The 56395-nt window shown below is 63.7% G+C and carries 56 protein-coding genes and 3 pseudogenes (1 of these 59 cut by a window edge); 31 read left to right on the top strand and 28 right to left on the bottom strand.

The features are described 5' to 3' along the window. Window positions 1-1089 carry the 5' portion of a ribosome small subunit-dependent GTPase A gene (rsgA, locus tag B1A87_RS03265; protein ID WP_078028134.1) on the bottom strand. Its footprint begins 24 nt before the window's first position, so only the first 1089 of its 1113 coding nucleotides appear in the window; its start codon is at window positions 1087-1089; its stop codon lies beyond the left edge, outside the window. A gap of 407 nt (window positions 1090-1496) precedes the next feature. Further along, complete coding sequence (locus tag B1A87_RS03260; protein WP_078028135.1) at window positions 1497-1949, bottom strand: NUDIX hydrolase; 453 nt, start codon at window positions 1947-1949, stop codon at window positions 1497-1499. Between the two features lie 58 nt (window positions 1950-2007). Here B1A87_RS03260 and B1A87_RS03255 point away from each other — a divergent pair. After that, window positions 2008-3110, top strand: a pseudogene (locus B1A87_RS03255) (pirin family protein). A gap of 36 nt (window positions 3111-3146) precedes the next feature. On the opposite strand, the gene B1A87_RS03250 reads toward B1A87_RS03255, so the two are convergent. Beyond that, window positions 3147-4109, bottom strand: a complete 963-nt coding sequence (locus tag B1A87_RS03250; RefSeq protein ID WP_078028137.1) for an N-acetylglucosamine kinase — start codon at window positions 4107-4109, stop codon at window positions 3147-3149. Between the two features lie 36 nt (window positions 4110-4145). Here B1A87_RS03250 and B1A87_RS03245 point away from each other — a divergent pair, with 36 nt between their 5' ends. Beyond that, entirely contained in the window at window positions 4146-5177 is a 1032-nt protein-coding gene (locus B1A87_RS03245; RefSeq protein WP_185982224.1) for a nitronate monooxygenase, read from the top strand. A 74-nt stretch (window positions 5178-5251) separates the two neighbouring features. Here B1A87_RS03245 and B1A87_RS03240 read toward each other — a convergent pair whose 3' ends face one another. Further along, window positions 5252-6229, bottom strand: a complete 978-nt coding sequence (locus B1A87_RS03240; protein WP_078028139.1) for a LysR substrate-binding domain-containing protein — start codon at window positions 6227-6229, stop codon at window positions 5252-5254. Between the two features lie 94 nt (window positions 6230-6323). Between B1A87_RS03240 and B1A87_RS03235 the strand changes: the two genes are divergently transcribed. Beyond that, the gene (locus B1A87_RS03235) at window positions 6324-7607 is read left to right on the top strand and encodes an MFS transporter (protein ID WP_078028140.1); all 1284 of its coding nucleotides are present in this window, start codon (window positions 6324-6326) and stop codon (window positions 7605-7607) included. On the opposite strand, the gene B1A87_RS03230 is transcribed toward B1A87_RS03235, so the two are convergent. After that, entirely contained in the window at window positions 7604-8767 is a 1164-nt protein-coding gene (locus B1A87_RS03230) for a PLP-dependent aspartate aminotransferase family protein (RefSeq protein WP_139362792.1), read from the bottom strand. The genes B1A87_RS03235 and B1A87_RS03230 overlap by 4 nt on opposite strands. A 133-nt stretch (window positions 8768-8900) precedes the next feature. On the opposite strand from B1A87_RS03230, the gene B1A87_RS03225 reads away from it, so the two are divergent. Beyond that, window positions 8901-9419 (top strand): Lrp/AsnC family transcriptional regulator, encoded by a 519-nt coding sequence (locus B1A87_RS03225; protein WP_144275707.1) that lies wholly within the window; start codon window positions 8901-8903, stop codon window positions 9417-9419. Between the two features lie 98 nt (window positions 9420-9517). Here the strand turns inward: B1A87_RS03225 and B1A87_RS03220 are convergent, their stop codons facing one another. The 3 genes and pseudogenes from B1A87_RS03220 to B1A87_RS24855 form a co-directional block, all read right to left on the bottom strand. After that, a complete protein-coding gene (locus B1A87_RS03220) occupies window positions 9518-9772 on the bottom strand; it encodes a 2-nitropropane dioxygenase (RefSeq protein ID WP_078028142.1) in 255 nt (84 codons plus the stop codon). Beyond that, window positions 9769-10479, bottom strand: a complete 711-nt coding sequence (locus tag B1A87_RS03215; protein ID WP_078028143.1) for a helix-turn-helix domain-containing protein — start codon at window positions 10477-10479, stop codon at window positions 9769-9771. The genes B1A87_RS03220 and B1A87_RS03215 overlap by 4 nt, the downstream gene beginning before the upstream one ends. 194 nt (window positions 10480-10673) lie before the next feature. Beyond that, window positions 10674-11918, bottom strand: a pseudogene (locus B1A87_RS24855) (MFS transporter). A gap of 153 nt (window positions 11919-12071) precedes the next feature. Between B1A87_RS24855 and B1A87_RS03205 the strand changes: the two are divergent. The 6 genes from B1A87_RS03205 to B1A87_RS03180 all read left to right on the top strand — a co-directional run bounded on the left by B1A87_RS03205 (window position 12072) and on the right by B1A87_RS03180 (window position 16500). Continuing rightward, window positions 12072-12578: an Lrp/AsnC family transcriptional regulator gene (locus tag B1A87_RS03205; RefSeq protein WP_078028145.1), complete on the top strand. Its 507-nt coding sequence runs from the start codon at window positions 12072-12074 to the stop codon at window positions 12576-12578. A gap of 111 nt (window positions 12579-12689) precedes the next feature. After that, window positions 12690-13115 (top strand): DUF1761 domain-containing protein, encoded by a 426-nt coding sequence (locus B1A87_RS03200; RefSeq protein WP_078028146.1) that lies wholly within the window; start codon window positions 12690-12692, stop codon window positions 13113-13115. Between the two features lie 43 nt (window positions 13116-13158). Continuing rightward, window positions 13159-14154, top strand: coding sequence for a magnesium/cobalt transporter CorA (gene corA, locus B1A87_RS03195; RefSeq protein WP_078028147.1), 996 nt, complete (start codon window positions 13159-13161; stop codon window positions 14152-14154). Between the two features lie 4 nt (window positions 14155-14158). Further along, complete coding sequence (gene zapE, locus B1A87_RS03190; RefSeq protein WP_078028148.1) at window positions 14159-14668, top strand: AFG1/ZapE family ATPase; 510 nt, start codon at window positions 14159-14161, stop codon at window positions 14666-14668. A 351-nt stretch (window positions 14669-15019) separates the two neighbouring features. Then, window positions 15020-15196, top strand: a complete 177-nt coding sequence (locus B1A87_RS03185; RefSeq protein WP_200952104.1) for a helix-turn-helix domain-containing protein — start codon at window positions 15020-15022, stop codon at window positions 15194-15196. Continuing rightward, window positions 15196-16500 (top strand): tyrosine-type recombinase/integrase, encoded by a 1305-nt coding sequence (locus tag B1A87_RS03180; protein WP_185982223.1) that lies wholly within the window; start codon window positions 15196-15198, stop codon window positions 16498-16500. The genes B1A87_RS03185 and B1A87_RS03180 overlap by 1 nt, the downstream gene beginning before the upstream one ends. A gap of 248 nt (window positions 16501-16748) precedes the next feature. Here B1A87_RS03180 and B1A87_RS03175 read toward each other — a convergent pair whose 3' ends face one another. Next, window positions 16749-17066 (bottom strand): hypothetical protein, encoded by a 318-nt coding sequence (locus B1A87_RS03175; RefSeq protein WP_078028151.1) that lies wholly within the window; start codon window positions 17064-17066, stop codon window positions 16749-16751. A 238-nt stretch (window positions 17067-17304) separates the two neighbouring features. On the opposite strand from B1A87_RS03175, the gene B1A87_RS03170 reads away from it, so the two are divergent. Next, window positions 17305-17688 carry a metal-dependent hydrolase gene (locus B1A87_RS03170; RefSeq protein WP_260680623.1) on the top strand — a complete coding sequence of 128 codons (384 nt, stop codon included), beginning with the start codon at window positions 17305-17307 and terminating at the stop codon, window positions 17686-17688. A gap of 62 nt (window positions 17689-17750) precedes the next feature. Here B1A87_RS03170 and B1A87_RS03165 read toward each other — a convergent pair whose 3' ends face one another. Continuing rightward, window positions 17751-18191 carry a hypothetical protein gene (locus tag B1A87_RS03165; protein WP_078028152.1) on the bottom strand — a complete coding sequence of 147 codons (441 nt, stop codon included), beginning with the start codon at window positions 18189-18191 and terminating at the stop codon, window positions 17751-17753. Between the two features lie 624 nt (window positions 18192-18815). Here B1A87_RS03165 and B1A87_RS03160 point away from each other — a divergent pair. From B1A87_RS03160 to brxL, 7 genes are all read left to right on the top strand, one after another. Continuing rightward, window positions 18816-19010, top strand: a complete 195-nt coding sequence (locus tag B1A87_RS03160) for a helix-turn-helix domain-containing protein (protein WP_078028153.1) — start codon at window positions 18816-18818, stop codon at window positions 19008-19010. Window positions 19011-19097: 87 nt separating this feature from the next. Next, window positions 19098-19721 (top strand): DUF1819 family protein, encoded by a 624-nt coding sequence (locus tag B1A87_RS03155; protein ID WP_078028154.1) that lies wholly within the window; start codon window positions 19098-19100, stop codon window positions 19719-19721. Beyond that, entirely contained in the window at window positions 19718-20326 is a 609-nt protein-coding gene (locus tag B1A87_RS03150; protein ID WP_313902439.1) for a DUF1788 domain-containing protein, read from the top strand. The genes B1A87_RS03155 and B1A87_RS03150 overlap by 4 nt, the downstream gene beginning before the upstream one ends. 3 nt (window positions 20327-20329) lie before the next feature. Continuing rightward, the gene (gene brxC, locus B1A87_RS03145) at window positions 20330-23860 is read left to right on the top strand and encodes a BREX system P-loop protein BrxC (RefSeq protein ID WP_078028155.1); all 3531 of its coding nucleotides are present in this window, start codon (window positions 20330-20332) and stop codon (window positions 23858-23860) included. A gap of 13 nt (window positions 23861-23873) precedes the next feature. After that, complete coding sequence (pglX, locus tag B1A87_RS03140) at window positions 23874-27332, top strand: BREX-1 system adenine-specific DNA-methyltransferase PglX (protein ID WP_078028156.1); 3459 nt, start codon at window positions 23874-23876, stop codon at window positions 27330-27332. 2 nt (window positions 27333-27334) lie between these two features. Beyond that, on the top strand, window positions 27335-29827 hold the full coding sequence (gene pglZ / locus B1A87_RS03135; protein WP_139362794.1) for a BREX-1 system phosphatase PglZ type A: 2493 nt from the start codon (window positions 27335-27337) through the stop codon (window positions 29825-29827). Between the two features lie 9 nt (window positions 29828-29836). Continuing rightward, window positions 29837-31984, top strand: coding sequence for a BREX system Lon protease-like protein BrxL (brxL, locus tag B1A87_RS03130; protein WP_078028158.1), 2148 nt, complete (start codon window positions 29837-29839; stop codon window positions 31982-31984). 552 nt (window positions 31985-32536) lie between these two features. Here the strand turns inward: brxL and B1A87_RS03125 are convergent. From B1A87_RS03125 to B1A87_RS03110, 5 genes are all read right to left on the bottom strand, one after another. Beyond that, window positions 32537-32731, bottom strand: a complete 195-nt coding sequence (locus B1A87_RS03125; RefSeq protein WP_139362795.1) for a hypothetical protein — start codon at window positions 32729-32731, stop codon at window positions 32537-32539. A 289-nt stretch (window positions 32732-33020) separates the two neighbouring features. Next, window positions 33021-33149, bottom strand: coding sequence for a hypothetical protein (locus B1A87_RS23565; RefSeq protein WP_260680622.1), 129 nt, complete (start codon window positions 33147-33149; stop codon window positions 33021-33023). A 110-nt stretch (window positions 33150-33259) separates the two neighbouring features. Continuing rightward, window positions 33260-33589, bottom strand: coding sequence for a hypothetical protein (locus tag B1A87_RS03120; protein ID WP_078028160.1), 330 nt, complete (start codon window positions 33587-33589; stop codon window positions 33260-33262). Then, complete coding sequence (locus B1A87_RS03115) at window positions 33586-33984, bottom strand: DUF4259 domain-containing protein (protein WP_078028161.1); 399 nt, start codon at window positions 33982-33984, stop codon at window positions 33586-33588. Before B1A87_RS03115 ends, B1A87_RS03120 begins: the two co-directional genes overlap by 4 nt. 287 nt (window positions 33985-34271) lie before the next feature. Further along, window positions 34272-34547, bottom strand: a complete 276-nt coding sequence (locus tag B1A87_RS03110; protein ID WP_078028162.1) for a hypothetical protein — start codon at window positions 34545-34547, stop codon at window positions 34272-34274. Window positions 34548-34822: 275 nt separating this feature from the next. Here B1A87_RS03110 and B1A87_RS03105 point away from each other — a divergent pair, with 275 nt between their 5' ends. After that, complete coding sequence (locus B1A87_RS03105) at window positions 34823-35782, top strand: HNH endonuclease signature motif containing protein (RefSeq protein WP_078028163.1); 960 nt, start codon at window positions 34823-34825, stop codon at window positions 35780-35782. A gap of 107 nt (window positions 35783-35889) precedes the next feature. Here the strand turns inward: B1A87_RS03105 and B1A87_RS03100 are convergent, their stop codons facing one another. Further along, the gene (locus B1A87_RS03100) at window positions 35890-36558 is read right to left on the bottom strand and encodes a recombinase family protein (protein WP_078028164.1); all 669 of its coding nucleotides are present in this window, start codon (window positions 36556-36558) and stop codon (window positions 35890-35892) included. A gap of 414 nt (window positions 36559-36972) precedes the next feature. Here B1A87_RS03100 and B1A87_RS03095 point away from each other — a divergent pair, with 414 nt between their 5' ends. The 4 genes from B1A87_RS03095 (at window position 36973) to B1A87_RS03080 (ending at window position 39816) form a co-directional block, all read left to right on the top strand. Continuing rightward, entirely contained in the window at window positions 36973-38049 is a 1077-nt protein-coding gene (locus B1A87_RS03095) for a hypothetical protein (protein WP_144275706.1), read from the top strand. Window positions 38050-38106: 57 nt separating this feature from the next. Then, complete coding sequence (locus B1A87_RS03090) at window positions 38107-38397, top strand: hypothetical protein (RefSeq protein WP_078028166.1); 291 nt, start codon at window positions 38107-38109, stop codon at window positions 38395-38397. 13 nt (window positions 38398-38410) lie between these two features. Next, entirely contained in the window at window positions 38411-39154 is a 744-nt protein-coding gene (locus B1A87_RS03085) for a GIY-YIG nuclease family protein (RefSeq protein ID WP_139362797.1), read from the top strand. Window positions 39155-39597: 443 nt separating this feature from the next. After that, window positions 39598-39816: a hypothetical protein gene (locus tag B1A87_RS03080; protein ID WP_144275705.1), complete on the top strand. Its 219-nt coding sequence runs from the start codon at window positions 39598-39600 to the stop codon at window positions 39814-39816. 442 nt (window positions 39817-40258) lie between these two features. On the opposite strand, the gene B1A87_RS03075 is transcribed toward B1A87_RS03080, so the two are convergent. Next, on the bottom strand, window positions 40259-41101 hold the full coding sequence (locus tag B1A87_RS03075; protein ID WP_078028169.1) for an IS5 family transposase: 843 nt from the start codon (window positions 41099-41101) through the stop codon (window positions 40259-40261). Between the two features lie 325 nt (window positions 41102-41426). On the opposite strand from B1A87_RS03075, the gene B1A87_RS22810 reads away from it, so the two are divergent. Beyond that, window positions 41427-41972, top strand: a complete 546-nt coding sequence (locus tag B1A87_RS22810; RefSeq protein WP_185982222.1) for a hypothetical protein — start codon at window positions 41427-41429, stop codon at window positions 41970-41972. Window positions 41973-42057: 85 nt separating this feature from the next. Here the strand turns inward: B1A87_RS22810 and B1A87_RS23560 are convergent. Together B1A87_RS23560 and B1A87_RS03065 are read right to left on the bottom strand one after the other, a co-directional pair. Next, window positions 42058-42366 (bottom strand): annotated as a pseudogene (locus tag B1A87_RS23560) (transposase); the annotation flags it as partial. A 125-nt stretch (window positions 42367-42491) separates the two neighbouring features. Next, complete coding sequence (locus B1A87_RS03065) at window positions 42492-42929, bottom strand: DUF5956 family protein (protein WP_078028171.1); 438 nt, start codon at window positions 42927-42929, stop codon at window positions 42492-42494. Window positions 42930-43170: 241 nt separating this feature from the next. Between B1A87_RS03065 and B1A87_RS03060 the strand changes: the two genes are divergently transcribed. The 3 genes from B1A87_RS03060 (at window position 43171) to B1A87_RS03050 (ending at window position 45115) form a co-directional block, all read left to right on the top strand. Continuing rightward, window positions 43171-43662: a hypothetical protein gene (locus B1A87_RS03060; RefSeq protein WP_078028172.1), complete on the top strand. Its 492-nt coding sequence runs from the start codon at window positions 43171-43173 to the stop codon at window positions 43660-43662. A 204-nt stretch (window positions 43663-43866) separates the two neighbouring features. Further along, on the top strand, window positions 43867-44409 hold the full coding sequence (locus B1A87_RS03055) for a hypothetical protein (RefSeq protein WP_078028173.1): 543 nt from the start codon (window positions 43867-43869) through the stop codon (window positions 44407-44409). A 43-nt stretch (window positions 44410-44452) separates the two neighbouring features. Next, window positions 44453-45115, top strand: coding sequence for a helicase associated domain-containing protein (locus B1A87_RS03050; RefSeq protein ID WP_260680621.1), 663 nt, complete (start codon window positions 44453-44455; stop codon window positions 45113-45115). 123 nt (window positions 45116-45238) lie between these two features. Here B1A87_RS03050 and B1A87_RS03045 read toward each other — a convergent pair whose 3' ends face one another. Continuing rightward, window positions 45239-45508: a hypothetical protein gene (locus tag B1A87_RS03045; RefSeq protein WP_078028174.1), complete on the bottom strand. Its 270-nt coding sequence runs from the start codon at window positions 45506-45508 to the stop codon at window positions 45239-45241. A 40-nt stretch (window positions 45509-45548) separates the two neighbouring features. Between B1A87_RS03045 and B1A87_RS03040 the strand changes: the two genes are divergently transcribed. Then, a complete protein-coding gene (locus B1A87_RS03040) occupies window positions 45549-46025 on the top strand; it encodes a hypothetical protein (RefSeq protein ID WP_078028175.1) in 477 nt (158 codons plus the stop codon). A gap of 361 nt (window positions 46026-46386) precedes the next feature. After that, window positions 46387-46992: a hypothetical protein gene (locus B1A87_RS03035; RefSeq protein WP_078028176.1), complete on the top strand. Its 606-nt coding sequence runs from the start codon at window positions 46387-46389 to the stop codon at window positions 46990-46992. Window positions 46993-47099: 107 nt separating this feature from the next. On the opposite strand, the gene B1A87_RS03030 is transcribed toward B1A87_RS03035, so the two are convergent. Continuing rightward, window positions 47100-47666 (bottom strand): hypothetical protein, encoded by a 567-nt coding sequence (locus tag B1A87_RS03030; protein WP_078028177.1) that lies wholly within the window; start codon window positions 47664-47666, stop codon window positions 47100-47102. A gap of 24 nt (window positions 47667-47690) precedes the next feature. Further along, complete coding sequence (locus B1A87_RS03025) at window positions 47691-48140, bottom strand: DUF6884 domain-containing protein (protein WP_078028178.1); 450 nt, start codon at window positions 48138-48140, stop codon at window positions 47691-47693. A 383-nt stretch (window positions 48141-48523) separates the two neighbouring features. On the opposite strand from B1A87_RS03025, the gene B1A87_RS03020 reads away from it, so the two are divergent. Next, window positions 48524-48799: a hypothetical protein gene (locus B1A87_RS03020; RefSeq protein ID WP_139362799.1), complete on the top strand. Its 276-nt coding sequence runs from the start codon at window positions 48524-48526 to the stop codon at window positions 48797-48799. Between the two features lie 356 nt (window positions 48800-49155). Here the strand turns inward: B1A87_RS03020 and B1A87_RS03015 are convergent, their stop codons facing one another. The 5 genes from B1A87_RS03015 to B1A87_RS22805 all read right to left on the bottom strand — a co-directional run bounded on the left by B1A87_RS03015 (window position 49156) and on the right by B1A87_RS22805 (window position 51469). Beyond that, window positions 49156-49533 carry a hypothetical protein gene (locus B1A87_RS03015; RefSeq protein WP_260680619.1) on the bottom strand — a complete coding sequence of 126 codons (378 nt, stop codon included), beginning with the start codon at window positions 49531-49533 and terminating at the stop codon, window positions 49156-49158. Between the two features lie 180 nt (window positions 49534-49713). Beyond that, complete coding sequence (locus B1A87_RS03010; protein ID WP_078028181.1) at window positions 49714-50217, bottom strand: hypothetical protein; 504 nt, start codon at window positions 50215-50217, stop codon at window positions 49714-49716. A 46-nt stretch (window positions 50218-50263) separates the two neighbouring features. After that, on the bottom strand, window positions 50264-50494 hold the full coding sequence (locus tag B1A87_RS03005; protein WP_185982221.1) for a helix-turn-helix transcriptional regulator: 231 nt from the start codon (window positions 50492-50494) through the stop codon (window positions 50264-50266). Next, window positions 50494-51132, bottom strand: a complete 639-nt coding sequence (locus B1A87_RS03000) for a hypothetical protein (protein ID WP_078028182.1) — start codon at window positions 51130-51132, stop codon at window positions 50494-50496. The genes B1A87_RS03005 and B1A87_RS03000 overlap by 1 nt, the downstream gene beginning before the upstream one ends. A gap of 115 nt (window positions 51133-51247) precedes the next feature. Beyond that, a complete protein-coding gene (locus B1A87_RS22805) occupies window positions 51248-51469 on the bottom strand; it encodes a hypothetical protein (RefSeq protein WP_185982417.1) in 222 nt (73 codons plus the stop codon). Window positions 51470-52860: 1391 nt separating this feature from the next. On the opposite strand from B1A87_RS22805, the gene B1A87_RS02980 reads away from it, so the two are divergent. Then, complete coding sequence (locus B1A87_RS02980; RefSeq protein WP_078028185.1) at window positions 52861-53499, top strand: helix-turn-helix domain-containing protein; 639 nt, start codon at window positions 52861-52863, stop codon at window positions 53497-53499. 468 nt (window positions 53500-53967) lie between these two features. Here B1A87_RS02980 and B1A87_RS02975 read toward each other — a convergent pair whose 3' ends face one another. Beyond that, window positions 53968-55182 carry a hypothetical protein gene (locus tag B1A87_RS02975; RefSeq protein WP_144275703.1) on the bottom strand — a complete coding sequence of 405 codons (1215 nt, stop codon included), beginning with the start codon at window positions 55180-55182 and terminating at the stop codon, window positions 53968-53970. Window positions 55183-56395 lie beyond the last annotated feature (1213 nt).

The following is a 56395-nucleotide window of genomic DNA, read 5'->3' as shown; positions in this document are numbered from 1 at the left end:
TGCGCGCTGGCTCCTTCCCGCAACGGCCACCTTCTGGTGCCATTCCCGCTGATAGGCCCGCCGCGCCGCCGCGTCATGGCGCCGGTTCAGCGCCGCGAGTTCGCGCTGCAGCTTCAGGTAGCTGGCCCACCGCCGCGTATCGAGCGATTCGTCCTCCAGGGCGGCGCGGACAGCGCAACCCGGCTCTTTGTCGTGGGCGCAGTCGGAGAACCGGCACTTCCCGAAGAGCTCCTCCAGGTCGCCGAACATCTCGCCCATGCCCTCGTCCGCGTCGAAGAGCCCGAACCCGCGCACTCCCGGGGTGTCCATGAGCACGGCCCCGTTCGGCAGCGGCACGAGCTCCCGTGACGTGGTGGTGTGCCGTCCACGGCCGTCGGCAGCCCGCACGTCCCCCGTCGACTGGATCTCATGGCCGGCGAGCGCGTTGATGAGGGTTGACTTGCCGGCGCCGGAGGGGCCCAGCAGCACGAGCGTCCGCCCCGGCTGCACGTGCGCGAGCAGCTCGTCCAGCCCGTCGCCCTGCTCTGCCGACGTGGTCACCACGTCGACGCCGGCAGCCTCCAGGATCACTTTCCCGACGACGTCGTCCGCCATGTCCGCCAGGTCGGCCTTCGTGATGATCACCAGGGGCGTGGCGCCGGAGTCCCAGGCGGCCACGAGCGTCCGTTCCAGCCTGTTGTGGGTCAGCGGACGGTCCACCGGCACCACAACGCCCACCACATCGATGTTGGCGGCGAGGACCTGGGCTTCGGAGGAGGCCTCGTAGGCGCGTTTGCGGCTCAGCTCGGAAGTCCGGGGCAGGATCCCGACGATGGCGGCCTCGCCGGCGCGGTTGCGCCCGAGCCAGACCCAGTCGCCGGCCGCTGGCCCCGCCGGAGGAGCATCCGCGCCCGCCGGACCCGCGCCGGCTGACGGATGCCTGCCGGCCGACGGGTAGGGCAGGTGCATGATGCCGTCCGCTGTGGCCGCCGCTACGCGGTTGCGGTCTACCCGGACAACGCGCGCCGGAACATCACCGCCGTCAACGGGATGGGCCGCGAAATGCAGCGCGGCGGCATCCGTGAAGCCGTATCGGACCGGTCCCCTCATCACCTCCGGGGCAGCCTGGCGGTCCCTGGACGGGCGCGGAAGGCCGGTTGACTGTTGAAGTGGGCTTGCTGAATTGCCTGAAGGATTTTTCACTGTGAACCTCGGGTGGGGCCCCGGGGCGCCGGGCCTGCTTCCGCACAGGGCGTGGTGCCTGGTGAATGGCGGTGCGGAGGCTGCGGTTGTGTGCCGCTTAGGCGGTGCGCAGTACCGGGGCAGGAGTAATGAAGGAATTTTTGCCGGAGCGCATTGCGCGCAGGAATTCTGCAATCATCAGGTCCACCTCCCCGCTGCGAAGTTCGTGCCGTAGAAGTTCATGCCGTCTTCGAAGCCGCCGGACTGAAACGCCGGGCGACTCACCTAGGATAGCCAGCCCCCGCCGGGCTGGCTAGGGAATCCGGTCAGGGAAATCACTCAAGTTTGCCGTTAACCGGACGCTCCCGGAACAGCCGCAGGGCCGCATCAACCAGGGAAACCCGGTTGAGCGAGTCGACCTCACCCAACGGTATCCACCCGGCGTGGGTGGTGGTGCCGTCCACTTCATGGCTAAGCTCCCCGCCGGTCACGGTTGCCTCGTACACCAGCCGGAGGGACTGGAAGTCCCGGTCGATTCCGTCCAGCCTGGTGCCCGCCGGCCAGTGGCCGACGTCGATCCCGAGCATGGGGCCGATCTCGGCGTGGTAGCCCGTTTCCTCAAAGATCTCCCGTACGCAGCCGTCCACGGGATGTTCTGCCAGGTCCAGGCCGCCGCCGGGCAGCGTCCAGCCTTCCTTGCCGTCCTGCTTCCAGTACGCGAGGAGGATGGCACCGTCGCGGATGATGACCGCGTAGGCGGCAGGCCGGGTGTCGAAGTGAACGCTCATGGATCCAGCGTAGCGCCGGTCCTATGCCGGCCGAGGGCGGCGGTCCTAGAGTGGGACTGTGACGAATCTGGAGGTCCTCCCGCAGGAGGAAGTGTGCCCGCCGGCGGGCCTTGGCGCCGGCACCGGAAGCGGCCCCTGCGTGCAGCTGTGGCCGGCGCGCGAGGTGCCGCTGGGCGGCATCCGCGGCATGATTGTGCTGCGCACCCTGCCGCAGCGCGGCCTGCCCACCGTGGGCGCCTGGTGCTTCCTGGACAGCTTTGGTCCGGACCGTACGCCGATGTCCGTCCTGCCGCATCCGCACACCGGGCTGCAGACAGTCACCTGGCCGCTGGCAGGGCACGTCCGGCACCGCGACAGCGTGGGCAGTGACGTCATCGTCCGGCCTGGCGAACTCAACATCATGACGGCCGGCTACGGAGTTTCGCACTCCGAGTTCGCCGTCCTGCCGGAGCCTGGGGCAGACGGCGGCCGTGGGGCTTCCGGCGGCCGTGGGGCTTCCGGTGGCGGCGGGGCTTCCGCCGGCGACGCTGCCGACGGCGGGGCGCAGCTTCCGGTGCAGCGGGGACTTCAGCTCTGGGTGGCCTTGCCTGATGCCGAAAGGAACCGGCCTCCGGCCTTCGAGCAGCACCGCGATCTGCCCACCGTCCACGGGCCGGGTTTCGTCGCAACGGTGATGGTGGGAAGTTTCGCGGGCGGCGCCTCGCCGCCACGATGTACACGCCGATCGTGGGCGCGGAGGTCCGGTGCGGCGGGGCGGCGGCGTTGCCGCTCAATCCGGAGTTCGAGCACGCCCTCCTGGTGATCGACGGCGGCCTGACGGTGGACGGCCAGGAGATCGGTCCCGGCCCGCTGGGCTACCTGGGCGAGGGGCGCGAGGTGCTCCACGTGCACGGGCAGCCGGAGACCCGTTTCCTCCTGATCGGCGGTGAGCCCCTCGAGGAGGAACTGCTCATGTGGTGGAACTTCGTGGGCAGGACCCACGAGGAGGTTGCGCTGGCACGGGCCGACTGGGAAGCCCAGGCAGCGCTGCCCGACGCGGCCGCCGCTGCTGCAAGGTTCGGGCTGGTCCGCGGCCACGGTCCGGACGCCGGGCGCGAGGCCGGCAGGATCCCGGCACCGCCGCTGCCCGGCGTGCAGCTCAGGCCCCGTACCCGGTCCTGACTCCGTCGCGGCGCTGTGGGCCTGGAGGCAGGCCGGTCAGTCCTGTTCCCCCACCAGCTGCAGGACACCGAAGACGGGATCCTGGTCAAGCACGCGAACGTCCGTGACACCGGCCGCTGCGAGCCGGGTCCGGAAGGCGTCCTGGAGCCGGACAACGTTCATGCCCAGCCCGCTGCCGAGGATGACCGGACCGTCGAGCCTGAGTTGCCGCAACACCTGGGCAGCCATGTCAGCGAGGTCGTGGCCTGCCTGGTCAACGAGCTGCTGGCTGATTCGGTGGCCGGAGTCTGCGGCCTCCACCACCAGCCTGGCCTGCTGCGCCCAGTAGCGGCGGCCGGTGGCGGACGAGTGGAACAGGGCGATCAGCTTGTTGGGATCGTCCACCCCGCAGGACACGAGGAGTGCCCGGGTGAGGTCGTCCGGCTCCAGCCCTTGATTCATGCGGCGCAGGCTGTGCCGGACGGCCTCCCGGCCCAGCCAGTAGCCGCTGCCTTCGTCACCCAGGAGGTAGCCCCAGCCGCCGGCCCGTGCTTCTTCGCCATGCCCGTTGCGACCCCATGCCGCCGAGCCTGTGCCTGCGATGACGGCCACGCCGCTGCTGGCTCCGCCGGCGGCCAGCAGCAGGCGGGAGTCATGGACCACGGTGATCCTGGCCCCGGGAACGTGCGGTTCGATGAGCGCGGCGAGGGCGGCGGCGTCGTCGTCGGTGTCGATCCCTCCGGCTCCGGCGTAGACGTGGGACACGGGGCCCTGGCCTATTTTGGCGAAGAGCTCCGCCAGGTGTGCCGCCGCTTCTTCGCGGCTGACGTTCTGCACGTTCGAGCTTCCGACGCTTTCGTCGGCGACGGGTTGGCCGTTTTCGAAGCGGACTCCCCTCGTTTTGGTGCCTCCGATGTCCAGGCCGATCACGACGTCGTGGGATTGAAGTGTCCTGCCGGAAGGAACCGTGCTTCCGGAAGGAACAGACTGAGCATCGGGTAGGTTGTCAGAGTTAGTCACCTGAACAGCCTACTGATTCGTCTCAAGGAGCAGACAATGTCCCACGCCCTGTTTGGCACCCGGATCATCGCGGCGCCCATGGCCGGCGGGACGTCCACCCCCGGCTTCGTCGCAGCAGTTGGCCGTGCCGGAGGCCTCGGCTTCCTTGCGGCCGGATACAAAACCGTCCCTGCCATGAGCGAGGAGATACGGGCCGCGCGCGAGGCGGGAATCAGGTTCGGCGTGAACGTCTTCGTGCCTGATCCCGCCCAGCTGCACCCCTCCCCTGAGGATGTGGGCCGGCTGGAGCAGTACCGGCTCAGCCTCCGCGGTGATGCCGACCGCTACGGCGTCAGCCTCCCTCCGCTGAGGCTCGACGACGACGATCACTGGCAGGGCAAGATCGACGAACTGCTGCTGGACCCTGTTGAGCTGGTCAGCTTCGCGTTCGGGCTGCCGGAATCATCGGTTGTGGCCGCCCTTCGGCGGGCGGGCTCGGCGGTTTTGGCCACCGTAACCAGCAGGGCGGAGGCGGAGCTGGCCGCGGACCGCGGCGTCGATGCACTCGTGGTGCAGCACAGCAGTGCCGGGGCGCACAGCGGCGCGTTCCTGGGGGACCGCCGGCCGGCCGGGACACCATCCTCGACGGCGGAACTGGTCCGGGAGGTGCGTGCCGCCGTCGGCCTCCCGCTGATAGCTGCCGGTGCCATGTCTGACGCGGCGGCCGTGACGTCGGTGCTCGCCGCCGGCGCGGAAGCGGCCCAGGTGGGGACTGCCTTGCTGCGGAGCGACGAGAGCGGCGCCCGGCAGCTCCACAAGGACGCCCTGGGAGCCGCACGGTTTACGGAAACGAGGCTGACCCGGGCTTTCACGGGACGTTACGCGCGGGCCCTGGTCAACGAGTTCGTCCGCGACCACGGGGACGCCCCGGTGGGTTACCCGGCCATCCACCACCTGACGGCCCCCGTCCGTGCGGCTGCGGCGGCCGCCGGGGATGCTGAACGCCTGAATCTCTGGGCTGGTACCGGATGGCGCACGGCGAAGACCGGCCCCGTGGCGGATGCCATCAGCAGCCTCCTGGAAGGCTAGGGCACTCCGCGGGAGCCGCACCCCGGTTCCGGAACGTCAGGTCTCCCAATGCCGGGTAACCGGAGGTCGGCTCCCTAACGTGCCTGGACCAGGCCGGCGAGGAGCGAGGGGCCGTCCGCCAGCACCAGCTCCCGGAAGAGCCGCACCGGGTCCGGCTCGGCGTCCCGCGCGCTTCGGCGTTCGCGCCAGGCCATGCCGATCTCCCGGAAAGCGAGCTCGGAGTCGAGCGGGATCTCTACCCAGCCCAGGCCGCCGGCCCGGGCGGTCGCGTCGCTCCCCGGTCCGGCGCCGCCGCCCGGCGGCAGGATACTGACCCCCAGCCCGGCGGACACCAGGCCGCGGACCGTGTGGGTGTCCTGGCTTTCGAACGCAATCCGCGGCCGGAATCCTGCTTCCCGGAACATTGCATCCGTGAGGGACCGCAGCCCGTATCCCGGCCCGAGGGCAACGAAGGGCTCTTTCCGGATGTCGGCCAGGCCAGCGCGCTGCCGGCCGGCCAGCCGGTGCCGGTGAGGGACGACAAGCCGCAGCGGTTCCCGGTACAGGGCAGCCGAGCCGATGGTCCGGCTGGCCGCCGCCACCGGGGCCGTCAGGGCAAAGTCGGCCTGGCCGGAGGCCAGCTCGGCAAGGCAGCTGTCCCGGGAGCCCTGGCTGAGGTCGAATTCCGTCTGCGGGTGGCGGCTCCGGAACGCGCTGATCAGCAGCGGCAAAGTCGCTTCGCCGAACGTGTGCTGGAAGGTCACTCCTATCCGGCCGCGGATCACTTCTGATTCATGCCGCACCAGGTCCAGGCCCGTGCGGAAGTCGGCGAGCGCCGATTCAACGTACGGCAGCAGGGCCTTGGCCGCCGGCGTCAGGCGGACCCCCCGGCCTTCCCGGATGAGCAGTTCCGTGCCCACCACGGCGCTGGCGCGGGCCAGCGCCCGGCTCACGGTGGACTGCGGAACACCGAGGAGCTCGGCGGTTTCCGTGATGTGCTGCGTGCGGCCGAGCTCGGCGAGCAGCGGAAGAATCGGCAACAGCTGCACGAGCTGCCTGTGCTGTAGGTCCATGGCTCCCCGACTCAGGAAATTCATCCGTTTCTGCCATGATTTCTGGCTAAATCATGCATTGGATGCTTAGTCAGCATAGATCTACGCTGGAAAAATGCCAACACCCAGCAAAACCGTGGCCGCCACGCCAACACCCCCCAAGCCAACGCCCGGCAAGGCCGTTCCCGTCACCCGGGATCAGGAGCGGTGGGAAGGGCACGCGAAAGGTTCGCCGGCGTACGGCAAGATTCTTGGCGGGCTGGCGTTCGCAGGAGTGGCGACCTTCGCGCAGCTCTATTCGACGCAGGCCGTGCTTCCAGTCATGGCGGCGGAGCTCCGGGTCACGGCGGCGGAAGCGGCGCTGACCATTTCCCTTGCCACCGTGGGGCTGGCAGTGACCGTTATCCCGTGGTCCTTCCTGGCAGACCGGATCGGGCGTGTCCGCGCCATGACCTGGGGCATCTCGGCTGCGACCGTGCTGGGCCTGATGGTTCCGCTGGCCACGTCGTTTCCCATGCTGCTGGGGCTCAGAATGCTCGAAGGCATGGCGCTGGGCGGCATCCCCGCGATTGCCATCACCTACCTCAACGAGGAGATCAACCGCGCGCACGCGGCGATGGCTGCCGGAAGCTACGTTGCCGGTACCACCCTGGGCGGCCTGGCCGGCAGGCTCGTGGCCGGTCCGGTGGGCGAATTATGGGGATGGCGTGCCGCTGCGTTAGCGGTATCCGTTCTGGCCACCATCGCCGCGGTCCTGTTCCTGGTGCTTGTGCCCAAGGCCCGGGGCTTCAGCCCGGCCAAGGCCGGCGGCTTGCGCGGCGCAGGCCGCACGCTGGCCGGGCATCTCCGCAACCCTGGACTGCTCGCCCTCTATGTGCAGGCGTTCCTGCTGATGGGCGGCTTCGTGGCCGTGTACAACTACTTGGGGTTCCGGCTCTCCGGCGGGCCCTTCAGCCTGCCCGCCACGGTTATCAGCCTGATCTTCCTGGCCTACCTCTCCGGGACGGCGACCTCCCGCTGGGCCGGCGGCCTGACACAGCGGTTCGGTCGGCGGAACGTGCTGCTCGGCGGAATTCTGCTGATGTCCGCAGGCCTCGCCCTGACTCTCACCGAGGTCCTGGTGCTGATCCTGGCCGGGCTCGTGGTCTTTACCGGCGGCTTCTTTGCGGCCCACAGCATCGGGGCTGGGTGGACAGGTGCCATCGCCGTTACGGGCCGCGCGCAGGCCGCGTCGCTGTACAACCTTGCCTACTACCTGGGGTCCAGCATCATCGGCTGGGCCGGCGGACTGGTGTTCCAGTCGCTCGGCTGGACGGCGCTGGCCGTCACCGTGATTGCCCTGGGGTGTACGACGGCGGTGATCACCGCCGTCGTACACCGCGGCCCGGTGCGCGGCTAGCGCGTTCCTTCGATTGCCTGGACGAGGTCGTCGAGGATGTCCGTGGCGTCTTCGAGTCCCACGGAGATGCGGAGGAGGCTCGCACGCGGTTTGGCGCCGTCTGCCACCGGGCGGTGGGTGAGGCCCGCGGGATGCTGGATGAGGGTGTCTATGCCGCCCAGGGAGACGGCGTGGGTGATCATCCTGACGGCCGACGGGACACGCACGGCGTGCTCGGCGCTGTGCAGCTCGAAGGCGACCAGCGAACCCGGGCCCGACATCTGGGTGCCGACCAGGCCCTGCGGATCGCACTCGGGCAGGCCCGGGTAGTAAACCGCGCGCACCAGCTCGTGCCCGCTGAGCCCGGAGGCCACCTTGTGTGCAGCGGACTGCTGCGCCCGCACGCGGACGGGAAGCGTGGCCAGCCCGCGGTGCAGCATGTACGCCGGCAAGGGCGTCAGGATGCCGCCGGTGATGGCCCGCACCTGGCGAAGGCGGCTGGCCCACTCCGCCGGCGCCGCCACCACCCCGCCCATGGCATCGCCGTGGCCGCCCATGAACTTCGTAGCGCTGTGCAGCACCAGGGCGGCACCGTGCTCCAGCGGACGTTGCAGTACGGGGGTGGCAAAGGTGTTGTCCACCAGCACGGGCACGCCGTCCGCAGCGGCGACGAGCACGGAGATGTCCACAAGGTCCAGGCTCGGGTTGGCCGGAGTCTCCACCACAACCAGTCCGGTCTCGGGCCGGAGGGCAGCGCGGACCCCGGCCGCGTCCGTGAAGGTCACCTCGGTTCCCAGCACGCCGGACGCAAGGATGTGGTCGCTGCCGCCGTAGAGGGGCCGCACCGCCACCACGTGCTTCTTGCCGCCCGCGACGGCTGCCAGCAACACGCCGCTCAGGGCAGCCATTCCGGTGGCGAAGGCCACTGCCTCCGGGGCTCCCTCCAACAGAGCCACACTGGCCTCGAAGCGCGCAACCGTGGGGTTCCACAGCCGCTGGTACACAGTGCTTTGACCCTGCTCATGCGGGCCGCCGGTTGCGAGGTGCTCGTAGGCAAGGCCCCCCTCCCCCACGGAAGGTAGCGGGGCAGTCGTGGAAAGGTCGATGGGAACGGCATGGACGCCCTGGTCCGTCAGGCCGTCACGTCCTGCGTGGACTGCCAGCGAGTCGAGAGAAAGCACAATACTCCTTGTGAATTATTCGCCATTGAATGCCGCAAGTATCTGGCAAATATTCGGAGAGGGACAGTGCATGTGAATGGATCGGCCGGAATCTCGAGTCTATGATGAACTCAGAACGATTTGAGGAGGGTCCGTGAGCAGCATCGCGAAGAATATTCGGTCCGGAGCAGGAAATAACGAGCCGCTGGACGCCATCGACGAGCGCCTGCTGGCTGCGCTGGTGGACGACGCCCGGATCTCCAACAAGCAGCTGGCCGAAATGGTGGGCATCGCGCCCTCCACCGCACTGATGCGCACGCGTGCGCTCTCCGAACGCGGCATCATCCAGGGGTTTGAGGCCAAGCTGAGCCTGTCAGCAATCGGCCGGTCGGTCCAAGCCCTGATCGCCGTCCGGCTCCGCGCCCACGACCGTGAGCAGATCGACCGCTTCACGGCCCGCGTGCCTAAATTGCCTGCGGTGCTGTCAACGTTTCACACCTCCGGCTCCGTGGACTACCTGCTGCACATCGCCGTCGCCACCACGGAGGACCTGCGGGACTGGGTCCTGGACAATCTGGCGACCGACCCCGTAGTGGGCCACACCGAAACCACGCTCGTGTTCGAACATATCCAGGGCAACCACTGTCTCTTATACACATCTAGATGTGTATAAGAGACAGGACTAACGGGCGCCGGCGGCGCGGCCGGAGATGTGTATAAGAGACAGCGGCAGGCATGACCGCGCCGGGCCGTCAGCCGGGCCGGGCCGGCCTACTGCAGGTGACTCAGCGCTGGGGCCGGCAGGCCAGAGTGGGCGGCGCCCAGCATGTCCGCCCGGAGCAGATTCAGTTCGTCGCGGCGCAGGGCCGCGGCCTCCAGCTGCCGCACCACTTCCTCGGGCCGGGTGCGGCGGCTTTCTGCCCAGGCAACCAGTCCGGAACCCACGCGCACGGCCGCGGTTTCGATGAAGGACGCACGCCGGTAGGCGGAGCCCGGGACTGACCGGCTGATCGATAGAGCGCTCATGGCTCTTTCCTTTCGGCATCTGTTTTCGGAGTGGACTTTGTTTTCGCTGCTTTGCGGGTGCCGCGGCTCGCTGCCGTGGCGGGAACGCCAAGGATCGGGAACGCATTGAAATGGATCTGCACCGGACGGGCGCCTTCCTGCTCGCCCTCGTCCCGGATCTCCTCCAGCAGCCGGTGCCCGTAGGCCTCCACGGCGCGGGCGTACCGCCCCAACTGCTCGGCGTTCATCCGCGCATTGGAGGTGTTGATGGTGGCGGCGTGAAGCCAGTGGCTGTCCAGGGCTTCAACACCGTGGGTCATGAAGTCGGCCAGGACCGCCTGGCGGCTGTGCTCGAACTCGCGGCTGACCAGCCGTGAGGCCTCCTCGGTCGCGGGCGAGTTGGCGAGTTCCGGGGATGAGACCTGCAGGGCGCCGCGCGGCCGCTCCCACCACCGCTCCCTGGCGGTTCCCTTACCCTCAACCTCACGGACGAAGTCGTGCTTGGCCAGCTGGCGCAGGTGATAGCTGGTGGAACCGCTGGACTCCCCCAGCAACTCGCCAAGGCCGCAGGCGGTCTGCGCCCCGTAGCGCGACAGCATCTCCAGGATCTGCACCCGAAGCGGGTGGGCGAGGGCCTTCAGGGACGCGGTGTCCATCTTGCGGACCGGAAACGGGAGCTCCTCGACGTCGTTCGAGTCGTTCCTGCCGGCCTGCGGAGTAGTTTCCATGCGCCAAGGCTACGCTTGCAAATAAATCTTTGCAATGTTTTATTTGCAACGCCTTCTTTGCAACAGGACCTTTGCAATCAAACCTTTGCAAGGCGGTTCCGCGTGCTGACCTTCGGCTTGCCCGTGCCCGACTCAGGCAGGACCCGTTCAGGCCGGACCCGTTCAGGCCGCAAGGCTCAGTCCGCGGCGAGACCTCAGGCCGCGCAGAGGCTCTGGCGCAGCGATAGTGCGGCCAGTACCGCAGCGGCGATGCCGCAGAGCACAACGAAACCCGCCACGGCCCCGTCCAGGCCGACGGCCGCCGTCGCAAGTCCCAGCCCGATGACCGGAACGGCACTGCCCAGGTACGTGATCACATAGACCGTACTGATGATCTGGGCGTGGCGGGAAGCCTCCACCTTGCCGGCCACGTCATTGAACACGGTCCGGAAGGCGATGCCCTGGCCGACGCCGGCCGCGAGGCTCGCACCGATCAGCAGCCAGGGATTGGTCCAGGCAGCCGCGGCGGCGATGAGCATCACGGATCCTCCCAGCACCGCCAGGCCGGCCGGCACGGCAAACCTGCCGCGGACGCCGATCAGCTGGCTCAGGGCGGAGGCACCGAGCGTGAGTCCGGAAAGCACGCCGATCAGGGGACGGGAATCAACCCTGACGATGCGGGCGAAGTATCCCGGCGCAAGGGAGAGGCAGAAACCGAAGACGGCGAAGCTGAGGAATCCGACGGCGGCCGCCAGCCAGAATGCGCCGCGCGCCTCGCAGATGTGTATAAGAGACAGGGCGGCGCGGCGCCAGGGCCTTCAGCGGGCGCGGCCCGACGGCCGGCTTGATGGCCGGGCGTGCGCGGAGCAGGTAGAGCGGGACCAGCAGTGCAAGGAGGACCAGGGAGTGCAGAAAGTACGGCGTGGAGGTCGGTCCCGGCAGGAGGGACAGCACGCCGCCGATCGCCGGGCCGCCGCCACCCCGCCCGCGGAGGCCAGGAGGGTGAACCGTGAGGCCCACTCCGGCCGCTGCGGCAGGAGCTCACGCAGCGCGGCCGAACTGGCACCCGTGGCGAGGGCCACGGCGATGCCCTGGAGCGCGCGCCCTGCACACAGCGAGGGCAGGCTATCGGCATGCGCAAAAACGAAGCCTCCCGCGAGCCCCGTCAGCACGGCGAGCAGCAGGGCCGCCCGGCGTCCGATGTGGTCGGACCAGTGACCGGCCAGCAGGAGGGTGGAGACGAGGGCCAGGACATAGGCGGAAAACGCCACGGTGACGCCGAGGGTGCTGATGCCGAGCTTGGCCTGCAGCAGCGGGTAGAGGGGCGTCGCCAGGTTTGCCCCCACCAGGAGGGTAAAGATGACGACGCCGGCCATCACCAGCCGCGAGGTGTTTGACGCATTCCAACTCCAGCGGCCAGCGGCAGCCGGACGCATCCGAAGTTCGCTAAAGACGGTCATGCCCGTACCCTTGCCTGTGTTTCCGCGGCACCGGCCCCTTGTGGGAGCTGCCCCGCGAACGGAAATTGATACCTACAGAATGAGGCAGGAGTGCGTACCATCACCTTGTTCCGTGGGAATATTGATCAAAACCGTCAATCTTGGACCTAAAACATGAACCGGAGTGATGATTTGAACACCCTGGACCCCACAGACCTCAAGATCCTGCTCGAACTGGTCCGCGATCCGCGGATCCAGATCGGCGAACTGAGCGACAAGCTCAGCATCGCCCGGAACACCGCACAGTCGCGCGTCCGGCGGATGCTGCGCTCGGGCATACTGCACGACGGCGGCCGCGAGATCGACCTCGAATCGGTGGGCTACGACGTCGTCGCCTTCGTGACGATCGAGGTGACGCACCGCGAGCTCGACGGCGTGGTGGGTGCCCTGCGGCTGATTCCCCAGGTCCTCGAGGTGCATGAAATTTCCGGCCGCGGCGACGTCTGGTGCCGCGTGGTGGCAACGGACACCCACAACCTGCAGGCCGCCCTGCGCTCGATCCTGCGGATCAAGGGGGTGATCCGGACCGAAACCGTGCTGGCGCTCCACACGCACATCCAATACCGGACCGAGCCGCTGATCAGCCGTCTGGTCCAGGGAGCCTCAGTCCAGGGTGGGTAAGCATGGGGAGCTTCAGTCCAGGGAGCCTAAGCCCAAGGAGCTCAGACCCTCCCGACACGGCCGGGCGGCTGACCGGCGGGCGGCGCCTCGCTTGGGGAATAGGATTCGAAGATGGATTGGCTCTCTTACATAACCCACATCAACTGGCTCGCCGTGCTTCTTGCCTTCATCGCCAGCATGGCAATCGGCTTTGTTTGGTACCTGCCCGCAGTTCTGGGAAACAGATGGATGGCAGGAATCGGCAAAACTGAAGAGGACCTCAAGAACACCGAGGGCGGAGCCGGGATCTGGCTGCCCATGATGGTTGCCGCGGCGCTGACGGCCGTGCTGCTCGCCGTGCTGATCGGCAAACTGGGACTGGACAACGCGGCGGCCGGCGGGTTGTTCGCCCTGGTCCTGGCGGTTATCTTCCGTGCCGGCGGGCACGTCATCCACAACGGCTTCGCCGGACGCCCCGTAGCCGTAACGCTCATCGATTCCGGCCACGACCTGGTTGCGATGACAGCTGCCGGCGCCATCATCGGCGCAATGTCCTGATGCCCTTCGGTGTCCTGAGCCTCGTGACGGAGACCTGCCGACTGTGACCATCATCGATAACGCCGTTTACGTTGACGGCGTCCGGAGCGCCGAACCGGAGAGCCTTGAGCAGACGTTTGAGACGCTTGCCAGGCACGGGGGCATGGCGTGGATTGGCCTGTACCGGCCGTCCCAAGCGGAGATGGCCTCCGTCGCGGAGGAATTCGACCTGCACGAGCTCGCCGTCGAGGACGCCATCTCCGCGCACCAGCGGCCCAAACTGGAGCGCTACGGCAACAACCTCTTCACTGTCCTCAGGCCCGCCAGGTACCGAGACGACACGGAGACGGTGGAGTTCGGCGAACTCCACATCTTCACCGGCAGGAACTTCGTCGTGACCGTTCGCCACGCGGAAATGTCCGGCGTGGGGCATGTCCGGCGCCGGCTGGAGTCCCGCCCCGACCTCCTCCGCCACGGGCCCGAAGCGGTGCTCTACGCCCTCCTGGACCAGGTGGTGGATGATTACGCCCCGGTGATTGCGGGGTTGGAAAACGACATCGACGAGATCGAGGACCAGCTGTTCTCCGGCGATTCCACGGTGTCGCGCCGTATCTACGAACTCGCCCGCGAAGTCATTCAATTCCAGCGGGCCATCCAACCGCTTCCGCCCATGATGGACCAGCTCAAGTCGGGATTCCAGAAGTACGAGGTGAACACGGACCTCCAGCACAGCCTCCGGGACGTGGAGGACCACGTGGAGCGGGTCCTTTCCCGCGCGAATTCCTTCCGGGACCTCCTGCAGAACGCTCTCACGCTGGACGGCACGCTGACTGCCAACCGGCAGAACGAAGCCAGCGCCGAACAGAACGAGCAAGTGAAGAAGATTTCGTCGTGGGCGGCTATTTTCTTCGCGCCGTCCTTTGTCGCGGGCGTCTATGGCATGAACTTTGATCACATGCCGGAACTGCACTGGGTTTTCGGATATCCCATGGCGATCGGCCTCATGGCCGGAACAGCCGCCCTGATGTACGTGATTTTCAAGCGGAAAGGCTGGCTCTAGAGTCATGTCCGAATTCCAGCGGGGGCTGATCATCACCCCTGGAACCGAACGGCAACTGGGCGCCTACGGACTGTTCCGGCCCTCGCCCCCGCAGCAGCAGGTGCTGGCCCTCGCCTCGGGGCCCCTGACCGCCAAGAGCGCTGACCCGGACGTCCTCTGGGTCAGCTTCAGCGAGTTGTGCTCCGGGCCCCGCACAGACGCTGACTACCTTGCACTTGCTGGCCAATTTCCGTCGTGTGTGATCGATGGCATCCCCTCACCGGCTGCGCAGGCCGCCGCCGGCACGCCGGCTGCCTGGCAACGGTTCCTGGGCTTGGTGGGAGTGCTCCATGAGCGGGACAGGGTGCTGATCCTGGTCGGCGCCGGTCCCCTCGACTGGGAAGCATCCGGACGGAGTGCGGCCGCGCCGGTTGAGGAGGCATCGGTCCTTGCCCGCATCGCGGAGCGGCTGTCCGTGCTGCGCCGTATCCAGTCCGACGAAGAGCTGGAAGACGAACAAACCAGCGGCTGCTGAGCGGCTGGGTGGAGCGGGCAAGGCGCCCGCCGCAAGTACCTGTGAAGCCTGAAGTCTGTGGAGCTAAGGGGATTCGAACCCCTGACCTCTTCGATGCGAACTGTGGATAACGTGAGTTCACGCTTGCTCACGAAAGAGTTCTATAGCGCGCCGTTACGCGGAATCAAGCTCACGTTGCCTCACGCTCGGTCACATCCGATTCACGCTCGTTCACGCCCAAAGTGTTATGCAAAGTGTTATTCCCCCGGTCCTGCGCAAAGTGACCGCTCTCGGCCATCGAGGCGCATAGGACTCTCTGTGAACACAGCAGACGGAATAGCAAACGGCCCTTCATGGATGCCGTCGGAATTGATGACACGAGAAGAAGCGGCGGCATATTTGCGCCGCTCTCCCGGGACCTTGGCCAATTGGGCGGCCCAGCGGAAGGGACCGCCCTACTATCGTCAACTGGACGGCGCCGTCGTCTACGCGATCGAGGATCTGGCTGAATGGCTGGCTGCCCAGCGAGTGATGCCGAGGGCAGCATAGTGGCCAATCATGAGACCCGACCGGGGTCATGGGGAAAAATTCCACCCGCCAAGAGACAGCCGGACGGCAGCTACAAGGCCAACGGACGATACAAGACTATGGACGGGAAGCTCCTTCAGCGCTTTCGCACCGGCACCACTGCACGCAAGGCCGAGGACGCCCTTCTCGCCGCCTTTCAAACGCTGGCTGCAGAGGACGCCGCGAAGCACTCGGCGGAACTCAACAGGACGCCGGGACGTGAGCCGGAGGTACTCTTCGCTGAAGTTGTTGAGAGCTGGATCTCATATATCGAGGAAGGCGGCAAAGCGCTGCGGGTTAGCACTGCGTATGAGTACGTACGTATGGCAAGGGCTGACATCGTGCCATCTCTCGGGGCCTTGAAGCTGACTGACGTTGACATCAAAGCCTGCGCAGACTTTCTGCACGGCATCGTCAGCGGAGGCCGTTACTACGCAAAAGCAGAACATAACCGGGCTGTTCTTTCTAACATCATGGAGTGGTGCGCCGGCCGTGGTCTCATTCCTGGCAACCCGGTGAGGCAAGTGGCCTATCTCCCCAAGCCCAGGAAAAAGCCAGTCCAGATCATCGAAAAAGAGGACATGGCCAAAGTTCTGTCCTCCGTGCGACTACACGGAGAGGCTCAGATGAACGCAAAGCGACCGGGACCGCCGCAAAACCTGGACATCCCCGATGGCGTGGAATTGTTCCTGGCCACGGGGGTGAGAATCTCAGAACTCCTCGCACTGCGGTGGCATGACGTGTGGATCGACGAATTGGATGACAGTTCCTACTGGGTGCAGATCAACGGAAAAGTGGGTTGGGAGAAAGGCAAGCCCATGCTGCGTCACGACTACCTGAAGACAGGCGACAAAATCCTTGACCTTCGTATCAGCCCGGAAGTTGCGGCGATGCTCCGCGCCCGACGAGCCATGGAGATGCGTTCCAATCCCAATGGGGCTATATTTCCGGCTCGCGGCGGCAAATGGATGCAGCCCCACAACTTCCGTCGGCGCTGGCGTGCAGTCCGCGAGGAACTGCAGGTCGCATATGATCTGCCGGCTGAAGATGTTCCCGGCGGGAGGAAACAGGAACACCGTCAGTCATCCCCGATCGAAACCGTCACCCCTCATACTTTCCGGCGTTCAGTGGGAACATACATTGCAGAAACGGCGACAATCGACCAAGCTGCCCAACAGTTGGGGCACAGCCGGACAGCTGTGACCATCCGGTCTTACCTCAGAGAACGTCAGGAGGCTCCGGACAGCAGCGGGTATCTCGCGAACGTGATGTACAAGCGACAGTAGAGCGACGTCCTGAAACCTCGTCGCTGTTTCACGTCCCCATGCAGCCCGTCATGCCAACTGGGCGGCCTCAGGGGTGGTGCAACCATGACGTGTACCTGCCCCCGCAATAGCAGGCCTGAGTCGCAGATTCTCAGGTCAGGCCAGGGGCGCCCGGTGGAGCGCTTGCGCAAGCGCTCACCAGTGTCGGGCACGGGAGGCGCAATGAGGGCGGTCGTACCCATTGTGTCTACGGCAGCGGCGCTTCCGGGCTAGTGCAGGGTCCAGTGGGCTTCGGTCTCACCGCGCCTCAGCGCCACTTTCATGGCGACCCGCACTGCTTTGACCCGGATGTAGTTGAAGGTGGCGGCCACTTCTCCCGCAGACCTGTAGGTGTCCGTGTTCAGGGACATTTCAACCCACCGGTTGTACTCCTTACAGGCCCCGATGTCCTCGCGCAGCGTGCTTTCGCCGAAGGTGGCCATGTAGGCGTCGGCAAGTCCGTGGCAACCTTCGCCGGTGTTGATGTTCTCCCGGAAGCCGGCCTCCATGGCCGCCGCCAGTTCCGCCCGGTAAGCGTCGATGTCCATTCAGTTCTCCTTTTGCTGGGTGACCGCTGCCGGGGGCAGCCTATCCGAGCAATCGCTCTTGGGCCATCCAGTCATCAGCGATGCCACAGGTGGCCGTGGCCTGGCTGGCCGGGCCCTGGACCATCACCACCGAACACTTCGGCACCGTGAACATCGGCGCGGGCATCCTCTCCGAACTCCTGGTCGCCTTCGCCGCCAAAGCCCTGAAAATCATCCCGGACGCGATGCGCAAAGCCCCGTGGGGTGTCGGACTGGCATCGGGGCCTTCATTGCCTTCTTCGCCCCCGAGGAGCAAGGCTGGTTCCCCATCGCCATGGGTGTCGGCGCCATCGTCCACATCCTGGGCGACATGATGACCACCGGCGGCTGCAACCTCGCTTGGCCCATTACGATCAAGCCGCCGAAGGTCCTGGCCGCCATCCCGGTCATTAACTGGATGTGGAAGCCCAACGGCTACTTCGCCATCCCGGTCCTCGGCAACGCCGGGTTCTGGCGTGAATGGCCTCTGCTGGTCCCCATCGGCTTGTACGCGATCTTCGGCGTTGGCACCACCATGGTCGGCATGAGCAAAGCCGGACTCACCACCCTCGCACTGGCCCTGGGCCTGCCCGTCATCCCCTGATACAAGCCCATTACCGCAAAGGAAAGAGGGGGGTCGGAGGTCCGACCCCCTCTTTTGTGGGCTTATTTTTCGCTCTGGCCGTCACTGCAGTGGCTGCAAGACACATCCGCGGCCGGAAAATCCGCGTCCGCCTTCTCTGCCGGCTTCCCCTGGCATCGTTCGCATCCGGCCGTTGCCGGGCCCGCCTTCGTCCTCCGCAGCTGCATCAGATCCACCGCTATGGGCGCAGCCACCACTGTTGCGACAAAGGTGATGGCGACGACAGTCCCCATCTTGTCCAGCTTGGCGTTACCGCCGGCGATCCCGAGTCCGCCGTTCTTCAAAGGCCCATTACCCCACCATGCCCTTGCTGCACCGTCGGCTACACAGCCCCAATGCTTGGCGATACGGGCACCTCCCCCGTCAGTGGCAAGCTTCTTGGCTGCCAGGACAAGCCCCGCCTCGGTTGCTGACTTGAGCTTCCCGGCGCCGTTGAACAACGGATCGATGATCGGAGGAAGCACTTTGAGGGTCAGACTCTCTCTTTTGTGTATGCCTGGGTCCCTGTCGCTACTTTCACTGCCCACTGCCATTGCCTGTCCCCTTTACTGAAAACGCGCTCATCCGGTGTCGAGCGTCTGCCCTGGGCTCACCGTATATCGCTGGCCCTGCCAGGACCAGAACCGGGCTTCACTGACTCGCCCTGGCCGCGGTGCCGCACACATTGCCGGTAGAGAAAGGAGTCATCCATGAGCTCAGTTATCAACCGCCGGCCGACCGGCACCACTGCGGCGGACAGTTGGCCCCGACACTGCATGGCGAGCCGGAGGTCACTCTGGGCCACGGGTACCCCCCGCTTTAGGCCGGAGGACCCTTATGGCACGCTTTGGTGCCCGTCAGACGACGCGACAGACAGTCTCGTCGTCGAGACCGGTTTTGGCTTGGGCCCGCACGTTCTGGGCCGGTATCTAACCTCTGCCACCTTGAAACCTTCCGGGGCTCACCTATAACGGCCGCTCTGCGTATGAGGGCTAACACGAACCGGCTCATCCAAGGGCCATACCCTGTCAAACGCGGTCAAAAAGGCACTGTCGGGTAGTATCAGGGGCGCAGGTCCATGAGGCCGCAACAGCACGGAGAGGACCCACATGCCCGAGCCTTGGCTCTCTGCTGACGACATCGCTGTTCATCTTGGCATCACGAAGGACACTGTCTATTCCTGGATCGCCGACAAAGGCATGCCCGGGCACAAGATCGGGCGCCTTTGGAAGTTCCAAGCCAGCGAGATCGACGACTGGGTCCGCGGCGGTGGCGCCGATGCCTCGGGACTCAGTCCCCACTGATCAGTTGTCCCCTTCAAACTGCCTCGACACAAATGCGGGTCAGCACATGCACCTAACCAACTGCCCAATTCCCGAAAGGAGGTCACCGTGACCACAAGCATCCACTCACACGATCGCTATGCACTGTCGTTCACCAGCGGTGGGCTCCTGGTGCGCGAGGCAGACGTGATCGTCGCCGAGTATCTACGCTCGCGCGACTGGGTAGCGGTACGTCAGGCAGTCACTGAACAGAACCTGCTGCAGGCGCGTACGATTTCGTCGAGTGTTCGCCTGACGCGGGAAACGATCCAGCGGCTGGGCGTCTTCGATGATTCGGAACTTGAACTCCTCACAAAGTCGAGTCTCACCGAGCGCTGTCACTTGATGTGGGCCGCTGCATGCCGTCGTTACAAGCTGATTGGTGACTTCGCGGAAGAGGTCGTTCGCGAACGGTTCCTCCTGATGACCCCGACGCTCAGCACCGAAGATTTTGAGCGGTTCATGACGGGCAAAAGCTTGTGGCACGCCGAGCTTGACGAGTTGAAGCCCTCGACGCGCGCCAAACTCCGACAGAGCATCTTCCGGATGCTGCATGAAGCGGGCCTCCGCAGCGAAGAAGGCGCCATCGTTCCGGGGGTGCTCTCAGCGCGAGTCCACGAAGCCCTTGCTGCACGCGGCCCGAGCGACATCCGATTCTTCCCCACCACCCTGCCCATGGAGGCGACGCGATGAGCATGACCAAGCGAAGCCTCACAAGCGATGAAAAGCACGTCTACGAAGTGCTGCGCAGTACGCGGTTCTTGAAGATGGAGGGCCTCTCCAAGGAGGTGCCATTCTTCATCTATCACTACCCGCCCGCGTGGGCACGCGAAGTCGACGGGCTCCGCGACCGCGTCATCACGAAACTCCGCAGTGACGACGGATTGAACGTCCTGGAGATCAACCTCTACGACCTTGCCGTGCAGCTCCTCAGAGAGCGTGGCGTGTGGAATCGCCTCTTGGCGCTGGAACCGGACATGAACAAGGCCGACTTCCGCGAGACGCTGCAGGGAATGCTGGACCCGCACGATCACCTCGCGCCCGCGATCCGCGACCGTCTCGAACTAGAGCCGAGCGACATGGTCTTCCTCGCAGGCATCGGCGAGGTGTTCCCCTTCATTCGCACCCACACGGTGTTGGAGAACCTGCAGAGCGTCGTGACGGGCCGTCCGATGCTGGCATGGTTCCCGGGGACGTACGAATTCACCAAGGCCAGTGGTCACCAGCTGCGGGCGCTGAACCTGAGCGCACGCGACAGCTACTACCGCGCCAAGGACATTCTGGAACAGGAAGCATAAGCGATGACCACGATCAACGAAATCTTCGCCAAGCCGATCAGCCGGCCCATCGAGGGAGTCATCAAGGCTGATGACACCTCACACCTCGCCACTGAGGTCGAGGAGTACGTGCTTACGAACGAGGCCGCCAAGGGGCTCGAACACGTGCTGGAGGCCTACACGAACTACACGAACGCCAACGGCGTCTGGGTCAACGGCGTGTGGATCTCGGGCTTCTTCGGCTCCGGTAAGTCACACTTGCTGAAGATGCTCGCGCACCTCCTCGGCGACATCGATGGCCACGACTACCCGCGCGCCAAGGTCTCCGAGCACTTCCGTGCCAAGGCAGACGACGAGTTCCTGCCCGCGCTGATCGAAAAGGCTGACCGCATCGCCGCGAAGAGCCTGCTGTTCAACATCGACCAGAAGGCCACGCTGATCTCGAAGGATCAGAATGACGCCCTCCTCAAGGTGTTCGTGAAGATATTCGACGAGTCCCGCGGGTACTACGGCAACCAGGGCCATATTGCCCGCTTCGAACGCGACCTCGACAGCCGCGGGCAGTACAACGATTTCAAGTCCGCATTCGAACGGATCGCCGGTATTCCGTGGACCCAGGGACGCGAGCAGGCTGCGCTCGAAGCCGGGCACATCGATCAGGCCTTCGCCGAGGTCAACGGCACCGAGAGTCCCGGCATCATCCGCCAATACAGCACCAGCTATTCGGTTTCGATCGAGGACTTCGCCGACGAGGTCGCAGCCTGGTTGGACCAGCAGCCCGACGGGTTCCGCCTGAACTTTTTCGTCGACGAGGTCGGCCAATTCATCGGCACGAACACCCAGCTGATGCTGAATCTCCAGACCATCGCCGAATCCCTGGCGACCAAGTGCAAGGGGAGGGCATGGATCTTCGTCACCTCGCAGGAAGACATGGAGAAGGTCGGCGGTGACCGCACGAAGTCGCAGGCCAACGATTTTTCCAAGATTCAGGCCCGTTTCACGAACCGGCTCAAGCTCACCAGCCAGGACGTTGAAGAGGTCATCCGTAAGCGTCTGCTCGACAAGACGGATACTGCGAAAGCTGATCTGGCGGCGATCTACGCGAGTCAGCACGCGAACTTCAAGACCCTCTTCGACTTCGTCGAGGGCCGCCACTACCCGAACTACCGTGACGAGACCCACTTCGTCGGCACCTATCCGTTCGTGAGCTATCAGTTTCCGCTGTTTCAGTCCGCGATCGAGGGCATTAGCGACCACAACATCTTCGAGGGTCGCAACAGCTCGGTCGGTGAGCGCTCCATGCTCGGTGTCGTCCAGGAAGTCGCCCGAACGCTGGCCGACAAACCTCTCGGCCAGCTCGCCTCATTCGACCAGATGTTTGAAGGCATTCGTGCCTCGCTGAAGTCCGCCAACCAGCGCGCAATAAACGACGCGGAACGCAGCCCCTCGCTGCCGCCGCTCGCGATTCGCCTCCTCAAAGCCCTCTTCCTCGTCAAATACGTGGATACGTTCAAGGCGACGCCGCGCAACCTCTCCGTGCTGGTCTACGACCATTTCGGCACCGACCTCACGCAGCTCGGAAAGGACGTCATTGAGGCCCTGGCCGCTCTGGAAGCGCAGACCTACATCCAGCGCAGCGGCGATGCCTACGACTACCTCACCAACGAAGAGCAGAAGATCGAGCAGGAGATCAAGAACGTCGACATCGACAGCTCCGAGGTCTCCAAGAAGCTCTCCGACCTGCTCACCGGCTCGATCATCAAGACGACCAAGGTCCTCTACAGCAAGAACGGCCAGAACTTCCCGGTCGGGTTCAAACTCGACGGGCAGGCGATGAGCAAGCAGCACGAACTCGCCCTGCACTTCATCAGCCCCGAGACCGAGTTCAGCCTGGAGCAGATCAAGGCCCACAGCGCCGGCCTCGATGAACTGTGCGTTGTGCTTGCTCCCGAGACTGACAGGATCCTCGCCGACCTGCGGCTCCTGCTGAAGACCGAGAAGTACGTCAAGCGCGCCCAAGGAGCCAGCCGTACCGCGATCGAGCAGACGATCCTGCAAACCAAAGGCACCCAGAACGCCGAGCGGGAGAAGGAGATCGTCGAACGACTGCGCACCGCCGTGGGCCGTTCGACCCTGATTCACAACGCGGGCATCCTTGATGTCACCTCGGCTGACGCGGTGACTCGGATAAACGACGGCTTCCAGAAGGTCATCGCGGCGACCTACACGAATCTCACTCTGCTGGGTGGCATGAGCTTCACTGAGCAGCAGCTGTCCACGTTCGTGAACCCGCCTGAGGGTGGCCTGTTCGGGGAGACCGCAAGCATCCTGGCAGTACCCGGTGATGATGTCCTCGCGCACCTGGAGATGAGCGGTAAGCGCCACGTGCAGGTGACGATGAAGCACCTTCTCGAGAAGTACACGACCAAACCGTACGGCTGGGACCAGTGGTCGATCGCGGCCGTGGTGGGCTACCTCGCCGGTGGATCAAAGGTCGAGATCCAGCTCAACGGCAAGGTGCTCGCGCGCACCGAGATAGCCCCGGCGCTGCGCAACACCCAGAGCTACCCGAACATGGTCATCGGCCTCCAGCGGGTGTTTGATTCGAAGGTGGTGGGTGCATTCCGGAAGTTCGTCATCGAGTTCACCGACGACGGGGCGATCACCAAGGATCCGCTGGAGCTTGCCCGCGTCGGCAAGGAGCATCTGGACGCGAAACTTGCTGAATTGAAAGCGCTGCGCACCGGGTCCCGCTACCCATTCATTGACCAGCTCGACGAGCCGATCCGGATACTCGACGAACTGTCCGGCAACAAGGCCGAGTGGTTCGTCACCGACTTTGCCGACGCCGACGATCTACTCGACGCGAAAGACAATGTGATCGACCCGATCAAGGCGTTCCTGCACGGCGCCCAGCGCGGCATCTACGACACCGCCGCGGCATTCATGCAAGCAAATCAGTCCAACATCACCTACCTTCCCGCCGAAGCCACCGACGCGATTGCATTCGCCCTTGACGACCCACAGATCTTCCGGGGCAACAAGACAACCCAACTAGGGGCTGCAGTCAAGGCCTTGCAGGACCAGCTCAGGGACGTGATCGAGGCGCACCGCGCGGCCGCCACGGCGGACATCAAGGCCCGCTGGGATCAGGTGCCCGCCAGCCAGGCATACAGTGATGCGACCGAGGCCGCACAGCAGGCGGTCACACGCAGGGCCCAGGGCGTGCTCTACCGAGTCCAGCACGAGACACAGATCCCCGCGATCAAGAATCTCGCCTCGCAGTTCGCAGACTCTATCTACCCGCAGATTCTCGATGAGCTGGACGCGGCACGAGTTTCTCTGGTGTCGGATCGGCCAATCCCCGGAAGCGACGCGAGTTCCGAGCCGGCACCGCTGCGTGCCCCGGCCAAGCAGAGCGTTTCGATCAAGAAACTGGTGCTGCCCGGCGCTGGTCAGGTGCTCGAAACAGAGGCCGACATCGACGGCTACCTGGACCAGCTCCGCACGACTCTGCTCGCCACCATTCATGACAACAAGCGCATCACGCTCTAGGACGGCAACGGTAATGGACACGAAACCTCTGGAGCGCTTCGCCACGCAGGCACGCCGCGATCTCCTGGCAGCCGTCGACGCGCAGGCCACCGCCGTGCTTGCTACAGGATCCGTTGCCCGCACTGAGCGCGGCGACGTGGTGAAAAAGCTCGAAGCCGAGATTGCTGCACATGGCCGCGGCCACGTGATCGACAAGGTTGCCTACACCTGGTTCAACCGCATCATCGCGCTGCGCTTCTTGGACGCCTGCAACTACACCGACGCTGGTGTCGTTTCGCCCGCTCAAGGCCAGGCGCATGGCCAGCCAGAGATCCTCGCGGATGCCAAGCGCGGCAATCTCAATACCGACGTTGTGAGGAACAAGAACACGGCAGAAGTGATCATCAGGCTGCTTGACGGTACACGCCGCAGCACCGATGCCGAAGGGGAAGCCTATGCGCTACTTCTCACCGAGTACTGTCGCTACTGGCACAAATCGATGCCGTTCATCTTTGAGCCTGAGGGCGACTATACCGAGCTGCTCGTACCCACCGGGTTGCTCGCCGACGGCGCGACCCTGTCCCAAGCAAGGGAGGTACTCACAGAGGAAGTCTGTGAAGACGTCGAGGTGATCGGCTGGCTCTACCAGTTCTACATCTCGGAGCGGAAAGCCGAGGTCTTCGCCGGATTTCAGAAGAACAAAAAGGCCGGGGCCGACGAGATCCCCGCTGCCACCCAGCTCTTCACCCCGCACTGGATAGTCCGTTACCTCGTCGAAAACTCCCTCGGGCGCCTGTGGATGCTCAACCGGCCGACCTCACGCCTCGTCGATCGGATGGACTATTACGTCGCCCCGGTGGATGAGGAGACCGACTACCGGAAGGTATCCAGCCCAGAAGAGCTAAAGGTCCTCGATCCGGCATGCGGCTCAGGCCATATGCTCACCTACGCCTTTGACCTGCTTTATGCAATCTACGAGGAAGAAGGTTACGCGCCGTCGGGCATCCCCTCCCTGATCCTCGCGCACAACCTCTATGGAACCGAGATCGACCCACGGGCAGGTGCATTAGCTGCTTTTGCCCTCACGATGAAGGCCAGGGCACGTCAACGAACGTTCTTCAGCAAACAGATCGAGCCGAATATCTGCGTGTTGGATCCAGTGAGGTTCACGCCAGTTGAGACGGAAATACTCGTTACCCGGGGCGGGGATAAGCAGGCGGAGATCGCGTTCTGGCAGGCTTTTGAGAATGCAGACACAATAGGGTCCCTGATCCGACCAAATCAGGCCCTCATTCAGCCCCTTACTGAGCACCTTGAGTCACTGGACGAAGCTGAGAACCTCTTCGGTGATTATGCTCTAGAGCGTGCTCGGACCGTTATCCGGCAGTCCGAGTATCTGTCAACCCGATACGACGTGGTCGTCGCCAACCCGCCGTACATGGGCAGCGGAAACATGGGATCCAAGCTTGCGGAATTCGCCAAACGCGAGTTTCCAGAGTCGAGATCAGACCTATACGCCATGTTCATTGAACGCAACTCTGAGCTAGTGGTCGATGGCGGAGACTTCGCCATGATCACCATGCACTCGTGGATGTTTTTGTCATCGTTCGAGAAACTTAGAAGCCGACTACTACACAGCTCAAGCATTCGTTCTATGGCCCATTTGGGAACTAATGGATTCGACAGTATAAGCGGTGAAGTGGTTGCTACGACAGCCTTCATTGTCGAACGTAACGCGAAGCGCACCTCCAATGGCGTTTTCCTCCGACTTGTTTCCGGACGCAATGAGTCCGCTAAATGCACCCTACTTCGCGATGTGCTGCGAGACGTGCGACATCCTCTTCGTTTTCACGTCCCTGGAAGCCAATTCGCATCAATTTCTGGTCAGCCAATTTCTTATTGGGCCACACCGGAATTGATCAGTTCATTTACGTTATTTGAACCCGTGTCTTCCGCGGGGAAGACACGGCGAGGGTTACAGCCTGGTGACGCAACGCGCTTTGTTCGACGTTGGAGTGAGGTTTCTTTCAGCGACATTGCTTCCAACTCAGGCGACGATGTTGATGATAAGAAGTGGTTTTTATTTAATTCCGGCGGACCATTTCGCAAGTGGTATGGAAATTTGACTGACGTCGTCCTGTGGGAGAATGAAGGGAAGGAAATCAAGGCAACGGGGAAAGCCATTATTCCGAGCGAAGAGCTTTATTTTCAGCCCGGTGTGACTTGGCCCAAGGTGAGCGGCGGAACTGCTAGTTTCAGGTTTGTCCCGTCGCATGTAATACCAGGGGATGCAGGTCCCATGTTCTACTCCGATGACTATCTGCATAACTTTATGGGAATGGCCAACAGTCCAGTCGGGAGGGAAGCGCTTGCGACCCTGTCGCCTACTCTGAATTTCGAAGTGGGATCGGTGGCTCGGCTTCCGCTATTTACTTCTCGTAATAAAGAATACGAGTCTGCCGTTGAGAGGCTTATCAGCCTAGCCAAGCGAGACTGGGATTCTTACGAGGAATCTACTGATTTCGCGACTAATCCTGTTGTAGGGATTTCTCGCGGGACGTCTCTTCGTGCAGTGTTTGCCTTGTGGGCAGAAGCTTGCGCTTCGGCTGCCGAAGAAGTCCTCACCTTAGAGCGTAGTATCTATTCCAAACTGGCCTCGACTTACGGATTTGGCACTGATTTGTCAGAGGTCAACCTGACTACAATAAGCCTTACTGGAAATCCGCATTTCCGTTTTGGGTCTAGACCAGACATCGAAACTATCAATTCTGAAGTCTCCAGGAGCGCCGCAAAGGATCTCGTGTCCTACGCGGTGGGTTGCATGTTTGGCCGTTACAGCCTTGACATGCCAGGACTGGTGTTGGCCGACCAAGGAGATACTTTAGTTAAGTACTTGGCAGAGGTACCATCGCCGTCCTTCGTGCCGGATGCGGACAACGTGCTCCCGGTATTATCCGATGCCTGGTTCGAGGACGACGTTGTTGAGCGATTCCGCGAATTTCTCAAAGTTTCCTTCGGCGAGGAACATTTCGACGAAAACCTGCGCTTCATAGAGGAGGCGTTGGGGAAAGACGTGCGGAAGTACTTTGTGCAAGACTTCTACAAGGATCACGTGCAGAGGTATAAGAAGCGCCCGATCTACTGGATGTTCTCCAGCCCAAAGGGCTCGTTCAACGCGCTGATTTACATGCACCGTTACAACCCGTCGACGGTCTCGACGGTGCTCAACGAGTATCTGCGCGAGTACCGAGCCAAGTTGGAAGTCGCACTCACCAACGCCGAGCAGGCTGCTGCCGCGGGCTCCCCGAAGGACCAGAAGGAAGCCGACCGGCTGCGTAAGGTGATCGCGGAGCTTCGTGACTACGAACACGACGTGCTCTACCCGTTGGCAACCCAGCAACTCACGATCGACCTTAACGACGGTGTGAAGGCGAACTACCCCAAGTTCTACCCGGCGCTGAAGAAGATTGTCGGGCTGGAGGCGGCGGAGTGAGCATGGCGTCTTCGATCTCAGACCACCTCGCGGCACGCTTCGAGCAGCACCGCCTGGTGGTGTGGCACGATCCCGAAAGCAGTTACGCCACCGACGTCGACGCTCACGCGCCGAACGGCGTGGCGGTGCTACGTGTCCAGAACGACGAGTTCGGGGTCAAGCACCGCGTGCTGCGCGACGAGCCCAGCACAAAGTTTCTGATCTATCGCAGCGGTCCTGTTGCTGAGGGAGCGGGCAACTGGCTGCTCGATCTCGAACTCGCCTACGGCGTCTTCACCGCAGATCGCGGCGCGCTCCTACGGGCAGACCTCAGCCTCAACGCGCCCGGATCCGATGAACTGATTGCTGGGCATGAGACGTTCTTTGGCGACGCGAAGCAGGTTTCGAAGCTTACGGCGTTGTTGCGCGCCGACGATGATCTCGCCAAGGTCCAGGCGAAGATGTGCGCGGTCGTGCTCGGGCAGAAGGAGCACAGCTTCTCTGAGCTGACGCGGACGCTGCTGGTGCAGCACGCCGCGGGCGACAGCGCCGGCTACAAGGCTCTCGTTACGCAGGGGCTCGCAGACTTCCATTGGTCCGGGGCTGCGAAGATCTACGGCTATGATTCTCAGACGCCGAGCGTGGCCGGCCTCGTGTTGTGGATGTTCAAGCAAGCCCGGGCCGGCTTCGCAGCCACGACCTCGAACGCGGCGCGCAATATTGAGATCGACTTCCGTAGCTTCCGCAACGACCGCCAGAGCCTGGTCGCGCTGAAGAAGCTCGCGCGTCAGGCCGAAATTGACTTGGACTACGTCGAGCAGGCTGCGGACGCGTCGCTTGCTGAGCTCGTGGCCACAGACATCTTCGACGCTGGCGAGAAGGAGATCATCCGGCGTCTGATCGACGGCATTGCCTCCCAGACGATCCCGTTGCATGAAATTGCAGACACGATCCGCACCCGTCGCCGTGACAGCGTCTGGTTCGACGATTACGCCACGCTTTATGCGGCGCTCGGGGCGGCGGCCGAGCTGATCCCGGCCATCCGTTCTGCCCGCATCGATGTGGCGAGTTTCGATGACGGTTTCAGTCGCTACCGCGATGATTTCTTCCGCATCGACCAGCTCTACCGGCACTACACGCTCGCGTCGCAGACCGCCGAGTTCACGCAGCCGTTGGAAGCGCTGAACGAGCAGGTGGAGAACGCCTACGTCACCGATTTCCTCTCCAAGCTCGGGATCAGCTGGCAACAGCAGGTCGACCAAGCCGAGTCGTGGAAGACGCTCGCGATTACCTCGCAGAGTTCTTTCTACAACCACTACATCGCCCCGCAGGTGCGAGGTGGACGCAAGAAGGCCGTCGTAGTCATCTCTGACGCGCTGCGCTACGAGGTCGCCGACGAGCTCACTTCCAAGATCCGCAGAGAGAACAAGTACGACGCCAAGATCGAGGCCATGCTCGGGGTGTTGCCCAGCTACACCCAGCTAGGGATGGCGGCGCTGCTCCCACATAAGACACTCGCGCACTCCGAGAACGGTGACCCTGTGCTCGCCGACGGCCAGCCCTCCAACGGCACGGCGAACCGCTCGAAGATCCTTAGCTCCGTCGGCGGCACGGCAATCCAAGCCACTGAGTTCTTGAAGATGAAGCCCTCGGAGCGGCGCGATCTCTACGCGGCGCACCAGGTGCTGTACGTCTATCACGACACCATCGACGCGACCGGTGACAAGGCGGTGTCGGAGCACCGGACATTCAAGGCCGCGGCTGATGCGATCGATGACCTCGTCGACATTGTGAAGAAGCTGGCGAACGCGAACGCGACGAACATCTTCGTCACCGCAGACCACGGCTTCCTATATCAGGAGTCGAAGCTGGCGTCGCAGTTCAACCTGACTGTGAAGCCGCAGGGCGACAAGATCGTTGTCGCGAACCGCCGTTATGTTCTTGGCCGAGGGTTGAAGGAAGATGACGCGTTTCGCCGTTTCTTGCCTGAGCAGCTCGGGCTGTCGAGTGACCTGGAAGTTCAGATCCCGAATTCGATCTGCCGGATCGTCAAGCCTGGTGCCGGGTTCCAGTTCGTCCACGGGGGTGCGTCGTTGCAGGAGATCGTAGTGCCAGTCATCTCGATCAACAAGGGACGTTCCGACACCGTCGAGCCTGTGAACGTCGACATCCACCCGGAGTCCGACAAGATCACGACCGGTCAGATCGTGGTGAAGCTCTTCCAGCAGAGCCCAGTCACCGATCAGCGCACTGCGAGGAAGCTGCGTGCAGGTCTCTACTTCGGTGATCAGCTGATCTCCAATGAACCTGAGCTACTCTTCGATGCCGAGAGCGCCGAAGGGCGGGACCGGTTCCAGAGTGTCCGTCTGCTGCTGAGCAAGGACGCTGATGCGGCGAACAACCAGAGCGTGGAGTTCCGGCTCTCCGAGCCGATCGGTGAAACCGGCGAGTGGAAGAAGTACAAGAGCGCGCCCTACACGCTCAAGCGCTCCTTCACCACGGACTTCGACTTCTAAGGAGCACTCATGAGCGAGAATATCGACCTGGCCCTGGTGGCGCCCATTGCGGACGCCTTTGACGCGGAAACCTCTGAGGTTAGCGAGCCGACCAAGTTGGATCGCAAGATCAACCAACACTTCGGAGGGGCCGTGGTCCGGAAAGACCTCGTCAAGGCGGTCAAGGGCAATGCCATCGTGCCGTCATACGTGCTGGAGTATCTGCTCGCCCAGTACGCGGCATCTGACGACGAAGCCACGATCCAGGCAGGCATCGACAGGGTGCGTGACATCCTCGCTCAGCATTATGTGCACCGTAACGAGTCCGAGCTGGTGAAGTCGAAGATCAAGGAGCGCGGGCGGTACCGGATCATCGATAAGGTCAGCGTCACTCTTAACGAAAAGGACGACGTCTACCAAGCCTCGTTCGCGAACCTTGGGATCAGCAGCGTGGTCGTGGATTCCGCTACCGTCAATGCCCACCAAAAGCTGCTTGTTGGAGGCGTGTGGTGCCTATGCGATGTCGAGTACTTCCACACCGAAGACAACCGTGTGTCGCCCTGGATTCTTGGGTCCCTCAAACCGATTCAGATGTCGAACTTCGATTACGACGGGTATCTCGATGCACGCGCGAAGTTCACCACCGATGAGTGGATCGACCTGCTGATCCAGTCGATCGGATTTGACCCCGACAAGTTCGGGCGCCGCGGCAAACTGCTGCAGTTGGTGCGTCTGATCCCGTTCGTGGAGCGCAACTACAACCTCGTAGAGCTGGGCCCCAAGGGCACCGGCAAGTCGCACATCTACTCGGAGTTCTCACCGCACGGCATGCTCATCTCCGGTGGAGAGGTGACCGTGCCAAAGCTGTTCGTAAACAACGCGAACGGTCGCCTCGGCCTCGTCGGGTACTGGGACGTCGTCGCTTTCGATGAGTTTGCGGGCAAGAAGAAGCGTACGGACAAGGCGCTGGTCGACATCATGAAGAACTACATGGCGAACAAGTCGTTCTCCCGCGGTGTCGAGACGCTTGGCGCCGAGGCATCAATGGTCTTCGTCGGCAATACCTCGCATACCGTCCCGTACATGCTCAAGCACTCCGACCTGTTTGACGAGCTGCCCGAGAGCTACCACGACCCGGCGTACCTCGACCGGCTGCACTTCTACATCCCCGGGTGGGAAGTCGACACAATCCGGAGCGAGATGTTCTCGACCGGATACGGGTTCGTTGTTGACTACATCGCCGAGGTCCTCAGATCGATGCGCAATCTCGACTACTCCGACCGCTACCACAAGCACTTCACGCTCGGATCCGACATCTCGACACGTGATCGCGACGGCATCCACAAGACCTTCTCTGGGCTGATGAAGCTGCTCTACCCGCATGACCAGGCGACCACCGCAGAGGTCGAAGAGGTACTGCGCTTCGCAATCGAAGGGCGCAAGCGCGTCAAGGACCAGATCGTCCGGATCGACGCCACCATGACGGAAGTGAACTTCGGCTATGGTTCACTCGGCGGTGGGTGGTCAACAGTAACGACGCTTGAGGAAGACGAATACCCGACGCACTACCATCGACGCCACTCGACCAATCCGGCTGGTGGGGCATTGGCCGAGTCGGACGTACAGGTAGTCTCCACCGGGGCATCATCATCGCTTCCCGCACCCGCGGCCGCTTCCCTTCAGGCGGAACTGTTCCGAGGACAACGGGACTTCCTGGACAACCAGCGGGGTGTCTCCTACGAGAAGCTGCTAATGCCGTACCTGCGGGACGCAACAGAGATCGAACTGCACGACCCGTACATCCGTATGGGACACCAGGGACGCAATCTCGTCGAACTGCTCGCGCTCATCGCCGCGGCAAAGGACCCAGCAGATGAGGTCACCGTCAATCTCTTCACAGTGCTCGACCAAGACCCGGAGTATCAGACGAAGCAACTCCATATGCTCAACGACATCGTACAGGGAGCCGCTCAGCAAGGCATCAAGGTCAACGTGGCGAAGGATCCTGGCGGCCACGACCGCTGGATCCGCACCGACACCGGCTGGCGCATCAACCTCGGCCGCGGCCTCGACATCTTCCAGAAGTCAGACGGCGGCTGGTTCGATTTCGGCACGAGCCGCCAGGAGTTCCGCCAGGTCCGAGCCTTCGGAGTCACTTACATTCTCGAAGAGGGTTGACATCATCGACCTGATGGGCCGCATCGTGTCCCAGCCAGGGAACCAACCGGATCGTGCATGCAGGGCCAGGACTCGGGCTCGACTAGCACTGCCCTACCCTACGCAGCGGGACCGCTTCTGCGTCACTCCACGGCCTGGCCGCCTCAGCCTCAGCCGGGGGCGAGATTCGTATCTGGATCAGGCCATACTTCAGCTACCGTCGGCTCGGCGGCGCAGCTCTGCGGGTGGTTGCTCGGAAACCTGCCCCAATGATTGAGGCCCGTTCCGGAGGGTAACAGCAGTAACGGTGTTACCCGTTACCGCTGTTACCCGATGCCCGACTCTGTGGGCTGGCTGCCTGCTCTCCCAGCGGTTGTCTCTGTGCTTCGTCGCGCTTCGGGAAGGGAGTTCAGAGGACGGGTGCGCCGTTCTCGTGCAGGATTCACGTCGACCACATTCTGGGAATCCGGCAACTCACGATTGGCTTCTACTGGTGCTGCGGTCCTGTGCCTCCGACGGCATGAAAAAGCACCCGCGGTTAGCAGGTGCTTCTGGTTGGAATGTGGTTGTCGGTTAGCCGGATTGCTCGCGCCCCATCTTGAGGGCACGTTCGGTCCGGGCCCAGTTGTACCCGCGGATCCATGCTATACACAGCAGCTCGTCGGTGCCCATCCGATACGGGTTCCCGCGGCGCGAGATGCCGGCACGGTACGCGTCAAAGCCTTCATCCAGGACCTCCGAGATTTGCTCAGAGCTGGGATCTGTCACGGAACGCCTGTCCTCTCTCATAACCCACGTTTCGAACGGTCCGCGCCGTCTTGCGGCCGGTGTTCCACCGTACATGCTGTCTGCACCAAGTGCAGCCACTCATGAGTGGGGTGCCGCCGACAATGGTACACGGATTTGCACGCAGTGCCGTTGTCTCCGTCATTCAGTTGGTGAGACGCCTCGTATCCCTAGCCTTTCGAGACGGATGGGCAGTGAGGGTTGGCGGATTGCAGGCGCAGGGTCCCGTCTTTCACCTTGGGAGGGCCACCTTTCGAGGAGGCGCCGTCCGTTAGCAAATACGCACGCGGTGCCGGATCAGTCTCATGATTGTCACGACGGAGGCGGGGACCAGGAGAACTGCGCTGGAGCCGAAGGCGGAGTAGTACCGGATCTCGTTCCGGGTTTTGTTGCCCGCCATGGTGTTCCTTTTCATCCTTGCTATTTTCCGTAGCCCCAACCGCGGATCTCGTCTTCAAAGTGGTCTCATCAGGGAACATGCGCAGAGGCTTGGGCACGCCCAGAACTCCACTAGGCGAAAGCACCCTGCTCGTGGGCCCGAATCGCCTCAATCACTGCGGCCGATCCCTCACGCCGGTAGACATCGATGGGCCGGTCGTTCAGGTGGGCATCGTGGCCCTCCAGCCAAAGTCTCGCCTGAGCAGGGGTGAACGCTGTACGCAGGTGCCCGGCCAAGGTGTCCAGGTCAGCAAGCTTCACCAGGTACTCCTCGTTAGGTACTTCCTGACCTATCGCCCAGCGGCCGGGTTCGCCAGTGCTCACATCGAGTAGCGCGGCGACAACGTCGTCGCCCAGAAGAGTGAGGAGCCGTTGCGCTATGACTTCTGGGCCGTCGCTCACGTCAGTGCCTCCCGCAGCCGCTCGGAGAGGTTGTCGAGGGATTCTTTCCACTCCGGCTCGTCCGCCTCGTCCCACAGTTCGGCAAGCTCGGACTTGTCGCCGGCAACCCGTTCAACCGCCTCAAGGGCAAGTTGTGCGTCTTCAGCCGTGAGCGCTGATCCGTGCGCGGTCACCCACGTGGCTACCTCCTCGGGCAGGTCGCCGTGCGGGTTCCCCTGCGCGGCAGCGGTGATCTCGGCGGCCGCAACGGCGACGCTCCCGTCGGGCGCTTCGATGTAGCCGTCCGCCACAGCGGTCAGGCCCTGGCGGACCACCTCGGCCCCGCCGGCTTCGAGTTCTTCCAGCCAGTCCAGGGCATCGTCGTTCTCGAAGGCCTGAAATCCCCATGCACCCATAGCTGCTCCTTCTGTTCTTCCGGCTGTTCTAGGCCGACCGCAGGTCGCGGACGTTGTCCTGAAGATAGCGTGCCACCCAGTCTTGGAGCCGGTCGGTACTCCAGGTCGGTGTGGCGACCCTTACGCTGGCCCGGGTTCACGCCACCACCACCCACTCATCCGTGTAGTCCGAGAAGGGAGGTTCATCAGGGCAGTCAACAGATGTCGCGATCGCCGACTCAAGTTCCATCTCGAACGGGACGCAGGCACTGACGTGCGCTGTTCGCCGCCCCACCAACCGCTGGTGGTCAGGTGCTCGCGGTAGTAGTGGTCGGTGTAGAAGTCCCCGTCGGGGTCCCAGCCGTAAGCGTAGGGGGATCACCGAGGCCCTCCAGCTTCGAGGCGACCAGCTCCCGGTTGGCCGTGTCCGTGGCGGCCGTGAACCTGGTGAACCAGTCCTTGCCTTCGGCGGCCTTTTCCCGGATGGCGGTCCGGCCCATCTCCTCGATGGACGGTCCGGCGCATGAGGCCAGGGTCAGCGCCAGTGCAACGGCTACAGCCAGCCTCGAAGCGCGTGACTGCATTGAAGGCATGCGGTTACGACCGCGAAGTTCCCCGACCGGGATCATTGCGTCGCCTGTTCGCCAGACGCAGCGTCCACCGGACGATCAGCGTCACCGCGACGATTACAACGACGGCGACGACCAGCATCATCAGCAACACCAGGATGTTAAAGCCTTCCAGCCTCATGTCTCCCCCAGTTCCGGAACCAGCTTTGTGTTCTGACTCTACCGGCGGGCAGTAGGTAGTCCTAGGGAAAGCCCTGGATCCGGCCATCACGTCCTGTAGAAATGAGGGCATGACCCTGCCCCTAAAGTCCGGCCCCGCATCCCTTGGGCCACGCATCCGTCCGTCCACCAATTTTTGGTTGGCCATCCAGTCGGATAACTTCAAGACCGTCTATCCGGACGGGACGTTGTGGGCGCCACTGAAAGGCAACGCAGGACAACGGGTCGTCCATTGGGGCACATTGAACGACGTCCGGCCAGGTGACCTCGTCCTGCACTATGCGCGCCCCGAGATCCGTGGCATCAGCCGAGTGGCTACGCTGCCCGAGGCCTCCTATCCGCCACGGGGATACAAGGAGCCTGCCGAGACGGAAGGAACGCTGGTCCTCACGGAACCGCTCTGTGAGGTACGGATCCCGTGGGAGCTCGTCTCTGGCACCCTGCCGCCGGACCGGGGTCCCTTAACCTCGGCGGGAGGCCTGAGGAGGGGCTACTTCTTTGAGGTGGACCGCGCCGGAGCCCGAAGGCTGTTGGAGCAATCAGGACTGGAAGTCACTACCGCCGATTCTGATGATGGTCGCGACGAAGCCAGCCCGCTCGATTTTTACATCGGCGGCGCGACCGACCGGTGGACGATGGGGGCTGTCCGGATAGAGCAGCGTTTCCTGCGCCAGCAACAGCTGCAGTTCCGGGGCAATTATTGTTCTCTGTGCGGGCGGAATCTTCCGGAACAACTGCTGATTGCCGCCCATATCAAGCCTCGGTCGGAGTGTTCCGAAGACGAACGCATGGACATCCGGAACGTGTCCATGCTTGCCTGCCTGTTCGGCTGCGATGCGCTGTTTGAGTTTGGCTATGTCGTCGTCGGTGAAGCGGGCGTCATAGAACCCGGCAAGCCCGGCCCTGGGCAGATCGGTGACCGGATAGAGGACCTCGTCGGCCGGAGATGCCTGGCTCATGATGACCGGTCAGGGCGATATTTTGCCTGGCACCGGCAGCACCATCACGACAAACCCCTCCAGCAGCATTAGAACGCATTTGGCCGGACAGCCTCTTTAGTCGAATTCCGGTGATCGCGCTTCAGCCACAGCGACCGACTCTGGCCGCAGATATGGGCCTGGGCCCGCACGCGCAAGGTTCAGTCGCGGACCGGCAGCGGCTTGCTGTGCGCATACTGGGACCGGCCGCGGCCAAGAGCCACCGGGCGCTCGGGTTCCTCCGGTTGTTCGGCGCCGCGCTGTTTGAGATAGCGGTACAGAGTGGCCCTGGACCAGCCGACGGTCTCCGCGACGCGCGTGGCCGTCTTGCCTTCGGATAGGAGCCGACGCGCAACCTCGAGTTTGGCTTCCACCGTTTCCTGCTTCACCGGTTTCTGCCCGAACTTCACACCCCTGGCTTTGGCCGCCATGACGCCGGCGCGGACTCTCTCATTGATGAGTTCCCGCTCGTATTCGGCCAGGGTGGCGAACAGTCCCAGCTGGAGCCGGCCGGAGGCTGTGCTCGGGTCGATCCCGTCCACGAGGGACCGAAGCCCGATGCCACGTTCCTGCATTTCAGCCACAGTGTTGAGTACGTCGATCAGCGATCTTCCGAGGCGATCGATCCGATAGACCAGCACGGTGTCGTCCCGTCGCGCGTAGGACAGGAGGGCGCTGAGCCCCGGCCGCTCCTTTGCAGCCTTCGCGCCGGAGAGCTGGTCAAAGTAGATCTGCTCTTCCGGAACGCCGGCTTCGATGAGTGCGTCGAACTGCATCTGGCCGCGCTGATCGGTCGTTGAAACCCTGACGTACCCCAGTAGAAGTCCCATGACGCACATGCTAGATCGGGGGTGTGTCATTTAGCCTTGAGAGCTTGTGAGACTCCCCCAGTGAGACAGACTCGGTAAGACAATTCTGGCCGTTTTTCGGCGTCAAATCGGTCTGCGGCGGTGTTCCTCATCAAGCTATAGTTCCTGAGACGGCTAGAAGGTCGGTTATCAGCTGGACACCGCCCGTATCTTCGCTGCCAAACAATCCGAGGGCTCGAACTGGAGGAGCGCCTCATCCTGGGCTTCCCGCCGGCCTTCGTGCTGAACCGGGTACCCGGCGGGTAAAGGATCATGGACGACAGCTTCCTCCCGTGGGAAATCAAGCAGCGGCGACTTGTCCCCGGGCCGGGCAGCCCGGAGACATAGGAAGTGTCTGCCGCCGGGGAAAGGACTTCCGGCAGTGATAATTGGCAGGTGCTGCGCGAACGAGAAATCAATTTCACCTACGACTACCGGATGCGGTGTGAGCACTGCATGGTCAGCAACTTAATGACCGCCGAGAACTACCATTCGCTCTCTGGGTCTGGGATGACAGCCTGCTCCGGCTGCCGCGAGGACTTCAACTTTGGACCGAAGGTTATCGATCTCAGGGACCTGGAGGACGAGGCCCTTGATGCAACGAAAGTTCCGGAGCTGGCTTGGTACCACACGACAACAGATCCCGAATGGCCGAGGGCTTCCTGGACATTGCCAGACAAGGAACTCCGACATCTTCGCGAAACGGCATGCTGGCCAGAGGAGCAAATCGAAAGGCACCGCCGGTTTTACGAAAACCAGGCACTTCATGTTGGCACTTACGAGGCAGCTATCGAGTCAATGCTGCGCCGGATGGAAGAGCAGGACGATCGTGAATCAGTCTTTTACTTGCACCGCGTCCGGCTTCGACAGGACATCCGCGTCGCCCCCGACTGGCGGGACGAGAACCACGAACAAGCGGCGAAAATCACTTGGATGGACCTCGCTGCCCAGAACTGGGACGTTATCCGCTACCTGAATGCTCACGAGGCGATGGGTAGCATCTCGCTAGCCCTAGTACGGGATGCCACAGCGTCTACCCAGCAAATCCGGCTGCCCGTTCCAAGGCTCGTGGATCCGCACAGTGAAGCCACCCTCGCGCGGATGCGCTCCTACCGGAAGGGCGTGGGCGAAATCAGGGAAGCAGCTGCCGGAAGGGCCCTAAGCCCATTGGAGAAGCTGCGGCAGCGGGCAGCCGCGCGGCAGGGAGAGCTGCGGACTCCCGAACCCATCGAGGTCCACGGCGTCTTGTCGAAAATGGGGCACTACGTGGCGGACCAGTATCTGGCAGGAGTGTCGCCTGTGGTCAGGCACGACTTCCTGCACGCCATCGGAGGGCCCAACGCCGAGAACAACGACGAGGCGGATCTGGCATGGCTCACAAAGGTCGCCAATCTGGCCGCCCTCCTCACCCACGCCGACAAGGTTCTGAATGCCCTCGATAATCAACCCTGGCAAGACATTCGGCCGGCATAGCTGAGGTCCCGCCGTCTCTCACTGCCATGCGGCCCGAAAACTCCTAGAATGGCGCCAATGAGCCTCAACAGCAGTGCAGCCCAACTCCGCGAGTCCGTCACCGGAATCCTCAACTCCCATGACCTGCTCGGGGTCCTAGACCTGGGTGCCCCCGCTGACGAGTATGACCCGGAAATGGAGGACTTCGCGCAGCTGCTGGCCGCCGGCGAACCGATCACCCCGGAAGTCGTGGCTTGCGTGTGGCACAAGTGGTTCGGTGACCCGTCCGAACAACCCGGACCTGTAACGCCCAAGATGGAGGCGCTGGCCTTCGACCTCCAGGCCCTGTCGCCCTTCGCCGAATTTTAGACGGCGAACAGCCATGGCAGCCAGGCTTCCAGGCACGCCCCCTGTCGAGCATTTCGGGGAGCTGATCCGGCCGGGGAAGTACGGGCACTGCCTAACGCGCGAGATGTACGCGCTGGTGAACAAGAAGTCATCGACCCGGATCCCCGAGCACATCATGACCGACGAGCTGAGGGCTTACCTTGCCCCGCATTATGAGGACGCTGAGCTGACGATCCGTACCGACGAGTTCTGCCGTCGCCACCGGGAAATGGCCCTGGAAAACTTCGACCTGAACATGGCCTTCTTCGCGCAGATCCCCCAAGAGTCCTTTGACGAGGCCCTGGGCGAGATGCTCCGTAAGAACAAGCGCCTCCGGCCGGTGACCGATCTGAAGACCCTGGATGGAGAATGGGGCGTCTACGTGTTGGTACTCGACGAGTACCGCCAGGCCTACATCGGGCAGTCGTCGTGGGACATGCGCAAACGCATCAAGGCACACTGGACCGGCACCAAACAGTTCGACCGGCTGCTGTGGGGCGGGGTTGAGGAGTCAGTGATGTCGATCGATTCGTTCCGCGCGCTGGACACCACCCGGATCTTCGCCGCCCGCACCATCAACTACGACGCCATGGAGGCACGGCTCGTCCGCAGCGTCCCGCCCGACTACTTGCTCAACAGGATCGGTGGCGGTGCCGTGACCGGCCTGCGGGGTATGTTCATTTCCGCGGAGATGAAACGGCGGGGACTGGTGCCGGCCGAAGCTCCCGGAATCGACTGATGCCGTCCGGGTCCGGTCCGCTCAACAGTCCGAACACGGAGGGACACAGCGGACAGGCGCTACCCTCAGGCGCCGGGCCGGCGGTAGCCCACCTGTGCGCATGCCGGTAGGCTTCGGGCATGGGGTTCCTTGGGGGGAAACGAGTCTGCGGCATGGCATTGCTGCTGGTATTTGCCAGCTCGACAGGTGTCTTGAGTGCCTGTGCGTACACGGACGACGAGGCGGGCGCTGCGACTGTCCCGCCGGCATCAACTTCCCGGCCGGCCCCGCCTCCCCCGCCGACGGCCGATCCCGCCATTGCCAGGGAACAGGCAAGCAACCGGGTACAACTGGACCGGATCCTCGGCCCCAGACCCCCTGACCTCGTCTTGGGCGGATCCGGCGGACTTGGAAGCGACGGGCACCGCACCTCGCTGCCGGGCATACCTCACGGACGCTACAAGGTGACCTCTGCGTGTGTCGGTATCACGGATGCTGCCCTCCTCATTGCGCAGCCGGACCGCAGAGGAGGATCAACCCACGAACTCGCGCTCAAGTGTGGAACAGCCAGCACCATGATCGTGAACCTCGCGGCAGGTCAGGTCCTGACGCATCTCGTGCCCATGACCACCGAGCCGGACAGCGCAGCCGTCGCCGGCTTCTGGATGGTCCCGGCGCCCTAGACGGAGTCACATCGCTAAGCACTGTCAGAAGGGAGACGCGCGTGCGTTTCAAACAACTTTTCCACCGTAGGACCAGAAGCTCGGGTAGCCCCGCCACCGAATTTTCCGCTGCACGCGAGGCGAATGCTCCGCTGGCCCAAACCAAGGACCTGGAGGATGCCTGGGCCGAGCTGACGGAAGCCGCGAAGAGCTCCAAGGTGATGAACTTCCACGCCTCCACCCGTTCGGGGGTGCCGTGGGGCCAGGACCCGGCAACTGTCCGTCTTCTGGCCGGAATACTGCGTGAATACCCAGTGGACGCTCCTAGGGACGCGGGGCGCTGAGCTGGACTTCGCGGTAATGCGGCCGGCACCTCGGGATCGTGCAGCTTTCCTGAGTGCCGCCTCGGACTGTACAGGCCAGATCTGTGCTGCGCACGTGGTTTAGAGATCGCGCCAATTGGTCAGGGACGGGGTGCGGGGCGGGTGTCCCACCGGTGGGTGGTCCAGGCCTCGCGGATAAGCCGACGGAGCGTGATGATCGCGTTGGCCAGGGCGATGAACGCGTCGATGACGCGGATGCGCCGTTCGATGCAGATGGCGAGTTTCTTGAAGCCGCGGTTGTGCCAGGAGTTCGTGCGTTCGACGACCCAGCGCTTGCCGACCTGGATCGGGGCGGGCTTTCCCTTGGCGGCGACCTCGCCGGCGCAGCCGAGTTCGTCGAGCAGGCCGCGCGTCCTGGCCGAGTCGTAGCCGGCGTCCAGATGCACGGTGATGGCCGGCGGCAGGTGGAACCCGAACCGGCCCAGCCGCTCCAGGGTGGGCCGCAGCAGCGGCGAGTCGTGGCGGTTCGCCGGCGCGACCACCGTGCCGAGCGGAATGCCTTTGCCGTCGACCAGCACCGAGCGCTTGGTGCCGAACTTGCCGCCGGCCATCACCGTGGACCGGCCCGCGGCTTCGCCGCCGCAGGGGGCCTTGACGATGCACCCGTCCACGGCCAGGTCCGCGAAGTCGATGCCGACGATGCGGTCGTAGGCCTCCAGGCACAGCTGCTCGAGCCGCTCGAAGATTCCGGCGGTGATCCACTCGTCCCGGCGCCTGCGCAGCGTGGTGGCCGAGCAGGTGGAATCGGCGATCTTTTCGTACGCAGCCCCGAGGACGAGGACCTGGAGCAGTTTCTCGAACACGGTCCGGTTCGGCACCCGAGGCCGGTGGCAGCCCAGCGGGTGGCTATCGATGACGGGCGGGATCAAGGCCTCGAATTGGGTCCACAGGGGTTTCATGACGGATGATGGGACGGCAGGCACAAGTACTCCGGGCAAAACGCGAATCTAGACAATCCGTGTCTAACAGGGCTTGTGCCTGCCTCGTTAATTCGGGTCCGACCCCGCCTACTGGCGCGATCTCTTAACAACCCACGCCCGGATGCCGGCCGCCCCACGGCACCGCCTACAGGTTTAGGAACAGGCTCTACGTGCCGCCACCGCCCAGGAGGCCGTACGGAAATGTCCGCGCCCATCGAGAACCTGTGCGGTCCAGCTTGTCCATGACGCCGCACATAGCAAAGAATAGTGCCACCGGCGATCAGCCGGAGAGACCGGCCGGTCGTCGGCCAATCGAATAGGGACACATTTGCCAAAGCGAGCGGAAATCGACACGAGCCTGTTGCGTCGGTCAGAACTGGTCGAGTATAAGCGCCTGACGAATATTGCGACCTCGTACGCAACAATGGCACCCGGCGCCGTCCGCCGTCTCCGGAGCGCCCGCCTGGTCTACGTCATCGTCTGGATCATCGGCATCGTCGTCGCTGCGACGGTGGGTGGCGCGATGTATGGAATAACCTTCAGCATTGGCGCCACGATGTGTACCGCGTTCATGCTCGGGTGCCTTCTGAGCATCGCATTCACGTTTCAGTCGGCGTTTGCAGCAGACCGGGTGAAAAAGGACGCGCTACGTGCGGTCGACGAGTACCTCGAGAGCATTGGATACGCGAGCAGACGGGAGCGGGCTCGCGACTCCGACCACGACGACTTCCAGTTCAAGTCTCGTCGGCAGATGCAGCACGAGTGGTACGGAGACCACAGCGAACTGAATTGGCAACATCGCGAGCAGGCCAAGATCTTCGGCATGGACGCGGATACCTACGTGAGCAACTTCTTGGAGAACGACAAGGACTGAGCACTAGACCGGCGTGTCGGCCCCGGAGGAAACCCAACGGCCGAGCCGTGCTGACAATCGTGAACTTCTCGGTCGGCGTTAACACCACGGCCAGGTCCGCGATTTCGATGCCGACGATGTGGTCGTAGGCCTCCAGGCACAACTGCTCGAGTTGTTCGAAGACCCCAGCATTGATCCACTTGTCCCGCCGGCGTCGGAAAGTGATGGCCGAGCACTTCGTGTCGGCGATCTTCTCGTAGGCGGCCCCGAGCACCTGCACCAGTTTCTCGAACACGGTCCGGTCCGGGACCCGGGGTCGGTGGCACCCGAGCGGGTGCGCGTCGACCACCGGCGGGATCAGGGCCTCGAATTGGGCCCACAGCGGACCCATGACCGATGATGGGACGGCAGGCACAAGCACTCCTGGCAAACATGAATCTACACAATCCGTGTTTAACGGAGCTCGTGCCTGCCCTTTCGTTCAGTGACGCGCTCCCGCCAGCCGATGACGCAACTATCCACGCCTATCGGCGGAACCTCTTAGTTGCCCGTGGCGTAGATGTCACGGAAAACCTGCGCGAATATGGGGCGCAGCTGCTTCGGATCGACAGTGCCGTTGGCAGTCCGGTTGATGACGGCGTCCACGTCTGCCAGGAAGGCACCGGGTGATGCATGCCCGTCCGGTATACGGATCATCCAGACGTAGCCTCTGGGCCGCGGCGGAAGGTCGGCGTCACGGAGAAAGGCATCAATCTCGTCATCGATTATGTCCCGGTCAGCGGATGAAAAGGGCTCGACAAAGGGTTCCCGTTCCCCCGCTCTCTCGATGTACCCAGTCACCGTCCTGCCGGCGTCCGAGGTCCGGCGGCGACGCAGGTTCTCTTCGCCTGCTGCCCATCCCATCAGGGCTCCCCAGCCATTCTCTGGCAGCTCTGCCCATGCCGCTGACGGTGCGGTCTCCTGTACGTCGCTCCACATGGATGCTCCTTGCCTGCTGCTAGTGCTGGCCCGACACCACAATGGCAGGGTCAGGCGCGGTCACGCCAGAGGGATTTGCAGATGGCAGTGCCCCGACAGTCGAACGTCATGCCGGCCAAGTTTCCGGCCTTATATGCCGAATAGAGCTTTGAGTCGCGGGCAGCCAGCGGCAACGGTCCAGGGTTGGTCTGTCCGCGGTTAATCTAGTCGTGGAGTAGGGCGATGAATTTGGGGGCATGGAGTGGACGGCAACGACCCAGCGGTTGGGCATTCACCGATACCGAAAACGTCAGGACACTATCTCGTTGTCCTCGAGGCCTTCGCCTTCATCAAGGGCTGGTTCATCTCGGTCACGCTGTGGGTGGCCGGACTGTTGCTCATTGTCGTGGTGCAGGAGCTGGGTTCGCCGGCGCCTGCTGAAAGCGGCGGGAACCACTGGCTGGGGCTGGCGCTCCTGGTCCTCATGTACGGATACGGAATCGCGCTTGTCTTCGCAGCACCGCTGGCCTGGGTCCTCGGCTACCTGCTACGCCCGGTACAGAACCAATGGATCCACGTTGCCGCCTTCTTCGCCCTACCGACACTGGTGTTCTGGACTCTCGGAGGCCTGCTGGGTTTCGGCTGGACCGTCGAGACCCTGGGCCTGTGGGCTACGGTCGGCGCGTCGGCCGCGTTTGGGCGCTGGGCCGTCAGAAAGCAGGTCGAACTGGTGCCACTGCCGTCCGGCGGCTGAGAGCAGGGATCCTGTGAAGAAGTAGGGCCAGATGACAGGATCGTGCCGTGACGCTGAAGAAACGGGGCAGCAGTTCTTCTGCCACAGACCGGTCATCGGGTAGTCCTTCGTTCCTAAGACGACACTCGACGGTCGTTCCGCTTCGGGAAGGGCAGCTGCTGCCATGATTTATCCGACAGCACCTGACACTTCCAGAAGGCCACCTTGACTCACCAGCCACACATCCCCGAACACCTCGGACAGCCACCCGCGGCCCCGCAGCCTGGATACCCTGCTCCCCCGCAGCCGGGCTACCAGCACTACAGCCAGCACCCGCTCCCTTACCAGCACCCAGGCGGCCCCTTCCTACCACAGAAGCCGCCCGTATCCGGCCGGCGCATCGCCGCCGGAATCCTGGGGATCCTGACGAGCCTCTGGGCGGTCATCCTGGCCATTGGCACGGGAAGCGTATTCGCCCCGGCCGCTTTGATTTTCGGACTGGTCGCCCTGAGCCTCCTCACTCTGGGCATCATCCAGATCGTCAAATCCCGGTCCAGGGACGCGGGCATACCGCTGGCGCTTCTCGGTACGACCGCGGCCGGCATGGCCGGTGCCCTCGTCGCCGCGGCACTTGGCCTGACAGGAGGGGCTTTCGTCTTCGTTGCCCTCGCCGTGTTCCTGCCCGTAGGCGTGCTCTCGCTCCTTGCCTTCCTGGAAGCCAGGGCGTCAGGCCGGAACCAGAGGCACTCCGGAGGGCGGCCCCGCTAGGAAGATCCGGCCGCCGAAGCGTTGCGGCTGGCAGGATTGCCGTGTGACGAATCGCTGGGAGGCTGCCCCGAACCCTGAGTGGGTGCTCATGTACCGGGGCGGCCTCACCCGCGGCCAGATCGCCAAGCTGGTGGGTGCCGCCAGGTCAACGGTCGGCTACCACCTGGCAGCAGCAAGGGCAGCCGATCCGCAGCTGCAGTCCGCGCACGAAGCGGCAGCCGCCCTGAAAACAGCGCACACGGCGACGGCAGCCGGACTGGAGCACATGCGCGAGCTCGTGGATTTCATCCAGAGCACGGGCCGCTATCCTTCCCGGGCCAGCACCAACGATTCGGAGCGGTCGTTGGCAGCGTGGTTGCAGCGGCGCCGGGAGGAAGCCCGTGACGGGACCCTGGCCCTGGCTTACCGGGACGGCTTGGCAGCGCTGCCCGACTGGCAGACCCCGCCCCGCGCGGAAGCCGACGAGGCCAAATGGCACCAACGGCTTGCAGCGCTGACCGCCTACCGGGCAGCCGGCCACGACTGGCCACGGCATAAAGCTACAACCACTGGTGTAGAGCACGATCTGGGCGTCTGGCTGCACTCCCAACGGTCCAAGCTGCACTGCGGCGAGCTGGACGAGGAGAAGGTTCAGGACCTGGACCGCACACTCCCTGGCTGGCGGGAGGGCCGGCAACGCGGCAGGAAACCCCGGGCCGGCTCCTAACGCTCTGCCTGAGGCAGGTCACTTCTGCCGATTCCACTGCAGGACGGTCACTTGCCGACGCCAAATGGGAGGGAGCCCGAAGCGCGCCGTGGCCTCACGCGGGTCAATCACGGCCACCCACTACTAAGACGGATCAGAATCGGGTTCGCGCATTACCCCGGCTATGGCTCGGGCCTGATCCAGACGCCTCTGGTAGTAGACAGCGGCCAGGACACTGAAGACAGAAATGGCCATGGATCCCCAGACGCTAAGCGGAACCCGGCCTTCGGACTGATGCTCCGCGACTGTCAGGGCCGCGTTGACGAGGTTAATGATGGCAAAGAAGATCATCCAGCTGCGCGCGTGGCTGAAGTCCGCGATGCTGAGGGCCTTGTGCTTGAACCACCTGACCATGGCCAGACTGTAGCAGCTGGTACACGGCTACTCTATGGCTATGGCCGCGGGGACTGGCAGGGACGGGAACAAGTACGAGTGGCAGTCCTGGCCGCCGGACTCGCTCGAGGGCATACCGCCGAAGCGCCGGCGGCTGGTCGCCTGGGGGCTCCTGTGGTTCCTCCTCGTGGGCTGGCTGGTCGGGGTCATCCTGGAGGTCGCCGGAGTTGTTCAGCCCTGGCGCTCACTGCTGACCGTGACGGGAGCGGCTGCCCTCTTCGCACCGCTGATTCGCGGAGCTGCATTGGAGACCAGACAGCTGCGCGCTGAAGGAATTACCCTCCCCTCGTACCCGGTCACCCGCAAGACCCTGATCTCCAATGCGGTGATCACCGGCATCCTCTGGGCTCTCTTCGCCGTCCTCGTGATCATTGGCCAGCCAGTGTTTCCGCTGCTGGCAGTCGCGTCCACGATCTGGCTGCTGTACCTGCTCCTGCGGTGGAGGGCCGGGCAGAAAGAGCCCCGGACCGGGGCCTGACATACCGACGCCACCACCTGCCGACAACACGCCGGCGGCGGAACTGTAAGGTTGAGCGCAGAAAGCTGGCTAAGCCAAAACGGGGGTGCCATGAGTTCCAGTACGAGACAACTGCTCGCCGTCACGATCCTGACTGGCATCGCCGCCGTTTCGAACCTGGCCTTCGTGGTTGGCAAGCTCCCCACGGTCCACTGGGCCAGCCTTGCCGGCGGGCTCTTCGCAGGAACGGTCGCCGTACGCAGCCATACTCCTGCGAGCCCAGGCGCACCAACCAAACCGGTGAAACCTGACGCAGTTGGTCCTTGTCCCGGCATTAGACTGCCCGTGAAGCACCCTCCACTCCCAGGACCTAAGGAATCTCATGGCGACAATTGACCCCGATTACATGACGCTCAAGTACAGCTGTGAGTACCGGGGCATCCCGAGCCTGGACCACGACCCGTCAGACTTCCCGATGAACTGGAAGGTCTCCGTCGAAGCTACCGTCTGGGCGGACGACGATGAAGACACAGACGGCGCGGAAGTTCACGTCGGGGACGCGCGGTTCAGCATCGTGCCGGACGCCGGGATGATCGACCTGTTCATGACTCTGGATGCCGTGGACCAGGACCTGGCCAACGTCGCCGAGATGCTCACTATCGAGCGGCCCGACCTGATGCCGAACGCCGGGATGGATCTCGGCGGTGACCTACTGGTCCTGTCCTCCCTGTGGATCGACCCGCAGTTCCGCGGCCACAAGATCGGCCATGCCATCCTCAAGGCCATCCTGGGAACCGTCGGCAGGGCCACCGAGCTGGTGATCCTGCAGGCCGCCCCTGTCCTCACGGACGACGGGCCGCAGGAAGGCAGCCCCGAACACTCTGCAGCGAAGGCCGCGCTGCGCCGCTACTGGGCAGACTTCGGTTTTCAGGAGGCCGGTGGGGATTACCTGGCGCTGGGTGAAATGGCTGACGCCTTCGACGCCTGAGCCCTGGCTCTGCCCGCTCACTTTCCGCACGGCCGTCCGGCTTGTTGCCGAGAGGGCCTGGCAGCGCCCGCACGCCATCCGCCCACCGAACCCTCAACCGCATGGCTTCACCTCTCATCGGGTGGGCCTCCGAGCCGGTCTGCGAGCAGCTGCAGGCCGGTATCACTGGCCGCAACATGCAGCACGCCCTCGTCCGATTCCAGTGCGACGATGTGCCAGCCCCGCTTCGCCTCCGGAGGCCTCTTGGGTGGCGGGTCCACGGGGCCCCGGATGACGACGTCGGAGAACACCGTGATCCGTCCGGAAGGATTGCCGGTCTCGGCATAGCCCGGCCGGAACCGTACGGTGTCCGCGGCCGGTTCCGCGTACCCCGGAAGCCATCTTCCCCGGAGAGAGTCGGGGTGGGCACCGGCGTAGCGAATCGCGCATTCCATGAGCCCACGTTCGGCATCAAGCGCCCGTCGTATCTTGACCTCGCGTTTCGCCTTGCTGCCGACGAGAAGCGCTACCAGGCCCATCACAGCGACCACCGCAGCAATCGATTCCCAGAACCCGAAGAGATCCCGGAACAGGTTCGATAAGAAAATGGCGATGAACACCACCCACCACTGCGAGCTGATTGCGGCCCTTTCCCACCTGCCCCGCGGCGTCGGCTTGAGCATCTCAGCAGCCATGCCTGAATCCTCCTACGCCAGGAGTCACATATCCAGCCGCCGCTCATTGGCGGAGAGCTTTGCAGTCAGCCAGCCGAGCTGCTGTCCGATGCCGAGGCCCTTCATGGGGACTTCGTAGGGCCACCGGCAGTGCAGCAGCGCCGTCCGGTACTGGACCCCGGCCAAGGCGATGAGCGTGACGTCCTCGACCCCCTCGAGTTCCGCCGCGAGCTGCCCCTGGACCATTGCCGCCCAAGCACGGACAGACGGGGACGTGTTGGTGCCCAGCCTGACGTCGTAGGGCTCGATGATTTCGTCGGGACGCACCAGCCCGTGTTTGGCGGACAGAACATACCAGCGGTCGCACCTCATCTCCGCGTACGCCGACGCCTTCTTGAACAGCTGGGAGACATACAACTCCCGCGCCGTTGCCGGACGCAGGAGCTTCTGGGACGCGCAGGCGACCAGTCCGACGGTGTAGATTTTGCTGCTCACGGCTGCTCCAGCATGCGGGTTACAGGCCAGGGCAGGCCTCGGCCTGAAACATGCGTAGACATAGCGACAGCGCAGTATGAGAGCGAACAGCCGGCGCAGGACGCCGCGTTGGTGGCGGTCCGCGGTGTACGTGGGACGTTCTTGCGCCAATCCTGTGGTTCGAGGCCCCGCATCTTGATGCTCTGCGGCGAAACTCGTGGGAGCCGTGCAGCAGAGTGCGGCCCATCCCTATTTAACGGACGGTGCTTCAAATGGAATGTGCAGATTCTCCGGGACGATCCTTCGTTCCCGGTGGGGACACGGTGACGCCGGCAGTGGATGAGTCCTTGCCAGTACTGGACCCCTTTCCGCTAATGATCATTGCTGAGGATGCCGGGGACGCTGTGGCCCAGAGATTTATCGAGGAGTTCCTGGACCTATTGCCGGCGCGGGTATCCAGGGTTGTTCGCTGTCTCAGCAGCAGTGATCTGGCGGCGTCCCGGGATGCAGTGGTGAGCCTGCGGGTCACCTCGGAGATGGCTGGCGCCCTTCGGATGGAGCACTACTGCCGGCAACTGGAGGAAGCGCTGGCGAACCGGGCACTTCCCGACGCCGCGGCGGTGCTCTTGGGAATGTCCAAGACGTCGAGACTTATTCTTCACGAAGCCGGCCGGGCTTAGCCTTCGGCGCGGTTTGCAGGATCAGACCGTCCCAGCCTTCGGCCACTGACCTCGCGCGCCGGATCCAGGCTGGGTAGCCGGGCCCGGCACCACGGAGGGAATCTTCCGGACCCGGCAAGCCCTGAATCGAGGGTACGCGGCTACCGTCATCATCAGGACACCCCCAGTCTGGTCCGAAGATGTTGGAGATTCCGGGGACCGTTGTCGGAGCCAAGGATCGGAACCCTCAAAAGTGAGGGCTCCGATCTCCAGGAACCCATAACCTTCGCACATGGCGCAGGGCCTAGGTTGTGGAAGACCGGCGGCGGCGGGCTCCGATCTGAGCCTCGCAGCCCACCCAGACCGCCGCCGGCCCTCTATGCCTTCACGCAGAAGCCGTTGGTTTTGATGACCTCGATGATCCGTTTGGCGTCCGGGTCCGTGATGGGCTTGTCGGAAACCCGGGAGAACCGGTCCCTGACCGCCATGATCTGGACCCCTTCGGGCTCACCTTTGAGGATTGAGCGGCAGGAGAGGGTGGCGATGGCAAGGACGCGGGGCCCTTCCAGCTGCGGGTTCACCTTTGCCAGGTCCGACATCAGCGCAGTCTTCTGCGCCTCGGTAGGCTTGGCCACGGACACGGCGGGCGAGGCGGCCGGTGCCGGCGTGGCAGCTGCGGAGCAGCCGGTCAGTGCCAGGACAGCGAGCAGTGCGGGGGCGATGAGCTTCTTCACGGTGACTCCAAAGGCAGGCAAGAACTTTCTCTTCCCCCAAACATGCGTAGAGAACCCGTCCGTGGCTGCCAGAATTCACTTAGGGCTCGCACATAGACCTCAGCAGGCCGGCGGCGGATGAGCCAGTATGGTTGCCCCCGTCACCTCCGGGTTCGCCCAACCGGCCTTCTGTTCCTGGGTCCCGCCTGGGCGCACCGCGGCCTACGGCAGGGACAGGGTGATCGGTCCTGTCGTTGCCGGGCCGCCGCACTGTTCAGTACCTCCGACGCGGGTCCACGTCAGATCCACGTCCCGCTGGGCAAGCACTTGTCCATGTGCACCAAGAGCCTTGACCGTGGCCTTCTTCGGAGCGCTCATGGGTGCGATGAACTGCCAGGTTCGCTCATCGATCTTCCGCGCGGTGTAAATGCCGTAAACCGTTCCGGACGCCGGGGTTCCGGGTGGTGCGGGTGCAGCGGTGGCAGCCTGGCCGGGGACAGGGACGTCCCCGGGTGTGATGGTGCTTTTTGGTGCCGTCGATGGCTCCGGGGTGAGTGCGCAGACACCGTCGGGGCAGAACTGGACCTTGGCCACAGCATCAACCGGCCCGTCCAGGACCACGGTCGCTGAGTTGCTCCAGCCGATCGCGGGACACACCCCGGGGGTGGCGCAGCCTGCTGTCCCGGAGGCGAGGAGCAGGCTCAGTACGGTGAGCAGCCTCTTCATGCGCCCAGCATGCCACGGGCCGGTGATGGTGGCGGTTGCCGTTCGGTCACATCTTGGCGCGGGTGGTCACGAGCAGGTCGCCGACCTGGCAGTCCAGCACGTCGCAGATCGCCGTCAGGGTGGAGAACCTGATGGCCTTGGCGCGGTCGTTTTTCAGCACCGACAGGTTCACCAGGCTCACCCCGACCCTCCTGCTCAGCTCGGTCAGGGTCATGCCGCGCGCTTCCAGGAGCTCATCGAGCCGGCAGTGGATGTCAGAGGAGTCGTCTGCTGGCATCAGACCAGACCTTCCGTGTCTTTCTGGAGCCGGCGGCCGTACTGGAAGACCGCGGCGACCAGCACCAGGACAATACCGAGCATCAAGGGTCCGGTAGTGAATTCGGCCTCCAGGATCACCGACTCCCCCGGGCTCCGCCCGCTGCGTGCGACCATATCCGCTACCCGCGTCAACGCCCAGCCGTTCAGGATCTGGCCTACAGTTCCGGCCAGCGCCAGGACCGCACCGCAGGCGCCGATGATCCAGACGGATTTCGGGGTGAACAGGACCGCGCTGCGCAGCCGGTACGCCAGCAGGAACACCAGCATCAGGATGGCCAGGACGCCGACCTGGTCCAGCGCCGCGGACCATGCCAGGAGGGCGGCAGGCTCTGGCGGAAGGCTCGGGACGGTGGCCGTCAGTGTCGTGTAGTGGCCCGCGGATCCCAGTCCCAGGCCGCTGGCGGTCTGGTTCGTCGAGGAGACCGGAAGCTCCAGGGTCACGGGGCCGGTGAAGTAGCCCGCGATCCCGGAGACGGACACCGCGGTGGTTACCACCGCGGCCAGGGCCGCCGCGATCATGAGCAGAATCGCGTCGCCTCGGGAAACGATCTTCTTCCCGTCGCGCGGCTTCCGGTCCGAGTCCTTGGCCAGTTCCATTATTCCCCCAAAGTTATCGAGCACCGATAATAACGACATTCGATAAGCTACTGGTGTTCGAGGCGCTGGTCAACAGGCTTCAACCTGGGGGCTTCCGCCTGCGCACCGAACCCGCTCAGGCGGCCGCCGGACCAGGGACGCCGCTGACGAGGGTCTTGGCTTCCTCACGGATCGAAGCGATCATCCGTGCGTTCGTCACCTCGTCGACACCCATTTCCCGGTTCCGGCGGCCCAGGACAGCCAGCCTGTCCGCCAACTCGTTCAGCGGGTGGCCGTTGTGACCCCGGACCACGCGCCCCAGGAAGCGGCCCTTACCGGCGGACAGGGTTTCGTTCATCCGGTGACGGTTCCGGCGCGTGTAGGTGGCGTCGGCCGCTGCATCACAAGCAACAGCCGAGCTTGCGTCGAACCCGGCGCCCTCCTCGCAGGTGATTGTGGACGACCCTACGACGGCACGCGACAATGAAGGGGACCCTAATGGGGCACGGGGAGATCGGAGTCGACGAGATGGCACGGTGGGCATCGCACCGCAGAACTTCCCGCGTCGAAACGGATGAGATTGAACCGTCGCGACGTCCAGCATCTGTGAGTCCGGCGGATCGGAGGGTTCAAATTTCCGCTGCTAAGGCTCGGGTGACGTTGGACAAGCTAACCGGCGATGAGACGCCTCGATGGATCATCGCTCTGTCCAAGGAACCACCGGAGTGAGAGCTAGCGGCTATCCGGCCCTTACGGAGCGTCCGGATTGGGGCCGAGGTGCGACGCGGTGAAAGTCCTTAAGCGCTGCCAGCCGAAAGGCCTCAAGGGCCTGCTACTTTTTTGAAGAAACCAGCGATACTGAAGCACATCGAAGGGCTAGGGAGTAGGAGGGATGAGCATGATGGCCGCTCAGGAACCCGACCGCCAGCATGACTCTGGTGCCGCGGCGACCGAAGAACCAAGGCATGCCGTTCGCTCCCCCAGGACATCCCACCGCGCCGCGTCCTACGACCGTGGTGTGCAGATTGCAGCGGCTCAGTTGCGCATGGTGACAGACCGCCGACTTGGGAAGGCCACACCGGAATGGATTAGGGCCTTGGCCCAGGAAGAACCTCGAGCGTCCTGACCTCACAGGCTGCACAAAACCACATCCAAGCCAAGGTACATTGTCGTCCGCCGCAACGGCCCCAAACGGACCGCCAGCCCTGGAGCGGCTGGGACGGCCGCGAGGATGCGGCCGTCTATGGGCCTTGGCCCTCATTTGCGACACCGGCCCTCGCCGCTGATGACGCAATTGGCCAGTTAGCTGACTGACAGATGTCCGCGGTGGGTACAGGCTACGCATTACATGCGTTCGTTTGGGGGCGGTCTCGCACTCGCTGAGTCGGCGATTGAGGAGATGGTCCGTCTGGTCCTTGGCGGGTGGTCCGCCCGTGGTCCATCGGGGTGGTCCATAAGCTGCCCACTCCGCCGCGGTCCATTGGGGTGTCCACAAACGGTCCACGGTGGTCCCCTCCGGGTGGTTCAAAAGGCAGCCCCAGTATGCGCCTGCTGGTCAAAATCATCGCGAAATCAGAGCTTCCGTACCAGAAGGAGCACTCCCAGATGCAAAAGGACCACACAGTGGACCAGCCATGGACCAGCCATGGACCACCTCGCGGACCACACAGTACCTCAGCCGCGCCGGGGCTAAAGTGTTGTGACGACTGGGCTACCAAGTTGTCCGGGTGAGAGTCCGGGGAGAAGATTATGAAGGTGAGCGCACGCAGAAGACCATCGCAGGCCAGAACTCATTCGCCCGAAGATGCAGCACAAAGCGGCGGTGCGAGTCTCGATGTACGCCTGGCCGCCCTGCACCTGACCTTTACAGCGGAAGACCTCATCGAGGCGCTGGAGGACATGCAGCGCAACGACTCGGGTGCGGATCTTCCTGCACGCGACGAAGCCTTCTGGCGCGCCCATTCGGGCATCGCCCCGATGCCCCATGCCGTCGCGCGCGGCTCGGCGAACAACGCTGCAGCCCAGCTTCTCATGGACTCGTCGTCGCTCACGGCCGCCGAGGTTGCTAAGAAGCTGCACCTGTCAGTTTCTACGGTCCGGCGTTACGGGGCACAGCGCAAGCTATACTTCTACACCGCCTGGGGCCAGCTCGCGTTCCCGATTTGGCAGTTCACCGAAACAGGCACGCGGACACTCCCAGGCCTGGAACGAATCCTTTCGACTCTGCCGGCCGACCTGCATCCGCAGTCCGTGGCCGGCTTCTTCGCGACCCCGCAACAGGATTTGACTATTAACGGCGAGGCGGTGACGGCGGCAGTGTGGCTTGAGGAGGGCGGTTCTGAGGAACCTGTACTCGCAATGGCGCGGGCACTAGCTGCCGAGCACTGAAGGCCGAACGAGAAAACACGGAGCTATGGCCTCGAAGCCGGTTCCAGTCTGAAGCTCGCCCTGACTGCCCAGCACATCTTTAGCTCGTAGGGACGTACTGAGTCCACCAAGCTGTCCAGCATGTCGGCGGCGACGTAGAAGTCCCCGTCGCGCATGATGTCCGTCGCCGTGAACTGGGCCGTTATTAGGACATCGTTCTTCACTGCCGTGTAGAAGTTCGTGACGATCGTGTCTCCCCCCGGCGATCTCGTGGATGACCTGGACTCCAAGTGTCTCGGCTGTGTCGGCCGGGGCGTCGATCCTGCGTCCCGTTGAATGAACCGTGTCCGGGGCATCCTGTCCACCAACATGCACACCATCCGAACACCCGTCATCGCCGGAAGCGTGTCTTGCGGTACGCCGTGCCCCGCCCGAGCCGAAGCCGGGCGGGGCACGGCGCGCCCCGGTAACTGCCGGACGTCCGGCGGTTTAGCAGTTGCCGGCCTTCGCTGCTCCGTCGGCAACCGCGTGCGCCTGCCGGCTCAATTCCGCGGACTGCGCCGGAGCCGATTTCAAAACCGCTGAAGCCTTGTCCACAACGGTCTGTGCCGCCGCGGTGGCCTCGGATATTTCGTCGCCGCTCGGGATGGGATTGGAAGGGCGGTAGGAGGGGTCTGCCTTTTGCGCTTGGGCCAGGGCTTCCTTCGCATCGACCAGGTCGGTCAGCTTGGTCTTCAAAGAGTCCAGGTCCGAGGAGAGCGATGTGATGTCGCCGCTGATCCCAGCCTCGTCGGCATCGACGCCCGAGGCGTCGGATGCAACACCAGCTGCGTCCGAGCATGTCGTCCCGTTCGCTCCCGCCTCTGTTCCAATCTCTTTCATCACCGCGTCTGCATCATGCTGGGTCGTGGTCACGTCATTCTGCTGAGCGGTGAGATCCGCTGCCACCCCGTCCAGGTCACTTTTGACGTATCCGGTCGAGGCCACGACATCGCTGACCGCGCTTGCCAGCGAGTGTGCGGCGCTTTCGACGGCGTTGTCTGCCTGCTGCTGGGAGGCGGCCCGCGCCGCCTGGTCAGCGGCGGCAGCGGATGCCTGCACCTGATCCTGGTGGTTCCTGTCCGCCTGCTGCTTCAGCACGGTCACCGCATCGTTGTAGAGCGTCGCGGCCGCCGGCCTGAACGTCCAGGGTTCCAGAGTCCCGTCCTTCTCCGGGATGGAAAGGGTGACGTTGTCACCCTGGATGAGCGCAGCAAGATTCGAGATGGAACCGAACGGCTGGGAGAACGACAGGCTGGCATGGTCGCTGTCGATGCTCCCGGTGAATGATGTTGTGCTCGTCTTGGCGGCCGTCGCTCCTGGGTCCAGGCTCGTCATCGTCAATGACCCACTCAGCGTGGCTCCTGTGCGCGTCCATTGCAGAAAGGCCGCCTGGTGTGAGTCGCTGTAAGCCCAGCCGGTCTGTGCATTCGACACCTGCTCCGACGAGTGGTCTGCTCCGCCGGCCGAAGGAGCGGGCGCGACATCCTTCGGTACCACGATGATCACGACGGCCATGACCAGAATGAGAAAGGCTGCAGCGGCTGCGGCCATGCCCGTTCGTGTCATCCGCATCTTAGATACCGGCCTTCCCGGAGCCGGGACCTCTATGGCTTCAGGTTCGATTGTGCTGAAAAAACCGAGGGCCTCGGCTTCCCCGTCCATGGACCGCGGGTACGTGGCGATGCACCGGCGGAAAAACCTTGTCCGCTTCCAGATCTGGATGCTGTCCTCGTCGAAACCCAGGACGTGCCGCTCCCCTTCGCGGGCCACCGTGAGCCACTGCCTCTGCGCGCCCAATGATCTCCTCAGCCATGTGCCCACAGGAAGCCCAACACCTCCCGTCGCCGTCAAGTTTCAGCCGGCGGCCTGATCCTATACCGGCGTGTGCGCTTTGAACGCTCACGCCCAGATTGTTTCGCCTCTTCCGACGCACCACCCGAACGCACACGTCCTGTTCTGTCCCTCCCCGCGTCGCCGATAGGTGGTGCGCTGTGTTGGCCGGCGATAGCCGCCGATCCCGGTGTGAAAAATCAGAAGGGCCGTTGAGTAAACGAGTGGTGGCGGCAGTCGGTTGGGCATATTAAGAGGACTCGGGGCTGCGCCCCTCGCCCTTCGTGTTTCCCGATTCGCTGACCGTCCTGCTCTTCGTCTCGTTCCCCACGGAGTGGTCCTTCTTTTTTGTTTACTGGCTTGCGGCCGGCTGCTCGCGCGCTGCGCGCGCTCTGCAACATGCTTTTTCGCCGCGTGAGCGTCTTGGCTGTCGTTGTGTTTTTCGTGCTGCGCTCCGCGTCCGCGCTGCGCGCGGCCCGTGGTGTTCTCGTCTCGCCTCCCGGCTCGTCCTTCGATTCGTTTCCCTGGCCGCTGCGCGGCCTTCGTCGTGGTGTCTCCGCTGCGCGGAGGCTGCGTCGTCCCCCGGCTTCGCCGTCCGATGGTTCATCGTCATGGATCATCATGATGATCTCGGGGCTGCGCCCCGGGCCGGTGGGTTGTTGCCGCTGGTTCTTGGTTCACCTTTGGTGTCGCCTGCGGCGGGCCGTCAGCGGTTCGTCTTCCGTGTCGTGGTTCGCCTCGAAGCTCGATGTGTTTCTCCTCGGGGGCTGCGCCCCCTGCTTCTCGTGGCCGTGCAGGTCTTCGATGTGTTTCTCGGGGGCTTCGCCCCGGGCCGGTGGGTTCCTCCTTCGGTGTCTTGTTCTTGGGGCGTTGTCGCCTGCGGCGGGCCGTAAGCGGTGCGTCACCCTGCGTGGCTCACGGAGAGTTTCTCTGCGGCTGCGCCGCCGTCTCGTAGACGGAATGACAGCGGTTTGGTTCACGGAGTGGACATCGTGTGTCCGCGCCCGGTGGCCTCGAAGCGAAGAAGCGGAGAGGCGCTTCGATT

It is taken from the genome of Arthrobacter sp. KBS0703 (assembly GCF_002008315.2).
Taxonomy (GTDB): domain Bacteria; phylum Actinomycetota; class Actinomycetes; order Actinomycetales; family Micrococcaceae; genus Arthrobacter.
Note: the sequence above shows the minus strand (reverse complement) of the source record. Positions and strands in the feature narration are given on the sequence as shown.

Coding starts and splice junctions, on each gene's coding strand:
- B1A87_RS03090 (WP_078028166.1), top strand. CDS start 38,107: ATGAGCCTCAACAGCAGTGCAGCCCAACTCCGCGAGTCCGTCACCGGA.
- B1A87_RS03175 (WP_078028151.1), bottom strand. CDS start 17,066: ATGGACATCGACGCTTACCGGGCGGAACTGGCGGCGGCCATGGAGGCC.
- B1A87_RS03150 (WP_313902439.1), top strand. CDS start 19,718: ATGAGCATGACCAAGCGAAGCCTCACAAGCGATGAAAAGCACGTCTAC.
- B1A87_RS03040 (WP_078028175.1), top strand. CDS start 45,549: ATGGCCGCGGGGACTGGCAGGGACGGGAACAAGTACGAGTGGCAGTCC.
- B1A87_RS22805 (WP_185982417.1), bottom strand. CDS start 51,469: ATGAACGAAACCCTGTCCGCCGGTAAGGGCCGCTTCCTGGGGCGCGTG.
- B1A87_RS03205 (WP_078028145.1), top strand. CDS start 12,072: ATGAACCGGAGTGATGATTTGAACACCCTGGACCCCACAGACCTCAAG.
- B1A87_RS03065 (WP_078028171.1), bottom strand. CDS start 42,929: ATGTGGAGCGACGTACAGGAGACCGCACCGTCAGCGGCATGGGCAGAG.
- B1A87_RS03035 (WP_078028176.1), top strand. CDS start 46,387: ATGGCGACAATTGACCCCGATTACATGACGCTCAAGTACAGCTGTGAG.
- B1A87_RS03215 (WP_078028143.1), bottom strand. CDS start 10,479: ATGGAAACTACTCCGCAGGCCGGCAGGAACGACTCGAACGACGTCGAG.
- B1A87_RS03105 (WP_078028163.1), top strand. CDS start 34,823: ATGACCCTGCCCCTAAAGTCCGGCCCCGCATCCCTTGGGCCACGCATC.
- B1A87_RS03245 (WP_185982224.1), top strand. CDS start 4,146: ATGTCCCACGCCCTGTTTGGCACCCGGATCATCGCGGCGCCCATGGCC.
- brxL (WP_078028158.1), top strand. CDS start 29,837: ATGAGCGAGAATATCGACCTGGCCCTGGTGGCGCCCATTGCGGACGCC.
- pglZ (WP_139362794.1), top strand. CDS start 27,335: ATGGCGTCTTCGATCTCAGACCACCTCGCGGCACGCTTCGAGCAGCAC.
- pglX (WP_078028156.1), top strand. CDS start 23,874: ATGGACACGAAACCTCTGGAGCGCTTCGCCACGCAGGCACGCCGCGAT.
- B1A87_RS03000 (WP_078028182.1), bottom strand. CDS start 51,132: ATGGAACTGGCCAAGGACTCGGACCGGAAGCCGCGCGACGGGAAGAAG.
- B1A87_RS23565 (WP_260680622.1), bottom strand. CDS start 33,149: ATGGCGGGCAACAAAACCCGGAACGAGATCCGGTACTACTCCGCCTTC.
- brxC (WP_078028155.1), top strand. CDS start 20,330: ATGACCACGATCAACGAAATCTTCGCCAAGCCGATCAGCCGGCCCATC.
- B1A87_RS03110 (WP_078028162.1), bottom strand. CDS start 34,547: ATGCAGTCACGCGCTTCGAGGCTGGCTGTAGCCGTTGCACTGGCGCTG.
- B1A87_RS03240 (WP_078028139.1), bottom strand. CDS start 6,229: ATGGACCTACAGCACAGGCAGCTCGTGCAGCTGTTGCCGATTCTTCCG.
- B1A87_RS03160 (WP_078028153.1), top strand. CDS start 18,816: ATGCCCGAGCCTTGGCTCTCTGCTGACGACATCGCTGTTCATCTTGGC.
- B1A87_RS03045 (WP_078028174.1), bottom strand. CDS start 45,508: ATGGTCAGGTGGTTCAAGCACAAGGCCCTCAGCATCGCGGACTTCAGC.
- zapE (WP_078028148.1), top strand. CDS start 14,159: ATGTCCGAATTCCAGCGGGGGCTGATCATCACCCCTGGAACCGAACGG.
- B1A87_RS03260 (WP_078028135.1), bottom strand. CDS start 1,949: ATGAGCGTTCACTTCGACACCCGGCCTGCCGCCTACGCGGTCATCATC.
- B1A87_RS03030 (WP_078028177.1), bottom strand. CDS start 47,666: ATGGCTGCTGAGATGCTCAAGCCGACGCCGCGGGGCAGGTGGGAAAGG.
- B1A87_RS02975 (WP_144275703.1), bottom strand. CDS start 55,182: ATGGACGGGGAAGCCGAGGCCCTCGGTTTTTTCAGCACAATCGAACCT.
- B1A87_RS02980 (WP_078028185.1), top strand. CDS start 52,861: ATGAAGGTGAGCGCACGCAGAAGACCATCGCAGGCCAGAACTCATTCG.
- B1A87_RS03200 (WP_078028146.1), top strand. CDS start 12,690: ATGGATTGGCTCTCTTACATAACCCACATCAACTGGCTCGCCGTGCTT.
- B1A87_RS03115 (WP_078028161.1), bottom strand. CDS start 33,984: ATGGGTGCATGGGGATTTCAGGCCTTCGAGAACGACGATGCCCTGGAC.
- B1A87_RS03100 (WP_078028164.1), bottom strand. CDS start 36,558: ATGGGACTTCTACTGGGGTACGTCAGGGTTTCAACGACCGATCAGCGC.
- B1A87_RS03235 (WP_078028140.1), top strand. CDS start 6,324: ATGCCAACACCCAGCAAAACCGTGGCCGCCACGCCAACACCCCCCAAG.
- B1A87_RS03185 (WP_200952104.1), top strand. CDS start 15,020: ATGACACGAGAAGAAGCGGCGGCATATTTGCGCCGCTCTCCCGGGACC.
- B1A87_RS03005 (WP_185982221.1), bottom strand. CDS start 50,494: ATGCCAGCAGACGACTCCTCTGACATCCACTGCCGGCTCGATGAGCTC.
- B1A87_RS03085 (WP_139362797.1), top strand. CDS start 38,411: ATGGCAGCCAGGCTTCCAGGCACGCCCCCTGTCGAGCATTTCGGGGAG.
- B1A87_RS03010 (WP_078028181.1), bottom strand. CDS start 50,217: ATGAAGAGGCTGCTCACCGTACTGAGCCTGCTCCTCGCCTCCGGGACA.
- B1A87_RS03220 (WP_078028142.1), bottom strand. CDS start 9,772: ATGAGCGCTCTATCGATCAGCCGGTCAGTCCCGGGCTCCGCCTACCGG.